51 protein-coding genes and 1 pseudogene (2 of these 52 cut by a window edge) are annotated in these 56333 nt (G+C 69.9%); 28 read left to right on the forward strand and 24 right to left on the reverse strand.

The window, feature by feature from the left end; genetic code table 11:
* Positions 1-27 carry the 3' portion of an amidohydrolase gene (locus tag AC0VYP_RS09475; protein ID WP_475473536.1) on the forward strand. Its footprint begins 1590 nt before the window's first position, so the window shows 27 of its 1617 coding nt (coding positions 1591-1617); its start codon lies off the left edge, out of view; the stop codon is at positions 25-27.
* A gap of 52 nt (positions 28-79) precedes the next feature.
* On the opposite strand, the gene AC0VYP_RS09480 is transcribed toward AC0VYP_RS09475, so the two are convergent.
* Together AC0VYP_RS09480 and AC0VYP_RS09485 are read right to left on the reverse strand one after the other, a co-directional pair.
* A complete protein-coding gene (locus tag AC0VYP_RS09480; protein ID WP_475473538.1) occupies positions 80-1705 on the reverse strand; it encodes an AMP-binding protein in 1626 nt (541 codons plus the stop codon).
* Positions 1706-1736: 31 nt separating this feature from the next.
* Positions 1737-3428 carry an AMP-binding protein gene (locus AC0VYP_RS09485; RefSeq protein WP_285760318.1) on the reverse strand — a complete coding sequence of 564 codons (1692 nt, stop codon included), beginning with the start codon at positions 3426-3428 and terminating at the stop codon, positions 1737-1739.
* 135 nt (positions 3429-3563) lie between these two features.
* On the opposite strand from AC0VYP_RS09485, the gene AC0VYP_RS09490 reads away from it, so the two are divergent.
* A complete protein-coding gene (locus AC0VYP_RS09490; protein WP_475473539.1) occupies positions 3564-4406 on the forward strand; it encodes a LuxR C-terminal-related transcriptional regulator in 843 nt (280 codons plus the stop codon).
* Between the two features lie 24 nt (positions 4407-4430).
* Here the strand turns inward: AC0VYP_RS09490 and AC0VYP_RS09495 are convergent, their stop codons facing one another.
* Both AC0VYP_RS09495 and AC0VYP_RS09500 read right to left on the reverse strand, forming a co-directional pair.
* Positions 4431-5405: an alpha/beta hydrolase gene (locus tag AC0VYP_RS09495; RefSeq protein ID WP_475473541.1), complete on the reverse strand. Its 975-nt coding sequence runs from the start codon at positions 5403-5405 to the stop codon at positions 4431-4433.
* Positions 5406-5503: 98 nt separating this feature from the next.
* Entirely contained in the window at positions 5504-5719 is a 216-nt protein-coding gene (locus AC0VYP_RS09500; protein ID WP_285760315.1) for an EF-hand domain-containing protein, read from the reverse strand.
* A 271-nt stretch (positions 5720-5990) separates the two neighbouring features.
* Between AC0VYP_RS09500 and AC0VYP_RS09505 the strand changes: the two genes are divergently transcribed.
* From AC0VYP_RS09505 to pafA, 4 genes are all read left to right on the forward strand, one after another.
* Entirely contained in the window at positions 5991-6191 is a 201-nt protein-coding gene (locus AC0VYP_RS09505; RefSeq protein ID WP_475473542.1) for a ubiquitin-like protein Pup, read from the forward strand.
* A 281-nt stretch (positions 6192-6472) separates the two neighbouring features.
* Positions 6473-7321, forward strand: coding sequence for a proteasome subunit beta (prcB, locus tag AC0VYP_RS09510; RefSeq protein WP_475473543.1), 849 nt, complete (start codon positions 6473-6475; stop codon positions 7319-7321).
* Between the two features lie 49 nt (positions 7322-7370).
* Positions 7371-8099 carry a proteasome subunit alpha gene (gene prcA, locus AC0VYP_RS09515; protein ID WP_285760584.1) on the forward strand — a complete coding sequence of 243 codons (729 nt, stop codon included), beginning with the start codon at positions 7371-7373 and terminating at the stop codon, positions 8097-8099.
* Between the two features lie 73 nt (positions 8100-8172).
* A complete protein-coding gene (gene pafA / locus AC0VYP_RS09520) occupies positions 8173-9531 on the forward strand; it encodes a Pup--protein ligase (RefSeq protein WP_285760312.1) in 1359 nt (452 codons plus the stop codon).
* On the opposite strand, the gene AC0VYP_RS09525 is transcribed toward pafA, so the two are convergent.
* The 4 genes from AC0VYP_RS09525 to AC0VYP_RS09540 all read right to left on the reverse strand — a co-directional run bounded on the left by AC0VYP_RS09525 (position 9485) and on the right by AC0VYP_RS09540 (position 11982).
* On the reverse strand, positions 9485-9925 hold the full coding sequence (locus tag AC0VYP_RS09525) for a hypothetical protein (protein WP_475473545.1): 441 nt from the start codon (positions 9923-9925) through the stop codon (positions 9485-9487). The genes pafA and AC0VYP_RS09525 overlap by 47 nt on opposite strands.
* Before the next feature lie 73 nt (positions 9926-9998).
* A complete protein-coding gene (locus AC0VYP_RS09530; RefSeq protein ID WP_285760310.1) occupies positions 9999-10376 on the reverse strand; it encodes a roadblock/LC7 domain-containing protein in 378 nt (125 codons plus the stop codon).
* 317 nt (positions 10377-10693) lie between these two features.
* The gene (locus AC0VYP_RS09535; RefSeq protein ID WP_285760309.1) at positions 10694-11623 is read right to left on the reverse strand and encodes a hypothetical protein; all 930 of its coding nucleotides are present in this window, start codon (positions 11621-11623) and stop codon (positions 10694-10696) included.
* A complete protein-coding gene (locus AC0VYP_RS09540) occupies positions 11620-11982 on the reverse strand; it encodes a hypothetical protein (RefSeq protein WP_475473547.1) in 363 nt (120 codons plus the stop codon). Before AC0VYP_RS09540 ends, AC0VYP_RS09535 begins: the two co-directional genes overlap by 4 nt.
* A 185-nt stretch (positions 11983-12167) precedes the next feature.
* Between AC0VYP_RS09540 and AC0VYP_RS09545 the strand changes: the two genes are divergently transcribed.
* Complete coding sequence (locus AC0VYP_RS09545) at positions 12168-12530, forward strand: hypothetical protein (RefSeq protein ID WP_285760307.1); 363 nt, start codon at positions 12168-12170, stop codon at positions 12528-12530.
* A gap of 109 nt (positions 12531-12639) precedes the next feature.
* Here AC0VYP_RS09545 and AC0VYP_RS09550 read toward each other — a convergent pair whose 3' ends face one another.
* On the reverse strand, positions 12640-12831 hold the full coding sequence (locus tag AC0VYP_RS09550; protein WP_285760306.1) for an IclR family transcriptional regulator: 192 nt from the start codon (positions 12829-12831) through the stop codon (positions 12640-12642).
* Between the two features lie 78 nt (positions 12832-12909).
* On the opposite strand from AC0VYP_RS09550, the gene AC0VYP_RS09555 reads away from it, so the two are divergent.
* Positions 12910-13527: an aromatic amino acid lyase gene (locus tag AC0VYP_RS09555; RefSeq protein ID WP_475473549.1), complete on the forward strand. Its 618-nt coding sequence runs from the start codon at positions 12910-12912 to the stop codon at positions 13525-13527.
* 30 nt (positions 13528-13557) lie between these two features.
* Here the strand turns inward: AC0VYP_RS09555 and AC0VYP_RS09560 are convergent, their stop codons facing one another.
* Entirely contained in the window at positions 13558-13902 is a 345-nt protein-coding gene (locus AC0VYP_RS09560; protein WP_285760304.1) for an ArsR/SmtB family transcription factor, read from the reverse strand.
* A gap of 139 nt (positions 13903-14041) precedes the next feature.
* Here AC0VYP_RS09560 and AC0VYP_RS09565 point away from each other — a divergent pair, with 139 nt between their 5' ends.
* Positions 14042-15133, forward strand: coding sequence for an NADH:flavin oxidoreductase/NADH oxidase (locus tag AC0VYP_RS09565; RefSeq protein ID WP_475473551.1), 1092 nt, complete (start codon positions 14042-14044; stop codon positions 15131-15133).
* A 287-nt stretch (positions 15134-15420) separates the two neighbouring features.
* Positions 15421-16488 (forward strand): FKBP-type peptidyl-prolyl cis-trans isomerase, encoded by a 1068-nt coding sequence (locus tag AC0VYP_RS09570; protein ID WP_475473553.1) that lies wholly within the window; start codon positions 15421-15423, stop codon positions 16486-16488.
* 71 nt (positions 16489-16559) lie between these two features.
* On the opposite strand, the gene AC0VYP_RS09575 is transcribed toward AC0VYP_RS09570, so the two are convergent.
* Positions 16560-17654 (reverse strand): DUF3866 family protein, encoded by a 1095-nt coding sequence (locus AC0VYP_RS09575; RefSeq protein WP_285760583.1) that lies wholly within the window; start codon positions 17652-17654, stop codon positions 16560-16562.
* Between the two features lie 84 nt (positions 17655-17738).
* Here AC0VYP_RS09575 and AC0VYP_RS09580 point away from each other — a divergent pair, with 84 nt between their 5' ends.
* The 6 genes from AC0VYP_RS09580 to AC0VYP_RS09605 all read left to right on the forward strand — a co-directional run bounded on the left by AC0VYP_RS09580 (position 17739) and on the right by AC0VYP_RS09605 (position 24720).
* Entirely contained in the window at positions 17739-19730 is a 1992-nt protein-coding gene (locus AC0VYP_RS09580) for a helix-turn-helix transcriptional regulator (RefSeq protein WP_475473555.1), read from the forward strand.
* A 58-nt stretch (positions 19731-19788) separates the two neighbouring features.
* Positions 19789-20028, forward strand: coding sequence for a hypothetical protein (locus tag AC0VYP_RS09585; protein ID WP_475473557.1), 240 nt, complete (start codon positions 19789-19791; stop codon positions 20026-20028).
* Between the two features lie 4 nt (positions 20029-20032).
* Entirely contained in the window at positions 20033-20392 is a 360-nt protein-coding gene (tatA, locus tag AC0VYP_RS09590; RefSeq protein WP_475473558.1) for a Sec-independent protein translocase subunit TatA, read from the forward strand.
* Positions 20393-20528: 136 nt separating this feature from the next.
* Positions 20529-21341: a twin-arginine translocase subunit TatC gene (tatC, locus tag AC0VYP_RS09595; RefSeq protein ID WP_285760582.1), complete on the forward strand. Its 813-nt coding sequence runs from the start codon at positions 20529-20531 to the stop codon at positions 21339-21341.
* A gap of 65 nt (positions 21342-21406) precedes the next feature.
* Positions 21407-21775 carry a DUF397 domain-containing protein gene (locus tag AC0VYP_RS09600; RefSeq protein WP_285760298.1) on the forward strand — a complete coding sequence of 123 codons (369 nt, stop codon included), beginning with the start codon at positions 21407-21409 and terminating at the stop codon, positions 21773-21775.
* 101 nt (positions 21776-21876) lie between these two features.
* On the forward strand, positions 21877-24720 hold the full coding sequence (locus AC0VYP_RS09605; RefSeq protein ID WP_475473560.1) for a DEAD/DEAH box helicase: 2844 nt from the start codon (positions 21877-21879) through the stop codon (positions 24718-24720).
* Here AC0VYP_RS09605 and AC0VYP_RS09610 read toward each other — a convergent pair.
* From AC0VYP_RS09610 to AC0VYP_RS09620, 3 genes are all read right to left on the reverse strand, one after another.
* Entirely contained in the window at positions 24702-24980 is a 279-nt protein-coding gene (locus tag AC0VYP_RS09610) for a hypothetical protein (protein WP_285760296.1), read from the reverse strand. The two genes, AC0VYP_RS09605 and AC0VYP_RS09610, sit on opposite strands and share 19 nt — an antisense overlap.
* Positions 24981-25204: 224 nt before the next feature.
* A complete protein-coding gene (locus AC0VYP_RS09615; protein WP_285760295.1) occupies positions 25205-26845 on the reverse strand; it encodes a glycoside hydrolase family 13 protein in 1641 nt (546 codons plus the stop codon).
* The gene (locus AC0VYP_RS09620; RefSeq protein ID WP_475473562.1) at positions 26835-27872 is read right to left on the reverse strand and encodes a LacI family DNA-binding transcriptional regulator; all 1038 of its coding nucleotides are present in this window, start codon (positions 27870-27872) and stop codon (positions 26835-26837) included. Before AC0VYP_RS09620 ends, AC0VYP_RS09615 begins: the two co-directional genes overlap by 11 nt.
* Positions 27873-28055: 183 nt before the next feature.
* Here AC0VYP_RS09620 and AC0VYP_RS09625 point away from each other — a divergent pair, with 183 nt between their 5' ends.
* Both AC0VYP_RS09625 and AC0VYP_RS09630 read left to right on the forward strand, forming a co-directional pair.
* Positions 28056-29186, forward strand: a complete 1131-nt coding sequence (locus tag AC0VYP_RS09625) for a glycosyltransferase family 4 protein (RefSeq protein WP_285760293.1) — start codon at positions 28056-28058, stop codon at positions 29184-29186.
* 122 nt (positions 29187-29308) lie between these two features.
* A pseudogene (locus tag AC0VYP_RS09630) lies at positions 29309-30464 on the forward strand (acyl-CoA dehydrogenase family protein).
* A 133-nt stretch (positions 30465-30597) separates the two neighbouring features.
* Here the strand turns inward: AC0VYP_RS09630 and AC0VYP_RS09635 are convergent.
* Entirely contained in the window at positions 30598-31842 is a 1245-nt protein-coding gene (locus tag AC0VYP_RS09635) for an ABC transporter ATP-binding protein (protein ID WP_285760291.1), read from the reverse strand.
* A gap of 746 nt (positions 31843-32588) precedes the next feature.
* Between AC0VYP_RS09635 and lnt the strand changes: the two genes are divergently transcribed.
* A complete protein-coding gene (gene lnt / locus AC0VYP_RS09640; RefSeq protein WP_475473564.1) occupies positions 32589-34133 on the forward strand; it encodes an apolipoprotein N-acyltransferase in 1545 nt (514 codons plus the stop codon).
* A 17-nt stretch (positions 34134-34150) separates the two neighbouring features.
* Here lnt and AC0VYP_RS09645 read toward each other — a convergent pair whose 3' ends face one another.
* Positions 34151-35116 (reverse strand): aldo/keto reductase, encoded by a 966-nt coding sequence (locus tag AC0VYP_RS09645; RefSeq protein WP_475473566.1) that lies wholly within the window; start codon positions 35114-35116, stop codon positions 34151-34153.
* Between the two features lie 123 nt (positions 35117-35239).
* Here AC0VYP_RS09645 and AC0VYP_RS09650 point away from each other — a divergent pair, with 123 nt between their 5' ends.
* Positions 35240-35755, forward strand: a complete 516-nt coding sequence (locus AC0VYP_RS09650) for an FxsA family protein (RefSeq protein WP_285760288.1) — start codon at positions 35240-35242, stop codon at positions 35753-35755.
* Between the two features lie 161 nt (positions 35756-35916).
* On the opposite strand, the gene AC0VYP_RS09655 is transcribed toward AC0VYP_RS09650, so the two are convergent.
* The 3 genes from AC0VYP_RS09655 to AC0VYP_RS09665 form a co-directional block, all read right to left on the reverse strand.
* Positions 35917-36318: a histone-like nucleoid-structuring protein Lsr2 gene (locus tag AC0VYP_RS09655; RefSeq protein ID WP_432707490.1), complete on the reverse strand. Its 402-nt coding sequence runs from the start codon at positions 36316-36318 to the stop codon at positions 35917-35919.
* A gap of 1031 nt (positions 36319-37349) precedes the next feature.
* Entirely contained in the window at positions 37350-37865 is a 516-nt protein-coding gene (locus tag AC0VYP_RS09660) for a hypothetical protein (protein WP_475473568.1), read from the reverse strand.
* A 268-nt stretch (positions 37866-38133) separates the two neighbouring features.
* Positions 38134-38604, reverse strand: coding sequence for a hypothetical protein (locus AC0VYP_RS09665; RefSeq protein ID WP_475473569.1), 471 nt, complete (start codon positions 38602-38604; stop codon positions 38134-38136).
* Positions 38605-38989: 385 nt separating this feature from the next.
* Between AC0VYP_RS09665 and AC0VYP_RS09670 the strand changes: the two genes are divergently transcribed.
* Together AC0VYP_RS09670 and AC0VYP_RS09675 are read left to right on the forward strand one after the other, a co-directional pair.
* Positions 38990-39334, forward strand: a complete 345-nt coding sequence (locus AC0VYP_RS09670) for a hypothetical protein (RefSeq protein ID WP_285760285.1) — start codon at positions 38990-38992, stop codon at positions 39332-39334.
* A gap of 261 nt (positions 39335-39595) precedes the next feature.
* A complete protein-coding gene (locus tag AC0VYP_RS09675; RefSeq protein WP_475474209.1) occupies positions 39596-40375 on the forward strand; it encodes an HAD-IIA family hydrolase in 780 nt (259 codons plus the stop codon).
* A 98-nt stretch (positions 40376-40473) separates the two neighbouring features.
* On the opposite strand, the gene AC0VYP_RS09680 is transcribed toward AC0VYP_RS09675, so the two are convergent.
* A complete protein-coding gene (locus AC0VYP_RS09680) occupies positions 40474-40857 on the reverse strand; it encodes an RNA polymerase-binding protein RbpA (protein WP_475473571.1) in 384 nt (127 codons plus the stop codon).
* Between the two features lie 333 nt (positions 40858-41190).
* On the opposite strand from AC0VYP_RS09680, the gene AC0VYP_RS09685 reads away from it, so the two are divergent.
* Entirely contained in the window at positions 41191-42726 is a 1536-nt protein-coding gene (locus AC0VYP_RS09685; protein ID WP_475473572.1) for a cytochrome P450 family protein, read from the forward strand.
* Between the two features lie 20 nt (positions 42727-42746).
* Here AC0VYP_RS09685 and AC0VYP_RS09690 read toward each other — a convergent pair whose 3' ends face one another.
* A complete protein-coding gene (locus AC0VYP_RS09690; protein WP_285760282.1) occupies positions 42747-43520 on the reverse strand; it encodes an SDR family oxidoreductase in 774 nt (257 codons plus the stop codon).
* Between the two features lie 313 nt (positions 43521-43833).
* Here AC0VYP_RS09690 and AC0VYP_RS09695 point away from each other — a divergent pair, with 313 nt between their 5' ends.
* The 4 genes from AC0VYP_RS09695 (at position 43834) to AC0VYP_RS09710 (ending at position 50213) form a co-directional block, all read left to right on the forward strand.
* Entirely contained in the window at positions 43834-45108 is a 1275-nt protein-coding gene (locus tag AC0VYP_RS09695) for a L,D-transpeptidase (protein ID WP_285760281.1), read from the forward strand.
* 341 nt (positions 45109-45449) lie between these two features.
* Positions 45450-47108, forward strand: coding sequence for an ABC-F family ATP-binding cassette domain-containing protein (locus AC0VYP_RS09700; RefSeq protein ID WP_475473574.1), 1659 nt, complete (start codon positions 45450-45452; stop codon positions 47106-47108).
* A 357-nt stretch (positions 47109-47465) separates the two neighbouring features.
* Positions 47466-48830: an MFS transporter gene (locus AC0VYP_RS09705; protein WP_475473576.1), complete on the forward strand. Its 1365-nt coding sequence runs from the start codon at positions 47466-47468 to the stop codon at positions 48828-48830.
* 132 nt (positions 48831-48962) lie between these two features.
* Positions 48963-50213, forward strand: coding sequence for an MFS transporter (locus AC0VYP_RS09710; RefSeq protein ID WP_285760278.1), 1251 nt, complete (start codon positions 48963-48965; stop codon positions 50211-50213).
* A 31-nt stretch (positions 50214-50244) separates the two neighbouring features.
* Here the strand turns inward: AC0VYP_RS09710 and AC0VYP_RS09715 are convergent, their stop codons facing one another.
* Positions 50245-53220, reverse strand: coding sequence for a helix-turn-helix transcriptional regulator (locus AC0VYP_RS09715; RefSeq protein ID WP_475473578.1), 2976 nt, complete (start codon positions 53218-53220; stop codon positions 50245-50247).
* A gap of 151 nt (positions 53221-53371) precedes the next feature.
* Complete coding sequence (locus AC0VYP_RS09720; protein ID WP_285760580.1) at positions 53372-53779, reverse strand: nitroreductase family deazaflavin-dependent oxidoreductase; 408 nt, start codon at positions 53777-53779, stop codon at positions 53372-53374.
* Positions 53780-53998: 219 nt separating this feature from the next.
* On the opposite strand from AC0VYP_RS09720, the gene AC0VYP_RS09725 reads away from it, so the two are divergent.
* The gene (locus AC0VYP_RS09725; RefSeq protein ID WP_475473580.1) at positions 53999-55426 is read left to right on the forward strand and encodes a S28 family serine protease; all 1428 of its coding nucleotides are present in this window, start codon (positions 53999-54001) and stop codon (positions 55424-55426) included.
* An 80-nt stretch (positions 55427-55506) separates the two neighbouring features.
* On the opposite strand, the gene AC0VYP_RS09730 is transcribed toward AC0VYP_RS09725, so the two are convergent.
* Positions 55507-56333 carry the 3' portion of an MFS transporter gene (locus AC0VYP_RS09730; RefSeq protein ID WP_475473582.1) on the reverse strand. 559 nt of this gene lie beyond the right edge of the window, so only the last 827 of its 1386 coding nucleotides appear in the window; the start codon falls outside the window, past its right edge — the gene reads right to left on this strand; the stop codon is at positions 55507-55509.

Here is a 56333-nt window from a genome sequence, read left to right on the forward strand (position 1 = left end):
GAAATCGCCTACCGGGCGCAGGGCTGACCCGAGCGCCCCGGTGCACCGTGGCCCGTCCGTGCAGCGGGTGGGCCACGGGTCAGGACGGTGGCCCGGACAGCTCCGCGACGGCCTGTTCGCGCATCGCCACCTTGCGGACCTTGCCGCTGACCGTCAGCGGGAAGGACTCCACCACCCGCACGTGCCGGGGGATCTTGTAGTGGGCCAGGCGGTCCCGGCAGAACGCGGCCAGTTCGGCCGCGCTCAGTCCGGTTTCCGGTTCGTGCAGGATCACGCAGGCCATGACCTCCTCGCCGTATTTGGCGTCGGGAACCCCGATCACCTGTACGTCGGAGATGGCCGGGTGGGTGTGCAGGAACTCCTCGATCTCACGCGGGTAGACGTTCTCGCCGCCGCGGATGATCATGTCCTTGATGCGTCCGACGATGTCGAGGTAGCCGTCGGTCCGCATCACCGCCAGGTCCCCGGTCCGCATCCACCCCTCGGCGTCGATCGCCGCGGCAGTGGCTTCGGGGTCGTTCCAGTAGCCCAGCATCACCGAGTACCCGCGGGTGCGCAGTTCGCCCGACACCCCGCGGGGCACCGTCGCCCCCGTGGCCGGGTCCACCACCGCGACCTCCAGATGCGGCAGGACCCGTCCCACGGTGGCGGTGCGCCGCTCCAGGTCGTCGTCGCGCCGCGTCTGCGCGGACACCGGCGACGTCTCCGTCATCCCGTAGCAGATCGCCACCTCCGCCATGTGCATCTCCCCGATGACCCGACGCATGACCTCCACCGGGCAGGTCGAACCCGCCATGATCCCGGTGCGCAGCGAGGAGAGGTCGTAGGAGGCGAAGTCCGGCAGGTCCAGTTCGGCGATGAACATGGTCGGCACCCCGTACAGCGATGTGGCGCGCTCGGCCGCCACCGCACGCAGTGCGGCCGCGGGGTCGAAGGACGGAGCGGCGATGATCATGCAGGCACCGTGGCTGGTGGCCGCCAGATTGCCCATCACCATCCCGAAGCAGTGGTAGAAGGGCGGGACCACGACGATCCGGTCGTTCTCGGTGTACCCCAGCAGTTCGCCGACGAAGTACCCGTTGTTGAGGATGTTGCGGTGCGACAGCGTCGCACCCTTCGGGAAACCGGTCGTCCCCGACGTGTACTGGATGTTGATGGGATCGTCGGGACGCAGCGCGGCCTCTCGCTCGGCCAGCAGCGCAGGGGACAGGCGCGCTCCGCGCTCGATCAGCCGCTGCCATGTCGGGTCCGCCACGTAGACCACGTCGCGCAGTTCCGGGCAGGCCGGACGCACCTGATCGACCAGCGCCCTGTAGTCGCTGGTCTTGTGGCGCCGGTAGGAGACCAGCAGTCGCACACCCGCCTGGTTGAGCACGTACTCCAGTTCGTGTGCCCGGTAGGCGGGGTTGACGGTCACCATGACCGCGCCGATCCGCGCGGTCGCGTACTGCACCAGCACCCATTCGGGGCAGTTGGGGGCCCAGATGCCGACCCGGTCGCCGGCGGCCACGCCGGCTGCCAGCAGCCCCAGCGCCACCTCCTCCACGGCCCCGTCGAACCGGGCGTAGGTCCAGCGCCGGCCACTGGCCGCGTCCACCAGTGCGTCCCGGTCGGGGTGGGCGGCCACCGCCCGGCCCAGGTTGTGGCCGATGGTCTGGTCGAGCAATGGGGGCTCGCAATCCCCGCGGGAGTAGGACGGTTCCACTGCGCCTCCTCAACAGGTTCGGATGTCGCGGTCACGGGCCGGGGAAGTCCCCTTCGCGGAACTCCGCTCCCGGTCCGGACTCGGCCTCCCGGGTCCGCAACTCGGTCCGGCGGATTTTGCCCGAGATGGTCTTGGGCAGTGCGGCGAACTCAAGACGCCGCACCCGCTTGTAGGGCGCCAGCACCGCGCGCGAGTGGGCGAAGATCGCCTCGGCGGTGGCGGCGTCCCCCGACCACCCTTCGGCCAGTGCCACGAACGCCTTGGGAACGGCCAGACGCACCGGGTCGGGGGCGGGGACCACGGCGGCCTCGGCCACTGCCGGGTGCTCCAGGAGCGCGCTCTCCAGCTCGAAAGGGGAGATCCGGTAATCCGATGCCTTGAACACGTCGTCGGTGCGCCCCACATAGGTGATGTAGCCGTCGGCGTCACAGACCCCGATATCACCGGTGTGGTAGTAACCGCCGCGCATGGCCTCGGCGGTACGTTCCTCGTCACCCGCATACCCCACCATCAGCCCCAACGGGCGTTCGGCGAGGTCCAGACAGATCTCCCCGGTGGTTCCGGTCGCCGCGGGTCCGCCGGTGGCCGGATCGACCACCACCACGGAGTAGCCGGGCACCGGCCGGCCCATCGATCCGGGACGCACTTCCTGGCCGGGGGAGTTGGCCACCTGCACGGTCGTCTCGGTCTGTCCGAATCCGTCGCGAATCCGCACACCCCATGCCGCGCGAACGTGCTCGATCACCTCGGGGTTAAGGGGCTCGCCGGCCCCCACCACCTTGGCGGGGGGAGTGCGCAGCCGGGTCAGATCGGCCTGGATCAGCATCCGCCATACGGTGGGCGGTGCACAGAAACTGGTCACCGAGCAGCGTTCCAACTGCGTCAACAACGCAGCAGGGTCAAAGCGCGTGTAGTTGTAGACCAGGATCGTCGCCTCGGCGTTCCACGGCGCGAACACGTTGCTCCAGGCGTGCTTGGCCCAGCCGGGCGAGGAGATGTTCAGGTGCACGTCGCCCGGTTCGATGCCGATCCAGTACATCGTGGACAGGTGTCCGACCGGGTAGGACACGTGCGTGTGTTCGACCAGCTTGGGCTGCGCGGTCGTGCCCGAGGTGAAGTACAACAACAGGGTCTCGTCGCCCCTGGTCGGGGCGTCTGCCGTGAAAGTGGGGCCGGCGGTGGCAGAGTCCGCGTAGTCCAGCCATCCCGGCCGCTTCGGGCCCACCCCGATCCTGGTGTAGTCGCCGTCCAGGGCGGTGAACTTCCCCGCCTGCGCGGTCGCTGCCACCACGTGCTCGGCCTCGCCCCGCACCAGTCGGTCCCGCAGCTCCTCCGTCCCCAGCAGCGTCGTCGCCGGGATGACCACCGCCCCCAACTTCGTGGCCGCCAGCAGTGTTTCCCACAGTTCCACCTGGTTGCCCACCATCAGGACCAGCCGGTCCCCCCGACGTACCCCCTGGTCCCGTAGCCAGTTGGCGACCCGGGCCGACCGCCGGGACAACTCGGCGAAGGAGAACTTCGCCTCCGAGCCGTCCTCCTCCACGATCCACAGTGCTGTGCGGTCGTTGCCCGCGGCTATCACGTCGAACCAGTCCAGCGCCCAGTTGAACTCCGCCAGTTGCGGCCAGGAGAATCCCGCGCGAGCCGTCGTGTAGTCCTCGCGGTGCTCCAACAAGAAGTCCCGTGCTCGCCTGAAGATCGCCGTCCCCGGCTTTTGTGCCACGTCTCCTCCTGAGTGAGCATCCCGGTCCTGCGCTGCGTACTATCGTGAGCAAAGTGAGCCAGGTCTCACCACCCCCGAACGGGGGGACTCCGCGCGTCAGAGTGCGTGCCGAATCCGGTGACTCAAGGGGCAGCCATGACAGTCAGCGCGACCCATGCCCAGGAAGGGGCGGCCATTCGGGGTGCCGTGCTGGCACTGCGCCGACACACGGGTGTGCACATGGCCTTCGGCGGTCCCATGACCGGCCGCGGGCAGCTCCGCCTCACCGAGCTTTCCGGTGAACGCGGCGACGCACTGCGCGGCCTCGCCATCACGGTGGGCGCGGGCCTGGGCGGCAAGAGCATCGCCCTGGCGCGGCCCTTCGCCGTCAACGACTATTCCAGCGCACGCTCCATCAGCCACGAGTACGACCGGCCGGTGGGCGCGGAGGGCCTGCGCTCCATCATCGCCGTCCCCGTTGTCGTACGCGGCCGGGTACGCGCCGTTCTCTACGGGGCGCTGCGCCACAGTGTGCCCCTGGGCGACCGCACCATCGCCTCCGCACTGCGTGTCGCCCGAGGACTGGAGCAGGACCTCGTCGTGCGCGACGAGGCCGGCCGCCTGACCCGCGAGGCCGGAACACCCGCGCACCAGGGCAGCACGGGGTGGGAGCAGGTGCGCTGTGCCCACGCCGAACTGCGCGCACTCGTCCAGCGTGCCGATGATCCCCAGCTCCGCCAGAGCTTGCGCGACGTCTGCGACCGCCTGGCCGGTGCCGCCGACCCGCGCGCCCCCGAATCCGCCCCCAGGCTGGCCCCCCGCGAGCTCGACGTCCTCGCCTGCGTGGCGATGGGCGCCAGCAACGCCGAGGCGGCCCGCAGACTCGGGATCGGGGCCGAGACGGTCAAGGGCTACCTGCGCACCGCCATGCGCAAGCTCGACAGCAGCACGCGCCTGGAGGCGGTCGTCGCGGCACGCAGGGCGGGGCTGCTGCCCTGAGCTCCCGTTCCCCACGACCAGCGGTCACCGTCGGGGCGCAGCAGTACCGTCCTCCCGGACACCGTGCAGTGCGCGCCGCAGCACCGACAAACGCTCGGTCGCCTCACGCCTGGACACCTCTGCCTGCTTCACCATCACCGAGCCGTGGAAGGTTCCAGGGAACACGTGCAACTCGACCGTGACCCCTGCGGCCAGTAACGCCATGGCGTAGGCGATGCCCTCGTCGCGCAGTGGGTCGAATTGCATCGCCGAGATGTAGGCGGGTGGTAGTCCGGCCAGGTCGGTGGCTCTGGCCGGGGCCGCGTAAGGGGAGACGTCCTCCGTTCCGGCAACGCCTTCGCCCAGGTAGCAGTTCCAGCTGACATCCGCGTTGGGCCGGTTCCACATTGGGGTGTCGGTGAACGCCCGCATACTCGGTGTGGCCAACCGGTCGTCCAACTCGGGGACGCCCAGGTACTGGAAGGCGATCGACGGTCCGCCCCGGTCACGGGCCAGCAGGGTCAGCGCGGCAGCCAGGCCGCCGCCCGCACTGATGCCGTGCAATGCCACCCGATCGGGATCCACCTCCAGTTCGGTGGCGTTGTCCGCCAGCCACACCAGACCCGCGTAACAGTCCTCCAGCGGGGCGGGAAAGGGCGCTTCGGGGGCCAGCCGGTACTCGACGCTCGCCACGACCGCCCCCAGGTCCCGTGCGAGTTCCACGTTGCCGGGGTGTGCGGCGTCGATGCCGCCCATGATGAACCCGCCACCGTGGATGTCGTAGACGGCCGGAAGAGGGCCGGACTCCTCCTGGGGCCGGTAGACCCGGACGGCGACGTCGGGCGCTCCCACCGGTCCGGGGACGAGCAGGTCTTGTACGTCGATCCCCCCGGTGTCGGGTTCGGGTGCCGTCGCGCTCAGCTCGGCCGTCTGCGTCCGGGCCTCCTGGGGGTCCAGCGCCACCGGTGGTGGCAGCAGTGCCGCGGACGGTGCCAGTTCGGGGTCGAATGCGTAGGACACGGGACTCCTTGTCACCAGGGCGCGAACGCACCGATTCTCTCCGGCGGCCGTCCGGCGCGCGTCGGAAGCCGCGACCGGCGGCTCCGACGCGCACACGATCAGGCCGTGCGGTTCATGTACTGGGCGAACTCCTCCAGCGAGATCAGCCCGTCACCGTCACCGTCGATCTCTGCGACGGCCGCCGCCGCCTTCTCCTCGGAGAGCGGACTGCCCAGCACCTCCATCAGCCGTCCCAGCTCCGCTGCGGAGATCCGCTGGTCGTCGTCACTGTCCACGAGATCGAATGTCGCGGCGTACTCGCTTGTGTCGGCCACTGTGCGCCCTTTCCTGGGTGGGGGTAATCGCGATGCCCGGTACCTTACTCGCCGCCGGGGGCGCGGCTTTTCGCGTGTCCCCAAGGCCGGGGTCGGCTGTGACATCGATCGGTCCCGTGCGGAAGAACCGGCGCGCCGAAGCTGTTCAGACGTGTGTACGCACTGTGGCGCGGGTACCGTCCGCAAAACAGACGTGGTGATCAAGGTTGAGTCGCTCGCCGAATGGCCAAGATATGTGGCGAGAGCCCAACCGACAGGGAGGAACCCCCACATGGCGAACGACACTGGTGGCCAGAAGCACGCCACGCGCCAGAACGAGGAGGTCGAAGAGGTCGAGGCGGGCACGGACGTCGCCGAGCGCAACGAAAAGCTCTCCGAAGACGTCAACGACATCCTCGACGAGATCGACGAGGTCCTGGAGTCCAACTCCGAGGACTTCGTGCGTCAGTTCGTGCAGAAGGGCGGTCAGTGACCCCGGTCACCGGCCTTCCTCCGTCCCATCGCCTCCCGTACCGGTAGTGGCGCTGCACCAAGCGTCACCGGCTCTTGTGATAGGGGAGCAGTCTCGTGGCCGTGACCAAAACACGTGTCGGCTCTGTCACGGGAGATCGGTCCCGGTCGGTCATCTCACCGAAAAGTCCCACTCGCCGACTGTTTTCTCGGCGCTTGAGTAGGGTCCAGACAAACTGAAGAAGTCCTCGTGCCCCGCTCGCCCCTGCGTATCGGGTGGGGGCGCAAATCGAAGGGAGTCGCGTGTCTGAAGCGTTCAAGGGCGGCGGACGTCTGCCCGCAGCCTTCATGAATCCGGGAACCTCGTCGTTCGTCGAATTCCTCGCTGAGGTGAACCCCGAGCGGTTGCCGGGCCGTGCCGACCTTCCGACCGGGCGCCCCACCGAGCACCTCACGCCCGAGGCCACCACCATCGTGGCCCTGACCTTTCCCGGCGGGGTCGTCCTCGCCGGGGACCGCAGGGCGACCTCCGGCAACGTCATCGCCAACCGCGACATGGACAAGCTGTTTCGCACCGACGAGTTCTCCGCGATGGCCATCGCGGGAGCCGCGGGGATCGGTATCGAGCTCGCCAAACTGTTCCAGGTCGAGTTGGAGCACTACGAGAAGAAGGAGGGCCGCCCGCTCTCCCTGGAGGGCAAGGCCAACCGCCTCGCTGCCATGATCCGCTCCAACCTCGGTATGGCCATGCAGGGTTTCGTCGTCGTTCCGCTCCTGGTGGGCTACGACGAAGGCCGTGAACAGGGCCGGATCTTCAGTTACGACCCGGTCGGCGGACGCTACGAGGAGCACCGCTACCACTCCATCGGCTCGGGATCGGTCTATGCCAAGAGTGCGCTGAAGAAGCTCTACCGCGACGACCTCGGCGAGTCCGACGCCGCGCTCGCCGCGCTGCAGTCGCTCTACGACGCCGCCGACGACGACTCCGCCACCGGCGGCCCCGACGTGTACCGCAAGATCTTCCCGCTGGTCAACGTCATCACCGATGAGGGACACCGCAGGCTTCCCGCCGACGAGGTGGCCGAACTGGCCGCCACTGTGGTCGAGGGGCGCACCCAGCACCCCGACGGCCCCACCGCCCCGGTGAGCTGACGCCCCTCCCAGGCCCCTTCGACCAGTAAAGGAAACCACGCCGGTGTCGATGCCGTTCTACGTCTCGCCAGAACAGATCATGAAGGACAAGGCGGACTACGCGCGCAAGGGAATCGCGCGCGGCCGCAGCGCCGTCGTCCTGCAGTACGACGGCGGAATCCTCTTCGTGGCGGACAACATGTCCCGGACCCTGCACAAGATCAGCGAACTCTACGACCGGGTCGCCTTCGCCGCGGTCGGGCGCTACAACGAGTTCGAGAACCTGCGTCTGGCGGGAGTGCGTTACGCCGACAGCCACGGCTACACCTACGACCGCAGCGACGTCACCGGCCAGATGCTGGCCAACGCCTATGCGCAGACCCTGGGCAGCATCTTCACCGAGAGCAACAAGCCCTGGGAGGTCGAGATCGTCGTCGGCGAGGTCGGTGAGACCGCCGACTCCGACCAGATCTACCGGATCACCTTCGACGGGTCGGTCGTGGACGAGCGCGACTTCCTGGCGATGGGCGGTTCGGCCGAGCACGTCACGACGGTGCTGCGGGAACGCTACGTCAAGGACGCGTCGCTGGCCGCCGCGCTGAGTGCGGCCGTGCACGCGCTGGCCCACGAGAACGGCGAGCAGCGCGAGTTGGAGGCGACCAGCCTGGAAGTCGCGGTCCTGGAGCGTGCACGGCCGCACCGCAAGTTCCGGCGGGTTCAGGGTGACCGCTTGACCGCACTGCTCGCTCAGGGGCACGCGGCCGACACCAAAGACACCGACACCGATTCCGACACCTGAGCCGGTCATGGACAGTGGAGCGCCGCGGGCACGCCGCCCGCGGCGCAGTGGGACAAGAGATGGGTGAGACCGCGTGGATCGTCGCATCTTCGGTTTGGAGAACGAGTACGGGGTCACCTGCACGTTCCGGGGACAGCGTCGGCTGTCGCCGGACGAGGTGGCGCGCTACCTGTTCCGCCGTGTCGTGTCGTGGGGACGCAGCAGCAACGTCTTCCTGCGCAACGGCGCGCGGCTCTACCTGGACGTGGGTTCCCACCCGGAGTACGCAACTCCGGAGTGCGACAGCCTGCTGGACCTGGTCGCGCACGACAAGGCGGGCGAGCGGATACTGGAAGGGCTGCAGGTTGACGCCGAGCAGCGCCTGCACGAAGAGGGCATCGCCGGTGAGATCTACCTCTTCAAGAACAACACCGATTCGGCCGGGAACTCCTACGGCTGCCACGAGAACTACCTGGTGGGCCGGCACGGTGAATTCGGCCGTCTCGCCGACATCCTGATCCCGTTCCTGGTCACCCGACAGATCATCTGCGGCGCGGGCAAGGTGTTGCAGACCCCGCGCGGCGCCCTGTACTGCGTCAGCCAGCGGGCCGAGCACATCTGGGAGGGCGTCTCCTCGGCGACCACCCGGTCCCGGCCGATCATCAACACCCGTGACGAGCCGCACGCCGACGCCGAGCGGTTCCGCCGGCTGCACGTGATCGTGGGCGACTCCAACATGAGCGAGACGACCACCCTGCTCAAGCTCGCCTCCACCGACATGGTCCTGCGCATGATCGAGGCCAACGTGGTCATGCGCGACTTCACCCTGGAAAATCCCATCCGTGCCATCCGCGAGGTCAGCCATGACATGACCGGGCGGCGCAAGGTCCGCCTGGCCAACGGGCGCGAGGCCAGCGCGTTGGAGATCCAGCGCGAATACCTGGAGAAGGTACAGACCTACGTGGACCGCCACGGCACCGACGCCACCGGCAAGCGGGTGCTCGAGCTGTGGCAGCGCACCCTGGAGGCGGTGGAGACCGGCAATCTCGACCTCGTCGCCAGGGAGATCGACTGGGTCGCCAAGTACAAGCTCATCGAGCGCTACCGGGCCAAGCACAACCTGGGCCTGTCCTCCCCGCGGGTGGCCCAGTTGGATCTGACCTACCACGACATCCACCGCGACCGCGGGCTGTTCTATCTGCTGCAGCGGCGCGGTCAGATGGAGCGGGTGGTCGGCGACCTCAAGATCTTCGAGTCCAAGTCCGTACCGCCCCAGACCACTCGGGCACGGCTGCGCGGGGAGTTCATCAAGAAGGCGCAGGAGAAGCGGCGCGACTTCACGGTGGACTGGGTGCACCTCAAGCTCAACGACCAGGCTCAGCGCACCGTCCTGTGCAAGGACCCCTTCAAATCGGTGGACGAGCGGGTGGAGAAGCTGATCGCCGGAATGTAGCTGCGGGCACCTGGCCGGCCCACTCCATCCCGCCCGGTCTGGGCGGTCGGTGCCCGTGGTGGACCAAGAGTACGGTCAACGCTGCGAGTTCGAGGCTGAACCAGGAGAACGGCTCCGCCGCCTTGGGCAGGACGGCACCGGGAGCCGTGATGCGGTCCACGAGACGGTCGATCAGGTTGACGACGGCCGCACGGAAGCGTCGGGAGCGCGGGCGGACACCACGCCTGCACAGGTCGGCGTTCACCACGGAGGCGCGTTCGACGACGGCCGCCCGCAGCCGTGGATCGACGTGTGTCGCGGCCATGAGCGGCGCGCCGTGTTCGTGGTACAGCTCGTGCAGGCGCCGGTGCACGTTGCCGGGGAGAAAACTGAGCACGCGCTCCCAAGTCCCCATGCGACCGCCGTCCAAACACCGAACGGTGTCGGTTCTTTGCGGTGAGGGCAGGTGACGGTGCTGCCCGTCGTCCTCAAACGGCAGGGGTCACCTCAAGGATCTCGCCGATGCGTTCGACGGTGCGCCGCGATTCACGTCGCAGGGTGGCGGTGTCCATCCCCTCGTCGCCCATCACCACCAGCAGGGCCTCCACGCCCACCGCGTAGATGACCACGTAACCTCCCTGGCAGCGGGTGACCACCTCGCGGAGCGTGCCCATACCCACTTCGCTGGAGGTGCGTTTGCCCAGGCCCAGGGCTGCCGCGGCGAGGGCCGCCAGCGACTGGGGCTGCACCCCGTCGGTGTCCGATGCCACCAGCAGTCCGTCCGCGGCGGACACGACGCTGTCGGTGACCCCCATGACGCGGCCCCGAAGGCCCGCCAGCTCCAAGACGATCGCTTCCTGACTCACCTGTCGCTTGCTCCTTGATCGTGCGGCGCGGGCGGGGTCAGGGCACGCGGGGGTCTTAGTCCATGTCGTGTAGTGCCTGGCGAACGCGTTCCAGCGAGATCTCGGCCTGCGCGCGCCGCAGAGCCGCGATCGGCCCGGGTTCGGGTGCGGGCGGTTCCAGCAGACCGGGGCCGGGGCGGGGACCCCGGGGCGTCAACGGTGGAGTGCGTTTGGGCAGTACGGGAGTCGTCCCGGACGGTCCGGCGGTCGGCGCCGGTGGGGCACCGTGTTCGGGCCCTGCCCCCGGCCCCATGGGGGCGCAACCGCGGGCAGGCACGTCAGTTGGTCTCTGGTTCGGCGGCCGTGCTCTGGCCGGCGAGGGGGTGGCGGCCGTAGCCCGACGCGCGCAGCTTCGCCAGTACCTCGGACGACACCGACGTGCGTTCGGCGTCTGGAGGGCGGCGTACCGCGGTGGAGCCGGGCGCGCGTTGGGGCAGCGATCCCACCGGTTCGGTCGCTGTCTGGGGTTCGGGAAGCCTGCGGGAGACGCTGACCTCGGTCGGACCGGGGCGGGTGGCGTCGTCGAGGAGGCCGCGGTCGATCATCCGCACGGTGTCGGCCATGACCGCGCAGACTCCGCGTCCCAGGACGAAGGCGATGTCACGCGGGGTTCGGCGGCCGTTGGCCTGCATGAGCAGGTCACGGTAGGCGGGGGGGAGCGCCGAACTGCCCGGCCCCAGCTGGATGGTCGGGGCGGGGCGGATGCGGGCGAGCTCGCCGGGAGAGCCCCAACTCCGCGACAGCAGGGCGAAGCGGCGCCTGCTCTCGGCGACCATGATCTCGGGGTCGATCCCGACACGCAGTCCGAGTGTCGGTCCGGAACCGGCGGGCTCGGTGGTCCACCGCGGCGACGTGCTCAACGCGAGGGCGAAGGCGCCGTCGAACAGTGCGGCGGTGCACACCAGTTCCAGTGCGCCGGCCGAGACCACGCCGCGCGAGACGAGCTCCTCGGCGAGGTCGCCGCTCGCTGGTACGGCCTCGTAAGCCGCCGTCCACGCCTGGTCCGACACGCGTCCGGCTTTGACCAGGAGCGTCTCGGCCCCCGGGGCCGCGGGGGTCTCCACTGCGGTGACGAGCCCCTTGGAGAAGTGGATCGCCGCGTCGGGCGGCCCGGTGACACGCAGGACACCGGTGAAGGCGTCGTCCCGTAGTTGTCGCAGGTCCTCGGAGAGGCTGTGCGGCACCTGCTCGGAGCCGACGGTGCTCACGCCGACAACGCCTTGGCGTGGTCGCCGATCTGGTACCCGGCCAGGGCGATGTTGGTGCGGGCACGGTCGAGCACGACCACAAGCAGCAGGTCGTCCCCGTTTCCGCCGGGTACGGCCTGTGTGACGTAGTGGCGTTCTGCTGTGGTCACCACGACACTCTCCAACTCTGTCTCGGTCCGGGTACTGGCGAGGATGTCGTACGCCAGGTGGAAGTCTTCCGCCGCTTCTGCGGAATCGGGAAGAACCGACTCGTCTCCGGAGCTGGTGTGGGCGAATCCGGTGGCGCGTTCGACCAGCATCGCGGCGAGCGATCCTTGGCAGTCCAGGACACGCTCGATGGACGCGGCCATGATGGACACGATGCCCCCTGAAATCTTGCCGCCTCTTGCTTGAGGTACTGTAACGGGCATTTGGGGCGAAACAAATACTCCAAGATGACGATTTGCTGGTAGGAGCCATCGGGTACCTTTCGGCTGACCGAACAATCAGGTACTTTGCCGCACCAAGTTCGCCCATCGGTACATCAGCACTAAGGAAGACCCCCATGAACATCGAAACCACCCTCAAAGAAGCCATGAGCATCGAAGGCGCCATCGGCGTCGCCCTCGTGGACTACGAGAGCGGGATGTCCATGGGCAGCCTCGGTGGCGGCCAGTTCGACCTGGAAGTCGCCGCCGCGGCCAACACCGAGGTTGTTCGGGCCAAGACCCGTGCCCTGAAGGCGATCAACCTCGACGACCACATCGAGGACATCCTCATCACGCTCAGCGGCCAATACCACCTGATCCGCCTGATGGACAGGGCGGGCGGTTCGCTCTTCCTCTACCTGGCCCTGGACCGCCAGCGCGCCAACCTGGCGCTGGCACGGCACACCCTTCGCCGCATCGAAGGCGACCTGGAGCTCTAAGCTCCCACCGTGCAGGCGGGCGGGGCGGGCGTACGCGAAGCATCCCGAGCCCCGCCGCTTCGCCGGGCACGCCATCGGTGGCGCCTCCCCGGGCCGCGGCCGAGGTGGATCAGGCCGTGCCCAGGCGCTTGGAGATCATGTCGGCCTCGGCGCTCACCAGCAGTCCGAGGCCCTGGATACGCTCGTCGTCCAGGCGGTAGGCCGGTCCGATGACGCTGATCGCAGCGCTGTCCCTCAGCGGAGAGCGGACCGGTGCGGCCACGGCGATGACGTCGGGGGCGGCGATCGATCCCGCGCACACGTATCCCGCTTCGGGGACTTCGCCGCGCAGCGCCTGACCAGAGCGGCCGTCGTCGTCGCGGCGCTGTCCTTCGTCGCGGTGCGCGGCAATCCGGAGGCGTTCACCCGGGTCGCGGCCCGCGCCACCCCCTTCCCCGGTGTCGGGGCGGTCGCCTCGTGGCTGCGCCTGCTCATCGGCGACGCCGCGCCGCCCGCCAGGATCCAGGACCCTTTCGGCTACCGGGCCCTGCCCCAGGTCCACGGCGCGCTCGTTGATGCTGCCGGTGGTCTCGCGGAAGCCGTCGCCGCGTTGTCGGGCGTTGCGCAGGGGAACCCGGTTCTGGTCGAGGCGGCCAGGCAGGAACCCGCCGGGGTGGTTCATCGCGGCGGGTTCCACCAGGCGACGCTCGGGCTGCACCTGGACGTGGTGCGCCTGGCCCTCGCCCAGACCGCCCCGCTGCTCCTCGGGCGCATGCGCACCCCGATGCCGTCCTCGCCGCTGTTGGCCGACGCCTGGGAGCACGGTCTCTCCCGCGGTCCAATGGACGGGCGTATGGGCGACTTCGTTGACCGTGGCCTGCAAGAGGATCTGGACGCTGTGAAGCTGCTGCTCTCGGGTAGGGCCGACCTCCGGCCCGCAGCATTCGCGGTCGTGCCGGACCAAGGGCTGCCGTACCCGCTCCTGCCCCTGCGTTCGGCGGTGCCCCGTAGCGCCTGATCGCCGCGTTCCCCGTCCGACCCAGGCGCCTCAGGCGTGGTCAACCTCGGTCCCCGCAGCGAGCAGAAGGGCGGCCAGTAGGCCGGGAAACAGGGCGTCGAGGTCGTCGCGGCGCAGATCGTTCATCCGGGCGGTGCCCCGGTAGGACTGGCGGATCACCCCTGCCTCCCGCAGTACCCGGAAGTGGTGGGTGCAGGTGGATTTGCTCACCGGAAGTTCGAACGCCACGCAGGACTTCGTGGTGCCCGCGGCCGCAAGTTCGCGGACCACCCGCATGCGGATCGGGTCGGCCAGGGCGGCCAGGACGCCGGCAAGCCTGATGTCCTCGCGCGGCGGATGGTCCACGTCCCGCTGTGCATCGGCCACGGTCGCCATGTCGTCCGCCCTTCCAGGTCCGGGTTTGCAAGAGCCATAATACGGATCACCTCATAGTTTTATCAATCTCGTAGTATGGTTTTTGTCGTACAAGATGGGACGCCGCCGCCCCGCCGCTGTCTATTCCCAGGAGAAGCTTGTGAGCACGCTGTTCCAGCCCATGACCCTGCGATCGTTGACCGTCCCCAACCGCGTGTGGCTGTCCCCGATGTGCATGTACTCCGCGGCCGCCACCGGACCCGATGCCGCCTCTCCCACCGATTGGCACCTCGCCCACCTGGTCAGCCGCGCGGTCGGCGGTGCGGGCCTGGTCATGACCGAGGCCACCGCCGTCACCGCGGAAGGGCGGATCAGCCCCTTCGACCTCGGCATCTACAACGACCGCCAGCAGCAGGCGTTCACCCGCGTGGCCGCGGCGATCACGGCCGCGGGAGCCGTCCCCGCCATCCAGCTCGCCCACGCCGGTCCCAAGGCGTCCACCGACCGGCCCTGGCGCGGCGGCGGTACAGTCGCCGTCGCCGACGACGGCTGGACCCCGGTGGGACCGGTGGCCGTCCCCTTCGGCGACCATGTCACGCCGCGGGCTCTCGACCGGGACGAGATCGCCGGCCTGGTCGGTGCCTTCGCCCGGGCGGCCGAGCGTGCCCGCGACGCCGGATTCCAGGTGGCCGAGGTGCACGGTGCCCACGGTTACCTGATCCACTCCTTCCTCTCCCCGTACACCAACCAGCGCACGGACGACTACGGCGGCTCGTTCGCCAACCGTGCCCGGTTCGCCCTGGAAGTCGTGGAGGCCGTGCGCGCGGTGTGGCCCGAAGAACTACCGGTCCTGTTCCGGGTCTCGGCCACCGACTGGCTCAGCGAGAACCCCGCCGACCCCCGAGAGGGGTGGACGGGGGACGACACCGTCCTCCTGGCCAAGGAGTTGCAGGCCCGCGGGGTCAACCTCCTCGACGTCTCCAGTGGTGGCGCGGCCCCGGACGCCCGCATCGAGGCGGCTCCCGGCTTCCAGGTCCCCTTCGCCACCCGGGTCCGGCAGGAAGCGGGCCTGCCGGTCGCGGCCGTCGGGCTGATCACCGAGCCCGCGCAGGCGGAACGCATCGTTGCCGAAGGGGACGCCGATGCGGTGCTCCTCGCTCGCGCGATGCTGCGCGACCCCTACTGGCCCCAGCGGGCCGCGCGCGAGCTGGGCGCGGCAGTGCCGGCTCCCGTGCAGTACGGCCGTGCGTAGCGGATCGGCAGAAGGGCCCGCCCAGGGGCCGTGCGGCCCGGGGCGGGCGGCGATCGCCCCCCGCGTCGTCGCCCCGGTGTGAATCAGGCGGTTCGGCCCCCGCGATGACGCAGGACCGTGCGGATCGGACCCGTGCACCGTGCGCGCAGCTCGCGGCGGCACCGCGTTCACGAGCCCCACCGGTGCGGGGATTAACCCTTCTTAACCCCTCTCTTACCGGGCTGGTGCATTCTTGCTTCTTCGATAGTGTGTCGGGGATTTCTGGCCAACTCTTGAGGTAGTGACATATGCGCCGACGTGCAGCCGCGGCCCTAGCGGTGCCGTTCTCCGCCCTGCTGCTGGCTGTGTCCAGCTGCGGGTACGTTCCAGATGACTGGAAGACGCCCGTCTTCATGCGGTCCGACGACGGCTACGACAGTCGTCTTCCGACCGTGACCGGCAACGTCGGCGAAGAGCCCGAGATCGCCTTTCCCGACAGTGCTCCCCCCGAGGAACAACTGACGGGCGTGGCCCGCAAGGGCAAAAGCGAGGGCGCTCTGGTCCGCGCCGACGACCTGGTCCTGGTGCACATCACCGACTACCAATGGACCGGTCCCGGTGAGGGCGAGCTCACCCAGTCCAGTTACGAGGCAGGGGCCCCCATGCTCCTCAACCTCACCGAGATGACCCCCGAGCTCGCCAACGCCATGGTCAACCAGCCCATGGACACCCGCGTCGTCTTCGCCTTCCCGCCCGTGGACGAGGCCCAGGCCGAACAGGCCGCGGCAGCCGGCCAGGAGGTGCCCGAGGGCGGCGCCGTGGCGGTCGTGGACATCACCGCCCGCTACGGCAAGGGCGACGTCGTTCCCGGCGAGCAGACCACCGACGGCGGCGGCGACCTTCCCACCGCACCCGACCCCGGCCGGGCGATCCCCGAGATCACCATTCCCGAGGACACCGATCCGCCCGGGGACCTGGAGATCGTCCCCCTCATCGAGGGCGACGGCCCCGAGGTCACCGCAGAGCAGCAGGTCGTCACGCAGTACACCGGTGTGCGCTGGGATGACGGCGCGGTGTTCGACTCCACGTGGAACCCCGGCAAGGACGGAACGCCCTTCACCTTCCAGGTCGGTACGGGCGGCGTCATCAAGGGCTGGGACGAGGGACTCGTCGGCCAGAAGGTCGGCAGCAGGCTGATGCTGGTCATCCCCGAGGACCTCGCCTACGGCGAGGACGCCGAGGCATCCGGTGCGCCCGCGGGCACCCTGGTGTTCGTCATCGACATCCTGGGTGCCGTCAACCCCCAGCCCCAGCCCGAGGCCGAGCCCGAAGCGTCCCCCGAGCCCTCTGCCGAGCCCTCGGCCGACGCCGAGTAGGTCGCACCACCACCGACCGCTTCATCGGCGGGCCCGCTCCTTCCCGGTAGGCAGGAGCGGGCCCGCCGCTGTCAGGGGGCGCCCCGACGCGGTCGGCCGACCAGACCGGCCGCGTGCCGCCCCGCCGCCGCTGCCGCCAGGAATGCCGCGGCATCCGCGTCCAGCCCGCGCCCCATCGTGGAGAGCCGGACCGGAAGCGCCCGCAGCGCCTCCATGAGGCCCTCGACGCCCACCTCCAGCACCGTGTGGCGTTGGGTGAGCGGCGCGGCCTGGGCGCGTACCCGGGCTCCGAAGTCACCGGGCAGCAGCGGCACCACCACATCGGCCCGGGCCAACGCGATCCGCCCGTAGGCGGTGAGGCTGTGGTGCGAGACACCGAGGTGGCGCTCCCTCGCGTCGCCCTCGCTGACGCGCAACGACGCCACCGGACGTCCGTTCAGCACCGCAGCCGCGTTCACCGCCTCGCCCGTGGCCACCCCGGAGAAGCCCCACGGTGTTCCGGTGCCGAGATTGCCCGGCCCCTGTGCCACGATCGCGAGGTCCGCTCCCAGCACGTGTCGCGCGGCCAACAGCCCGGTGTGCACCGTGACCGTCTCCAGATCGCCGCCGAAGGACTGGCCGACGGTGACCACCCCGCTCAGCAGCCCAGCCGACCGCAGTTCCGCTGTGCTGCGGGAGAACCAGGCCGGCAGCGCTCCGCCGTCCAACATCACGTAGGCCACCCGAAGCCCCGGGACGCGTTGCGTCGCCCCCGCCAGGATCGCGGGGACCGCCGAGTGTAGGTCGGCGGTCACCACCGGCATCCCGTCCACCCCGTCGGCGTCACGCAGTACCGCGTGATGCGGAGAATCCTGCTCGTCGGCACCCAGCACGGTGGCCTGCATCGGGGTGTAGCGGGCCTTCACCAGGTGCCCCGGGCCGGTCGGGTCCGGTGGCAGCCGGTCGGGCAGCGCCACGACCATCGCGTACCCGCCGGTTCCCAGGCCCATCGCCAGCGCCGTCGTATTGAGCAGTACACGGTCGCCGACCCTTGGTTCGCCCACCAGCGCGGTGTAGGCCAGTGCCCGGCACCCGGCCTCGTCACCGGCCAGTGCCACGTCGATTTCCAGTACGCCGGACCAGGAGCGCCCGACTTCGGTCACCTCACCATTACGCCATCTGATCACCCGGGTCACGGTAGCGTCTTGTTCCATCCCGCAGGCGAGAATGTCGCGCGGATGAGCACGGGCCCGGCGAAAAGAGGTGCGGCGATGTCGCAGGAGAAGACCGAACGGCAGCTCAATCTGGTGATCTGCCTGCTTTCCACGCGGCGGTACCTCAGCGCCCAGGAGATCCGGGCGACCGTCCACGGCTACGGCAAGGCCGACAGCGACGCCGCCTTCAAGCGGATGTTCGAGCGTGACAAGAAGGAGTTGCGCGCCGCCGGTATCCCCATCGACATGGGCGGACACGACGCCTTCAGCGAGGAGGACGGCTACCGCATCTCCCGCGCCGACTACGGGCTGGAGCCCATCGAACTGCTTCCCGACGAGGCCGCGGTCCTCGGGCTCGCCGCCCGGGCCTGGCGCCATGCCGCCCTGGGCGGTGCCGCCGCCGACGCGCTGCTGAAGCTGCGTGCGGCCGGGGTCCCGGTCAACTCCGATGCATTGCCCGCGATCACCCCGGTCCTGGGCACCGACGAGCCGGCGTTCCTCGCCGTCTGGCAGGCCGTACGCGACCGCCGTCCGGTCGGCTTCGACTACCGCAAGCCCGGAGCCCCGGAGCCGGAGCCCCGCGAACTGGAGCCCTGGGGGGTGGTCAACCTGCGCGGCCGTTGGTACGTCGCCGGCTACGACCGCGACCGCGGCGAGCGTCGGGTCTTTCGACTGGGCCGGATCGTCGGGGAGGTCCGCGTGCACACCAGCGGTCCGCCCGTGCAGGTCCCCGCTGACGCCTCCGTCCGCTCCGTCGTGCGAGGGCGCCCGGCCGAGCCCGAGCGTCCCGCCCTGCTGCGGGTGCGCGCCGACACCGCGCACGGCCTGCGGCGCGGGGCCCGTCGTATCGTGCCCGGCGTGGACCCCGGGTGGGACCTGCTGGAGTACCCCTTCACCGACGAGGCGGTCCTCGCCGAGGAGCTCGCCTCCTACGGCGAGCACGTCCTGGTGCAGTCGCCCGAGGAGGTCCGCTCCGCGGTCGTGGCGCACCTGCGAGGTGCCGCCCGCAATGCCTCGGCCCCCGCCGACGCCGATGCCGGGGCGTCCGGTGAGGCGCCGGCCGAGCCCGCTCGCCGCGGTGCTGCCTCCTCCGAACAGTTGCGCCGTCTGCTCATGCTCGTGCCCTACGCCCTCAGCCACGACGTACGCGTGGCCGACGTCGCCGAGCACTTCGCGCTCCCCGAGAAACAGGTACTCAAGGACCTGAGTCTGCTGTGGATGTGTGGTCTGCCCGGCTATACCCCCGGAGACCTCATCGAGGTGGACGTGGAGGCCGCCGCGGAGACCGGCGAGATCATCATCGGCAACGCCGACACCCTCGCCGCGCCGCTGCGCCTCACCGCGGACGAGGCCGCCACCCTCGTGGTCGGGATGGAGGTGCTGCGCGACCTGCCGGGGGTCAACTCCGCTGCGCTCGAACGGGTGGGGGAGAAGCTGCGGAAGGCGGCGGGCACCGCGGTGGCGCTGGCCGATTCAGTGGACGTCCGGGTCGAACTCGACGAGCAGGTGCGAGACATCCAGCGCCGGGCCGCCTCGGCGCTGGACTCCGGGCAGCGGCTGCACCTGCGCTACCTGTCGGGTTATGAGGACCGGGTCAGCGAGCGCGAGGTCAACCCGATGCGCCTGGTCCTTCAGGACGGACACGCGTTCCTCGAGGGGTGGTGCCGCCTGCGGGAGGACGTGCGGCTGTTTCGCCTGGACCGGGTCCTGGACCTGACGGTTCTTCCGGTGGCCGCTCGGGTGCCGGAGGGGGCGCGCGGGCGTGACCTCGGTGGCGGTGTCCTCCAGCTCTCCGGAGACGACACCTATGTCGTCCTGGATCTGGAGCCGGCGGCGCGCTGGGTCACCGAGGACTACCTGTGCACGCGGGTGGCGGAGCGTCCGGGCGGCGGGTTGCGCGTCACCCTGCGCACCCCCGCGCCGGCCTGGGTCAGCCGTCTGGCGCTGCGCCTGGGGCCCGAAGCCCGGGTGGTCGCCCCGGCCGAACTGGCGCAACGGGTCCACGACGAGGCGGAACGGGCCCTCGCCGCGTATGCCGCGGACCGGTAGTTTTCTGGGCCGTGATCTAGAGATTTGCCGAGGATTGAGTACTCTCGGGAGAGTGTTGTTGACCGTTGCCCTCCTGTTCGCGGCCATCGGCCTGATCATCGTGGGTGTGCTCACGGTGCGCATGCTGGTGGGCTTGCGCGCCCTCGGCGCGCAGCTCGCCCTGACCCGAGCCGAGCTCGATCCACGCCACGCGGCACTGAGCGCCGCGGTCAACGCAGCCAGCAGCGGCCCCGAAACGGCCCCTGCCCGGGCAGGGCATACCATCGGTGGCGCATCCGGCGCCGCACAGAAAGGCTGAAGACATGGGCATCGGCCCCCGCGAGATCCTTATCCTGCTGGTGATCGCGCTACTGCTGTTCGGCGCTAAGAAGCTGCCCGAACTCGCCCGCGCCATCGGCCGCAGCGGGCGTATCCTCAAGGCCGAGGCCAAGGGCCTGTCCGACGAGGAGAACGAGGCCGGTCAGGCGCAGCAGCCGCAGCAGGCTCAGGCGCCCGAGCAGCCCCAGCCGCAGCCCGCGACGCCGCAGGCCTACGACGCACAGCACAACCAGAGCTACCAGCAGCCGCAGCAGACTCCTCAGGGATACCCGCAGCTGCCCCCCGGCCAGCGCATCGTCAACGGTTCCACCGAGACCTCGCAGCAGCGCCAGTACGGTTCCTAACCTGACGTCGATCGCGGTGCTGTCGGTTCCCCCGGCCTTGGGACGGGTGCACGGACAGCGCCGCGGTTCCCCTTGAGTCGGAGAGTAAGCGGTAATGGCGAGGCGAGAGCGGCGGCAGGGCAACCCCGAGGGGCGAATGCCGTTGATGGATCATCTGCGCGAGCTGCGCAACCGCGTCGTCAAGGCGCTCATCTTCGTCACGGCCGGCGTCGTCGTCGGCTTCGTCCTCTTCGACCCGGTCTGGAACTTTCTCCAGAAGCCCTACTGCGACCTGCCCGCCGAGGTGCGCGGAGCCGACGCCGACACCTGCAGCCTCATCTTCACCGGGATCTTCGACGCGTTCTTCCTGCGGTTCAAGGTCGCCATCATCGTCGGGATCCTGGTGGCGTGCCCGTTCTGGCTCTACCAGCTCTGGGCCTTCGTGGCACCGGCGCTGCGCGGCAAGGAGAAGCGCTACACCTACCTCTTCGTCCTGTTCGCGGTGCCGTTGTTCCTGTCCGGTGCGGCCCTGGCCTACTACGTCACCGAGAAGGCGATGCAGATCCTGTTCGGGTTCTCCCCCGAAGGATCGGTCCCCCTGATCACCATCGACAACTACCTCGGCTACATCATCATGATGCTGCTGGTGTTCGGCACCGCCTTCGTGCTGCCGTTGGTCGTGGTGTTGCTCAATTTCCTGGGCGTGCTGCCGCATCGGGCGATCGCCAAGTGGCGACGCATGATCATCTTCCTGGCGTTCGTGTTCGCGGCGATCGTCACCCCCGGCGGCGACCCCTTCACCATGATGGTCCTGGGCGTGCCCGTGGTGCTCCTCTTCGAGGTCGCCGAACTGGTGTGCTTCCTCAACGACCGCCGCAAGGGAGTCGGGGACTCCACCGCCGACCTGGACGACGACGAGATCTCCCCGCTCGACGACGAATCCGGCGCCGAGACGGCACCCAACCGCTAGGGTCCTGATCTGAGTCCGGTGCACACCAGTTCGCCGGCGTCGAGCACTTCCGACGGAGAGGACCCATGAGCGAGTCGAACCCCACCCCCGCCCGCGCGCTTCCCCCCGAGGCCCAGGGGAACGAGAAGTGGCACGACACCACCGATGCCGTATGGATGCGCTCGTCCCTGTCCAGTGAAGAGTCCGAGGCCATCGTCGAGGTCGCCAAGTTCGACGACGGATTCCGCGCCGTGCGCGATGGCAAGGCCCCCGAAAAAGGCATCCTCTTCTTCACCCCCGCCGAATGGGAGGCGTTCGTGCTCGGAGCCAAGGACGGCGAGTTCGACATCCCCGAGGAATACCTGACCCCCGAGGAGATCGCCATCCAGCGCGGAGAGGTCCCCGTGCGCGCGGTGCCCTCCCCGCTCAACCGGAAGCGGCCCGACGCCGGGTAGCCGTAGCCCCACTCGTCGCAGTCGGCGCGGCACGTCCCGCGCCGACGGGCGAGCCCGCCGAGGCGTGCCGAAAGTTTGCCGGGCTATTAGGCTTGATCAACATGAGTACCCACGCCGCCCGCTACGCCGAGTTCCGCCGGCGCCAGCAGGAGTCCAGCGCCGCTATCGAGGACTTCCAGGCCCTGTACGGATTCGAGTTCGACGACTTCCAGGTCAAAGCGTGCAAGGCCCTGGAATCGGGCAATGGTGTGCTGGTCGCCGCGCCCACTGGTTCCGGGAAGACCGTCGTCGGCGAATTCGCCGTCCATCTCGCGCTGCGCGACGGCGCCAAGTGCTTCTACACCACCCCCATCAAGGCACTGTCCAACCAGAAGTACACCGACCTGGTCCGCCGGTACGGTGCGGAGAACGTCGGTCTGCTGACCGGCGACAACAGCGTCAACGGCGACGCACCGGTGGTCGTGATGACCACCGAGGTCCTGCGCAACATGCTCTACGCCAACTCGACCACGCTGACCGGCTTGGCGTACGTCGTCATGGACGAGGTGCACTACCTCGCCGACCGTTTCCGCGGCGCGGTGTGGGAGGAGGTCATCATCCACCTCCCCGAGTCGGTGCGCATGGTGGCGCTCAGTGCCACGGTGAGCAACGCCGAGGAGTTCGGCCAGTGGCTGCACCAGGTGCGCGGGGACACCTCGGTCATCGTGGACGAGACCCGGCCAGTGCCGCTGTGGCAGCACGTGATGGTCGGCAACCGCATCCACGACCTGTTCGTCGACGAAGCGCCCGCGGAGGCCGCCGAGTCCGAACCCGGTACCTCCAAACGCGAGAAGCGCCGACGCGAACGCTCCGGGCGACGCGACCGCCCCGCGGAGATCCAGGTCAACGGTGAGCGTCTGCTGGTCAACCCGCGCTTGGTCCGGATGGCCCAGGACGATGCGCGCGTCACCCAGATGGCGCACAAGCGCCGCCACCCGCAGAGCAGGGCGCGCAGTGGTACGCCCCGCCCCCGGTCCAAGTTCGCCCCGCCCAACCGGGTGCAGATCGTCGAGGAGCTCGACGACGCGGGGCTGCTGCCCGCGATCTCCTTCATCTTCAGTCGTGCGGGGTGCGATGACGCGGTGCGCCAGTGCGTCCAGTCCGGACTCTCCCTGACCACACCGGAGGAAGCCGAGCAGATCCGGGAGTACGCCGAGCGCCAGTGCGCCGACATCCCGCAGGCCGATCTGGCCGTGTTGGGGTTCTCCGAATGGATCCGCGCATTGGAGCGCGGGGTGGCCGCCCACCACGCGGGGCTGCTGCCCACGTTCAAAGAGGTCGTGGAAACACTGTTCTCGCGCGGCCTGATCCGCGCGGTGTTCGCGACCGAGACCCTGGCGCTGGGCATCAACATGCCGGCCCGCACGGTGGTCATCGAGAAACTCGACAAGTGGAACGGTGAGACCCACGCGGCCCTCACCCCTGGGGAGTACACGCAGCTCACCGGCCGTGCCGGTCGCCGCGGGATCGACGTGGAGGGCCACGCCGTCGTGGTGTGGCAGGCCGGAACCGACCCCGAGGCGGTCGCCGGGCTCGCGGGGACGCGCACCTATCCGCTCAACTCCAGCTTCCAGCCGTCCTACAACATGGCCGTCAACCTGGTGGCGCAGGTCGGCCGGGACCGGGGCCGGGCCATGCTGGAGTCCTCCTTCGCGCAGTTCCAGGCCGACCGCGCCGTGGTGGGCCTGGTGCGCCAGCTGCGCAAGCACGAGGAAGCGCTCGAAGGGTACGCCCGGGCCGCCCACGACCCTCGGGGCGACTTCATGGAGTACGCGGCGATGCGGCGCCGCCTCAGCGACCTGGAGACCTTCGCCCAGCGCAACCGGGGAGCCCAGCGTCGCAAAGATGCCGTGCGCAGCCTGCACTCCCTCAAACCGGGCGACATCATCCGCATCCCCGCCGGCCGGCACTCGGGCTACGCCCTGGTCCTCGACCCGGGGCTGGACAAGGGCCCCGAGCCGGTGCCGCTGGTGCTCACCGTCAGCCGTCAGGCCAAGCGGCTGAACGCCGCGGACTTCCCCGTTCCGGTGGAGCCCGCCGGTCGGATGCGGGTGCCCAAGTCCTTCTCCGCGCGTTCGGCGCAGTCGCGGCGCGAACTCGCCTCGGCGCTGCGCACCAAACTCGACGGATTGGAGCCTGCGCCCGTGCGCCACCGGGGCGGCGGGGGAGTGGGCGAGGACCCCGAGATCGCCACGCTCCGGGCCCGGATGCGCGAGCACCCCTGCCACAACAGCGAGGGCAGGGAAGACCGCGCACGCTGGGCGGAACGCTATTTCCGGTTGAAGAAGGAGACGGACGAGCTGGAGCGGCGCGTCGCGGGCCGCTCCCATGTCATCTCCCGCACCTTCGACCAGGTGTGTCGGGTGCTGGAGGAACTGGGCTACCTGCACGAGGACACCGTCACCGACGAGGGGCGGCTGCTGGCCAAGATCTACTCCGAGCTCGACCTGCTGGCGGCGGAGTCCCTGCGCCGGGGGTTGTGGGAGCAGCTCAGCCCGATCGAGCTCGCCGCTTGCGTGTCCACCCTGGTCTATGAGGCGCGGCGCTCCGACGACGCCTCCCCCCGGGTGCCCAGCGGTGCGGTGCGCGAGACGCTGACCGAGATGACGCGTCTGTGGGGTGAGCTGCACGAGACCGAGTACCACCACCGGGTGTCGTTCCTGCGCGAGCCCGACTTCGGGTTCGTGTGGATGACGCATCGCTGGGCCCGTGGGGATCGCCTCGACCACATCCTGCACGAGGCCGGGATGCCCGCCGGCGACTTCGTGCGCACCACCAAGCAACTCATCGACATGCTCGGTCAGGTGGCCCAGGCGGCCCCCGAGGGCAGCGGGGTGCGTTCCACCGCCCGCGCCGCCATCGACGCGGTACGCCGGGGTGTGGTGGCCTACTCCTCGGTGACCTGATTTTCGCCGGCTCCCCGAAACGTGGCCGTTCGGTTCAGGGAGCCGGTGTCCGGGGGCTGCGGTGTCAGGCGTCCCTGCGGGCCGTGGCCGGTCCGGCAGCCCCCAGCAGCAGCGCCGTCCATGCGGTGAGGACCGCTGCCGCCGCTGCGGGCGGCAGATGGGGCGCCCCGGCCGGGCAGCGCCTCCCCGAGGAGCAGGGACGGCAGCATTCCCGGGGTCATCGAGAAGGCGACGGAGTTGCTTCGCGCGAAAGCGGACATGCGGCTCCTGGCCGATCGTGCGGAGCGGAACCGGGGGCAAGGGGAGAACCGCGCCGAAGCAATGTTGGCGCAGCGCAGTCAACTGCACTCGCCGGGTGACCGCCAGGGGGCTATGCGGCTTTCTTTCTGCCTTTTTGTTTTTTGGGACTTCGTAATGCTTTTGCGTTGTACTGGCTGTTCAAAGGGTGTGCCGGCCCCCTGTTGCGGGGGCCGGCACACCGTGCCTACCCTTCTGCGGCCACCCGCAGCCACACCGCCGCGTCACCAGGAAGCGAATCGCCGGTCAGCCCCACACTGGACAGGATCACCTGCCCTTGCGGCAACGGAATCGGTTCGGTTCCGGTGTTCACCAGCACCAACACGTCGGTGCCGCGCCGGTAGGCCAGAACGTCGCCATCGTTGAGGGTGTCCTCCCAGGCGAAGGACTCGTCGCCTGCGAACGCCTTGCGCTCGCGCAGCGCCGAGCGGTACAGCTCCAGGGTGGATGCCGGGTCGCCGGTCTGCGCGGCGACCGACAGCGCCGCCCAGTCGAGAGGCTGGGGCAGCCAGCCCTCCGTCTCGCCGAATCCCAGAGAGGGACCTTCGCGCTCCCAGGGGATCGGCACCCGACACCCGTCGCGGCCCTTGACGGTATTGCCCGTGCGCTCCCAGGTCGGGTCCTGGAGCACCCCCGCCGGCAGCGCCGCAACCTCGGGCAGCCCCAATTCCTCGCCCTGGTAGACATAGGTCGCACCGGGCAGGGCCAGTTCCAGCAGTGCCGCGGCACGGGCGCGGCGAAGGCCCAGGCCGCGGTCGCACTCGGGTTCTTTCCCGCCGCTCATCAGCCACTCGTTGAGGTCGGTTCCCTCGGGCAGGCCCAGCACCGAGGCCGGGCGCACCACGTCGTGGTTGGACAGCACCCACGTGGCGACCGTGCCCACGGAGCCGGCGTCGTCCAGGCTGGTACCGATCACCTTGCGGTAGGAGTCGGCGTGCCAGGGGCAGCGCAAGAACTCGAAGTTGAACGCCTGGTGCAGTTCGTCGGGCCGCACGTAGCGGGCCAACCGCTCGCTGGGCAGCCACGCCTCGGCCACGGCCACCCGGGGCGGGTCGAACTCGTCCAGCACGCGCCGCCACTCGCGGTAGATCTCGTGTACCTCGGGACGGTCCCAGTGGGGGTGGTCGGGATTGGTGGAGACGCTGTCCAGGCTGTTGGAGTCCGATGCCTCCTCCACCTCGCGCAGCGGTTCTTTCAAGTCCTTGACCAGCGCGTTGGCCACATCGATGCGGAACCCGTCCACGCCGCGCCGGCTCCAGAACCGCAGGATGTCGGTGAACTCGGCCCGGACCTCGGGTTCGTCCCAGTTGAGGTCGGGCTGCTCGCGTGCGAACAGGTGCAGGTACCACTGCCCGTCGGGAACCCGGGTCCAGGCCGGGCCGCCGAACATCGACTGCCAGCCGCTGGGCGGCAGCGAACCGTCGGGGCCTCGGCCCTCGCGGAAGACGTAGCGCTGCCGTTCGGGCGAGCCCGGAGCGGCGGCCAGCGCCTGCTGGAACCATGCGTGCTGGTCGGAGGTGTGGTTGGGGACGATGTCCACGATGATCTTGATATCGCGCTCGTGTGCGGCGGCGACGAGCACGTCGAAGTCCTCCAACGTGCCCAGCCGCGGGTCAACGTCCCGGAAGTCGGCGACATCGTAACCGCCGTCGGCCAGCGGTGAGGGGTAGAAGGGCGACAGCCAGATGGCGTCCACGCCGAGCGCGGACAGGTAGCCGATACGGCTCGTCACACCGGGGATGTCGCCGAGACCGTCGCCGTCGGCGTCGGTGAAGCTGCGCGGATAGACCTGGTAGATGACGGCGTCGCGCCACCAGTTACGGCTCATGGGGCTCCTTCGCGATCGGTTGGTGCGTGCGGGTCGGTCGGTGAGTCGTGTCGAGCGGTGCGGCGGCCGAGTGGCGCACGACCAGCCGGGTGGCCAGTCGTACCTGGCGACCGGCCTCCTCCCCGGCGAGCAGGGCCGCGACCATGCGCCCCGCCTCTTCGCCCAGTTCGGTGACGGGTTGGGCGACGGTGGTGAGGTCCATGACCTCGGCCATGTCCTGGTTGTCGAAACCGATGACCGACATCGCCCCGGGGACCGGGACACGGCAGCGGCGCAGGACCCCGAGGGCCCCCATCGCCACGTCGTCGGATTCGGCGAACAGCGCCGTGGGCACGGGGTCCGACGCGAGCAGTTCGGCGGTGGCCCGCCAGCCGCCACTGGAACCGGGACCGGTCGTGACCACCTGCGGGTGTGTGCCGGCGCGTTCCATGGCGTCCAGGTAGCCCGAGACACGATCCTGGGAGCTCCAGGAGAATCCGGTGTCGTCGCGCGACTGGAGATAGGCGATGCGGACATGACCCAGGTTGAGCAGGTACCGGGTGGCGTCGGCGGCTGCCCCCCGGTCGTCCACGCACACGCTGGAACGTCCGGGGACGGTCCTGCTGCAGAACACCACCGGTAGCCCCAGCGACTCCAGGCGCCGTACCGACTCTGGGTCGGGTGACAGTGCAAGCGCCACCACCGCGTCCACGTTGCGGCGCAGGGGCAGTTCGCCGATGAACCCGGCGAGCTCACCGGTGGTTCCGGCCTCGTAGACGAGCGTGTCGAGTCCGACTGTGCGCAGCCGCCGGACAAGCCCCGACAGTGCGACTCCGAAGAACCACGGGTGGAGAAACGGCACGATCGCTGCGACCCGGCCGGTCGCACCGGTGACCAGTGATGAGGCGTCACGGGCCACGGCATAGGACAGTTCGGCGGCGGCCCGCTCCACCCGGGCGCGCACCGCGGGGGCCACCCCGGGGGCCCCGCGCAGGACGCGTGAGACGGTCGAGGCCGACACGCCGGCGCGTCGAGCCACGTCGCTCATCCGGGAATGCTTGGGGACAGGCATGATGGTTTCCGATGCAATCACGCCCGGTGCGCGCCTGGCAACGCTTTCACCGTGGCCGGTGCAGCGGGAGCCGTTCGGGTTCGTTCTGCTCTCCGGCCGCTGTTGATGCGACTGGGGCGTGTGTGGCAACGCTTTCAGACGGGGGAGGACATTTCAGCCATGGCAGGGCGAACTCTGCTGGTGACCAATGACTTCCCGCCCCGACAGGGCGGGATCGAGACGTTCGGCTACGAACTGGCCGTGCGACTGGCAGCCGAAGGCGGAGTGGTCGTCTACACGTCGTCCTCCACCGGCGATCACGACTTCGACGCGGGACTGGACTTTCCGGTGCGGCGCGATACGGCCAGTACGCTGCTTCCCACCCGCAGGGTCGGTGAGCGCGCCGTCGAGTTGATGACCGAGTATGGCTGCGACCGGGTGGTCTTCGGAGCGGCTGCCCCCCTGGGGCTGCTGGCCCGACGACTGCGCGCGGCCGGGGCGCGGCGCATCGTGGCCATTACGCACGGACACGAGGTGTGGTGGGCGCGGCTGCCCGGGCCGAGCTGGTTGCTGGCGCGCATCGCAGCCGATGTGGACGCGCTCACCTACCTGGGGGCCTTCACCCGCTCGGCCCTCGTGCGCGCCGTGCGTCCCGACGACCACGCCAAGCTCTCCCGGCTCGCTCCCGGTGTGGACCCCGAGCGTTTTCGCCCTGGGCTGGACGGCGCCCCGATGCGCCGGCGCTACGGCCTGGGGGACGCTCCGGTGATCCTGTGCGTGGCACGGTTGGTGCCGCGCAAGGGAGTGGACACCCTGATCCGCGCGATGACCTGGGTGCGTCTGCGTGTGCCCCGGGCGCGGCTGCTCGTGGTGGGGCAGGGGCCCGATGCCGATCGCCTGCGCGCGTTGGCGCGGTGGGCGGGGGTGGGGGAAGAGGTGGTCTTCGCCGGCGGTCATCCGCACACCGAGCTGCCCGCGTTCTTCGCCGCGGCCGACGTCTTCGCAATGCCGTCCCGGACGCGCAGGGCGGGATTGGAGGCCGAAGGACTCGGCATCGTCTATCTAGAGGCCGCTGCCAGCGGCCTGCCGGTGCTGGTCGGCAATTCCGGTGGGGCACCCGACACGGTGCGCCACGGCGAGACCGGCTTCGTGGTGGACGGAGAGGACCCCAGGGCGGTCGCCGACCGCCTTGACATGCTGCTCGGTCACCCGCAGCTCGCGAGCAAGATGGGAGAGCGGGGGCGGGAACGGATCCTCGCCGAATGGACGTGGGACGCCAGTGCGCGGCGGTTGGTGGAACTCCTGGAGTGAGGTCGCGGAAGGCATCGGGCGAATCCATCGTCAGACGGAGCGGTGGTGTGCCACCATATATTTGGACGACCGAATATTGGACGTCCGAATATATTCTCTCCATCGAGACGTTGAGGATCACCGTGGCCGTTGACCGCGTCCTTCCCAGCCCCGAAGCCGCCGAACTGCTCGCACTCGCCCGCGACCTCGTTCAACAAAGAGCTCACCGGCCGGGCCGCCGGTGACGAGGAGGAGGCGCGTTTCCCACGTGACGCGTTCACCCTGCTCGGACGTTCCGGGCTGCTCGGACTGCCCTACTCCGGCGAGTACGGCGGGGGAGACCAGCCCTACGAGGTCTACCTCCAGGTCGTCGAGGAGCTCAGCCGGGGATGGCTGGCCGTCGGGTTGGGGGTCAGCGTGCACACGCTGTCCTGTTTCCCGGTGGCCGAATTCGGCACCGCCGCCCAGCGCGCGCGATTGCTCCCCGACATGGTGGGCGGCGAACTGTTGGGCGCCTACTGCCTGTCCGAAGCCCACTCGGGGTCCGACGCCGCCGCACTGGCCACCCGAGCCCAACCACGGGACGGCGGTTATCGGGTGGAGGGAGTGAAGTCCTGGATCACCCACGGAGGGGTTGCCGACTACTACACGCTGTTCGCCCGGACCGGGAGCCCCGGTTCCCGGTCACGCGGTATCAGCTGTCTGCACGTCCCGGCCGAGACGGCCGGGGTCACCGCCGCACCCCCCGAACGCAAGATGGGAATGGCATCCTCGCCCACCGCCCAGGTGCGCTTCGACGGAGCCCGCGTCCCCGAGGCCCAGCGGATCGGCGATCAGGACGAGGGGTTCGCCATCGCGCTTGCCGCACTGGACACGGGGCGGCTGGGGATCGCGGCCTGCGCGGTCGGTCTGGCCCAGGCCGCGCTGGACCTCGCCGTCAACTACTCGCGTCGGCGCGAACAGTTCGGCCGTCCGATCGGTGACTTCCAGGGGGTGTCCTTCATGCTCGCCGACATGGCCGTCGCAGTGGAGGCGGCACGTGAGCTTTACCTCGCGGCGGCACGCCGCCGCGACGCCCACCGTGATTTCACCAAGCAGGCCGCGATGGCCAAGCTTTTTGCCACCGACGCCGCGATGCGGGTCGCCACCGATGCCGTGCAGGTCCTCGGCGGTGCCGGCTACACGCGCGATTTCGCCGCCGAGCGGCTGATGCGCGAGGCGAAGGTCCTGCAGATCGTCGAAGGAACCAACCAGATCCAGCGCATGGTCATCGGCCGCCACCTGTCCCGCGCCCACTGATCCGCCTCCCGCGCGCACCGAACCCGGTGGTTCGAGGCGAGGAGCCGACCATTCACACGGGCACGGGGCGCCCGGATCTCTTCCGGAACGCCCCGTGCCTCGGTTCGATTGCCGCCTATGGCGGGCCCGTTGACTACGCGGGGGCCGTGACCGGTGCCTTGACGTTTGCCGGGTGGCCGATGGCCAGGCCGCTGACCTTGTCGAAGTAGTGCAGGTGCCGGGTGTCCACCGTCAGTGCGAGGCTCTGGCCGGGACGCACGGCGCTGCGCGGGTTGACGCGCGCGGTGAAGACCGACTTGTTCTTCCCGGTCAGCGGGATGCCCACGCCGTCCTCGTCGTCCTCGCCCGCGGCGTCGGCCGCCAGAGCCGCGGCGTCCTCGTGCTCGACCGGGGGAGCGTCCACCGTGAAGATCACGTTGATCTCGGTGCCCAGCTCCTCGGTGATGTCGGCGGTGACGGTCATCGTGCTGCCCTCGTGCGAGGCATACTCGGCGTCGTCGAAGTCCGAGGGGCGGATACCCAGGATGATCTCCTGGCCGATGTAGTCGCGCAGTTCGGGGTTGCCGGCGAGCGCCTCGCCGGTCACCGTCAGGGCCTGGTCGGCGAAGCGCAGGACGGCACCGGTGGCGTCGCTCTCCAGGCGGGCGGTCACGAAGTTCATCGCGGGAGAGCCGATGAAGCCCGCCACGAACAGGTTGACCGGGTTGTCGAAGAGGTTCTTGGGCGTGTCCACCTGCTGGAGGCGGCCGTCGCGCAGCACCGCGACGCGGTCGCCCAGGGTCATCGCCTCGATCTGGTCGTGCGTGACGTAGACGGTCGTGACGCCCAGGCGGTCGTGCAGCTGGTTGAGGGAGGCGCGCATCTGCACACGCAGCTTGGCGTCCAGGTTGGACAGCGGCTCGTCCATCAGGAAGGCCTGCGGCTCGCGGACGATCGCGCGGCCCATCGCCACTCGCTGGCGCTGGCCGCCGGAAAGAGCGGCGGGCTTGCGGCTGAGGTAGGGCTCCAGTCCGAGCATGGCGGCGGCCTCGGCGACCCGGCGCGCGATCTCGGGCTTGGGCGTCTTGCGCAGCTTGAGGCCGAAGGCGAGGTTCTGCTCCACCGTCATGTGCGGGTAGAGCGCGTAGTTCTGGAACACCATGGCGATGTCGCGGCTCTTGGGCGGAAGGTCGTTGACCACCCGGTCGCCGATGGTGAGGGTTCCGCCGCTGATCTCCTCCAGGCCGGCGATCATCCGCAGCGCCGTGGACTTGCCGCAGCCGGACGGCCCGACCAGCACCATGAACTCGCCGTCCACGATCTCCAGGTTGAGGCTGTCCACGGCCTTCACGCCGCCGGCGTAGATCTTGTCAACACCTTCAAGAACGATCTTGGCCATGGAACTCTCGACTCCTACTCTGGCGCGCGGCCGGGGGAGGCGCGGACGCAAACGCGATCGGTTGACCGATTCGTATCGATCTGTTGCCTGTATCGAACACTACTGTTGACCGTTCTGTCAACACCTCGGCGTGAATTGGTCAAAATCGGCCGAGATTTGACGATCCGGTGGATCTTTGACCCTGGATTCCCCATTCCTTGACCGACTTGTTGATCGATTTGATCAAAAATCTCTTCGAGGCAGGTCATGGGGGTAACAGGAGTCGCGCCGCCCTCTCCCGGGCTGACTGGCGTCACGGGCGGGTGTGCGTTAGCCTGGCAGGCGCCTGCCCGGGGACGGCCGTGCTCCCTGTGCGCTCCGCGCCGCCACACCGGCGTCGAGGAGACGACACGGGACCGTGAGAGCGGCGGCCGAACACGAGTCTGGGTAGGCTAACGACCAGTCCAGCACTGGACGGACCGGTTGAGCGGTCTGGTTCTTGTCATGTCGGACGCCGGGCCACGCACCAGGTGCGGCGCAAGGCGCGAGAAGAGCCGGGGCTCCGCGACCGGGCGGGGGGTTGGACCCGGAAAAGGCCCGAACATCCAGTAGACAACGGTCTCCGCGCTCGCCGCCTACGAGACGGATCCGGTCCGAAGGGTGCTTGGGCCTTTTTCCGTGTCCCCCCATACCGCCCCCTCATCGGGCACCCGCCGCTTGCGGTGCCCCAGGCCGCCGACCGGTGCGGCGTCGCCTAAGCTCACTGCGTGATCCTGCTAGCGCGCGCCCTCCTCGCCCTCGCCGCCGGGCTCGCCCAGCTCGCGGCCCTCCCGCCCTACGGACTGTGGGCCCTGGCACCGGTGAGCGCCGCGTTGCTCCTGTCCGCCGTGTACGGCACCCGGCCCCGCCGTGCGGCGTGGCTGGGCCTGCTGGCCGGCGCGGCGCTCATGGTGCCGCTGCTGAAGTGGCAGGAGGTCATCGGCACCGACGTGTGGCTGTTGATCGCCGCGGCCGAGACGATCTATTTCGCCCCCATGGCGATGGGAATCGCCCTGGTGTCCAGACTGCCCGGATGGCCCGTGTGGACCGCCGCGCTGTGGGTCGCGCAAGAACTCGTGCGCTCCCGTTTCCCACTGGGCGGTTTCCCCTGGGGCAAACTCGCCTTCAGTCAGCCGGAGACCCCCTTCACCGGTTATGCGGCCCTTGGGTCCTCGGCCCTGGTCACCTTCATGGTGGCACTGACCGGTGCCCTCCTGTTCACGGCCGTGCGCGCTGGGACCACCGCGGTGCGTGCCAAGCGTCTCCCCGGGCAGATCCGCCCGATCGCCGCGTCCCTGGCCGGCATCGCACTCATCGTGCTGGGCGGCGTCTACGCCCCGGTGATCGGCGCCCCGCGCGCGGACCACACCGCAACGGTCGCGATCGTGCAGGGCAACGTACCCGGAGTGGGGGAGCTCGACATCCTGGGCGAACGCATGCAGGTCCTCACCAACCACGTCAACGGGGTCCATGAACTCGCCCGGCAGGTGCGCGCCGGCGAGGCGGAGCAGCCCGATCTCGTCGTCCTTCCGGAGAACGCCAGCGACATCGACGCCTACGCCGACCCGGTGGCCGCCGACCTCATCTCCGCGGCCGCCGCCGACATCGACGCGCCGCTGATGTTCGGTATCACCCGCTACAGCGAGGACGGCTCCCAGCGCGAGATCCGCAGTGTCGTATGGGATCCCCGGACCGGGCCCGGGGACTACTACGTCAAGCGTTACCTGGTGCCTTTCGGCGAGTACGTGCCCTTCCGCGACGCCCTGTCCTCGCTCATCAGCCGCCTGGACCAGGTGGGCAGCGACGCCGTGCCCGGCACCGAGCCCGGTGCGCTGGAGGTGGCCGGAACCACCGTTGCCACCGTCATCTGCTTCGACGTCGCCTTCGACCGGCCCGTACGCGAATCGGTGGCCGCCGGTGGTCAGATCATCGCCGTCCCGACCAACAACGCCAACTACAACTTCACCGGCCAGTCCGAGCAGCAGCTGGCCATCACCCGGCTGCGCGCCGTCGAGCACGGACGCCCGGCACTTGTCGCCTCCACCAGTGGAATCAGCGCCGTGGTCACCCCCCAAGGCCACGTCCAGTACCGCTCCCCGGAGGCCCGGCCCGATGTGCACACCACCCGGGTCGAGGCGATGACGGGCCTGACGCCGGCCACCCGGCTGGGGGCGTTTCCCGAGTGGCTGCTGACGGTGGCCGGCCTGGTCGCGGTGGGTGCGGCATGTAATGCCGCCCGTCGCACCCGTGCATCCGGGCCACCCGCCCAGTGACCCCGGAAGGTCCGAGGTCAGAGGACGCGGGCGCCCGGGACGACGATCGCGTCGAGGGCCGCCAGGTCCTCGGACGTCGGCTCCCAGAGTCCGGCCCGGGCGTTGGCCCGGATCTGCTCGGCGCTGGTGGCCCCCGCGATCACCGATGCCACGGCGGGTTGCGCAGCCAGTCCGGAGATCGCGACGTCCAGCAGGCTCACCCCCCGTTCCTCGGCGAACGCGGTCAGGGCCTCCACCACGTCGAAACGGGAGTCGGTCAACCGGTCCCCGATTCCCATCGCCCGGTAGCGGCTGTTCTCGGGAAGGTCCGCCCCGCGCCGGTACTTTCCGGTGAGCAGACCGCTGGCCAGCGGAAAATAGGGGAGCACGCCGACACCGAAGTGGTCGGCGGCCGGCAGCAGTTCGGCATCGGCACGGCGGTCCAGCAGGCTGTACTCGTTCTGGGCGCTGATGAACCGGGCCAGTCCCCGCGACGTCGCGGTCCAGTCCGCGTCGGCGAGCTGCCAGCCGGAGAGGTTGGAGGAGCCGATGTAGCGGACCTTTCCTTCGCGAACAAGCTCGGTCAGTGCCTCCAAGGTTTCGGCTATAGGAGTGTCCGGGTCGGGGCGGTGGAGTTGGTAGAGGTCGATGTGGTCGGTGCGCAGCCGACGCAGTGAACGCTCCACCGCGCGGCGGATGTAGCGCCGGGATCCTCGTGCGCCCCAGTCCGGCCCGTTGGCCCCCTGAAGGTCGCTGCCGAACTTCGTGGCGAGCACGAACTCGTCGCGACGTCCGGTCAGGGCGTCGCCCAACAGCTCCTCGGAGTCGCCGTAGACGTCGGCGGTGTCGATCAGGGTGACACCGGCCTCTTGGGCGGCGTCGAGTACGATACGGGTGCCTTTGGCGTCAACTCGATCGTGCCAGCCGAAGTTGTTGGCCCCGAGGCCGACGACGGACACGACGAGACCGGAGTCGCCGAGACGGCGATATCTCATGTCTGACATGGTGCGCCCCTGCCCCATAAGGGGAGAGGTTATTCTTCCCCGCCAGTCGGGAACGGTAGGGGTGGTATCCGCGTTATTACTTGACGGGAGCCCCCGATAACGCCTCGCCCTTGGATGGTGCCCATGCCGCTGCTCTTCGTCATCGCACTGATGGCTCTGCCGTTCCTGGAGATCTGGGTGATGATCCTGGTCGGCCAGCAGATCGGTGTGTCCTGGACCATCGCTTTGCTGTGCGCGCTGACCGTCTCCGGTGTCCTGGTGGTCCGCCGCGCCGGACGCAGCGCCTACCGCGACGTGGAGAAGGCCATGCGCACCGGTGTCCAGCCCAAGGACACCCCGCTGGACATGCTGATGCTGTTGGTGGGGGGAATCCTCCTGGTCACGCCGGGCTTCATCACCGCTGTTCTCGGGGCGCTGCTGGTGCTGCCGGTGACCCGTCCGGTGCTGAGGTGGGCTTTCACCGGCTGGGCGGCCCGCCGGTTGGAGCGTATGCGCGTGCGCATGGAAGCCGATCTTGCCACCCTCGGCGACGCCGCCCCCGGCAATGCGCCCGGCTCCGGCGGCCCCAAACGGACCCCGGGCGGCGGCCAGGTCATCCAGGGCCACATCGTCACCGACGACGAGCAGGGCCGCTCCTGATCTTCGGAGGGTGCGCCGTCGTCAGTCGGCCAGATGTCGCGCCGGCGTACGACCGCCGGCGCGGGGGCGCCGGCCGTCGCTGACGCGACCGGTCCGCACCCCCGCTGCCTTGTCCCGCGCGGTGGCCACCGCACGGGGGCGGGCCTGAAGGGCCCGCTGACCTACTCGTCCCGCACACTGAAAGGGTTGGCGACACCGGAGTCCTTCTTGTCCGACTGGTCGGCCTTGGGAGCGGTGTTGCGGTTGCGGTAGGCGTTGGCGATCTCCAGGGCGATACGGCCGCGGTCGTTGACCTTGAGGCCCTGGGCTTTGGCCCACTCGCGAATGGCCGCGGTGTCTTCGCGCGAGGCCGCCGAGCGGGTCGTGGTGTTCTTGGCGGCTTTTGCGGTTCCTTGTTTGCGCCCTGCCTTCACGAACGCCTCCAGAGCACTTCTCAAGTCCTCGGCGTGGTCGGCCGAAAGATCGATCTCGTAGTATCGACCGTCCAATCCGAAGGAGATGGTTTCATCTGCCTTTCCTCCGTCGAGGTCGTCGATCAGTTTCGTGATAACTCGTTGTGCCATGAAGTCCTCCTAATTGGTGGCGTGTGGCTCGGTTATATCATTTAGCGGCGTTGTATGCGCCCTTGATCGTGTTTGCTGGCCCCCGGGCGTCGCGCGGAGTTGCGGTATTGGCTGTTGGCGTTGCGCTAATTCCCTGCTCCTGGTGCCGGTTCGGTGCGGTGTGTGCAGTGTGTGCGGTATGTGGTCCCTCGTGGCCGCCGCGTCAAATCGATGAAATCGGCGGATCCTCATTTCGTCCTACGGGTACCGGTACCCCCTCTGGTCGGTGAAAAGCCTTCTCCCGGTCAAGAAGAGGGCTGGACGCGGCCGCCGGGATGTTCGACGGATCTGCACGAACTGCCGGCGTGGTCGCGAAATTCCCATTAACCAAAAGTGGGGTCAACTGCCTGGTCAGTGGTGCTCTGTCCTTGCTCTCGGTCATTCATGCCGAGAAAAGAAGGTACTGGTCGGACAGTTGGCCCGTGGCTTCCGGTCCCGCCCGGTGAATTGGACGGACCAGGCCCATGCCGGTGCAGATCAGGGAGTCGGCTTTTGGTAATCCTGTGCCTGTCAAGGGGAGGGGGCTGTGTTTCGATTCTTCTCTGCGCGCCTAACGGTCGGGGGCGTTGCAGAACGGATTGTCCGGACCGTCATTGGTCGGTCACGATGGCGATATTTCTGGGAAGATCCTGTGTGTCGCCGGGGTGGTGGGCCGTGAGTCGGGCGGTTGTCTCCGTCGTCGCTGAAATCGCACCGGTTTTTGTCTGCCCCACGGAGAGATGCCGCGCTCCTTCCGTCGTATCGTTTGCCAATCGGGGCGCGACCGTGAGGCGAAGCGCTCGGTTTACCCGGGTACGGCAAAGTCCGCCCGTGCAGCCTTCGCGGCGGGAGCGACGCCGTGGAAGCGAGAAGTGATTCTTCGCACGGCGCGACGGCCGTCGCCCCCGGGCCCGAAGCGGTTCATGGTGGACCACCACGTGCATCGGTCGGCCATCGAGCCCACCGGTTGACGGTGGCCACCACGGTGCAGACCGGTTGGTGCGCCGCGCGGCTCAGCGCACGGAATACGTGGTGAAGCGTCGCTCGGCCCGGTTGACGATTCCGGTGACCGAGGTGATCACCGCCCACAGGTAGTCCTCGTCGGGCCCCCAGTCCGGCACCGGCTGCCCGACCTCGACATCCAACGGCCGGCCCAGATCTTTGATCGGAGCCCCGTCCTGAAACATCGTGTGGCGCACGGCCTCGGCGTCGTCGTAGAGCCAGAAGCCGTAGATGCCGGAAACGCTGGAGAAGACGGCGGCCAGAACCGAGGTGCCGGGCACCGCGCATGCCGGCGGGATGCCCGGGGACGCCTGTCCCACCGCTTCCAGCACGTGGATCTGGTTCGGGTCCCACAACACGGTCCAGCGGCCGTCGCGTCCCAGGTACACCTCGTCGAAGGAGGAACCCGAGATCGCCTCGTCCTCCCCCACCTGCGCCCCTGCGACCGCAGTCGCTGCGTTGACGATGGTCAGCACGTCCTCGAACGAACGGTCGCGCACGAACAGCACCGCGGTATTCCATCCCATACGGGGCAGTTTCCTGGTGGGCGACCACTGGCGTCAACGGTTCGCCGTCGCAGGGGAGGGCGACCGGTCGCTCGTCGTCCGGCCGGTCGTGCGATCGTCGCCCCGACGTGCACACGTGGCCCGAGGGCGCACGTGGACCCGCGCTTCGGCGGGGATCCATCGGGACGATGCACGGTGCCGTGCCGGCGGTAGGCGGTGGCAGGCGGTCGCCGTGGGGAAAAGGGGGCTCTCCGGTGTCCGACGATCGGGGCGCAGAAAGCAGCCGTGCCTACGGCTTGACGGGTCGTCCGCGTTCCCACAGTTCCTCGCAGTGCTCCGCGAAGCGGTCGAACATGCCGTCCTTGCGGAGGCGGCGCAGGTGCATCATCGGGGAGTCGTGGCCGACGGTACTGGCAAGGTGCGGGGTGACCAGTGCTTCGTCGTCGAAACGGAACACGCTCAAGCCGATGTGGTTCGGTCCGTCCTCCGGCGCGGAGAACCGGGATTCCAGCCCGGGGACGTCCGCCAGCTTCGCCAGTTCGTCGAGGGTGATCCTGATGCGGGTGGCGACCGACAACGGCACCTTCTCGACCGACTCACGGTTGCCCACGATGGGGGTGCCGGGATCGCCCACCAGGAACCGTACCCGGCATCCCGCCTCGGTCTTGCGGCGCAGCGTCTGCGGAAACGCCGGCTGCTGCGACCACACGAAGTAGTTCGTGAACCCGCCGAGGAAGATGTCGGCACGTGCCCCGTTCAACCAGTTCCGCCCACGTTGACGTGGGGCATGCGGACCGGTACGGGAACGTCTCCACCACCTCACGATCGCTACGGGACTTCACCAGCGTTTTCACACGCGGCCACACCACTTCCTCAGCCACCCCCAACGCATCGCACACCGCCCAGCGGTGCTGCGGATGCGGCAAACGCGACGAGTCCGCCAGCCACCGCTGAACGGTCTTGTGACTCACGCCGACCAACCGGGCCAAATCTCGCTCACTCATCCTTGCAGCCCGTAACCGACCCCGTAGGTCTTTGTGGGACATGACCGCCCCCCTTTCTCCCACCTCGGACGATACGAGAAAACGTCCTGAACGTCCCGGAGTTGGGTCACCAGCGTCCCGAGTGCGGGGAAGGGACACCGCATGATGACAACGGAGGTACCCCCAATAGCCGGACCGCCGACCCCCGACCCCGTCGAAACCGCTTTCGCCAACCTCTTCAGGGCCCTGCGTGCCAAGGGTGTAACCGTCAGGGCCGACACCGGCCGATCACGACTCAGCTGTACGGCGGGAACGTCCGTGCTCACCGTGGTACTGCGCGGACGCTGGTGGTTGATCGTCTGGCCTGACGGGGAGCCCGACCCGATCCTGCCCGTCGGGCAGGAATGGCGGATGGCCGAACGGGTGCGTGCCGTCCTGAGGATCGGATGGGTGCGACGCGGACCCGGCCTGCCCCGTCTCGACGTCGGCAACGAGGACGGTTACTGACGTCAGGGCGGGTCGGCGCCGAGACGGGGCCGCGCCCTTTTTCCACTGGAACGGGACCCCGTTCGGGGCACCGGGAGAGCGCCACCGGGCACAGGCCGCTCTCCCGGTGCCCCGGACACACCCCCGGTTGAGCGGATCCGCCGTGCGGTTCCTCCCGCCGGATGCCGTCCCACCGCAGTTCGCCCACGTCCATTGGTTGGTTCCACGCAACGAACACGCGACAATTGAGCCGTGATCAACGAATCCGGCTGGAACTTCCTGATGGACATGGATGGCGTGCTCGTGCGGGAGGAGCACCTCATTCCCGGGGCCGACACCCTGATCGGCGAACTGCGCGACAACCAGATCCCGTTCATGGTGTTGACCAACAACTCCATCTACACGCCGCGCGACCTGCGTGCCCGACTGCTGCGCACCGGCCTGGACATCCCCGAGGAGTCCATCTGGACCTCGGCGCTGGCCACGGCCGGCTTCCTGGAGCAGCAGCGGCCCGGAGGGTCGGCTTACGTCGTGGGCGAGTCGGGGTTGACCACGGCCCTGCACGACATCGGCTACGTCCTGACCGACCGCGATCCCGACTACGTGGTGCTGGGGGAGACCCGCACCTACAGCTTCGAGGCGATCACCAGGGCCATCAGGCTCGTGGAGAACGGCGCCCGGTTCATCGCCACCAATCCCGACGAGAAGGGGCCCAGCCGCGAGGGCTCTCTCCCGGCAACCGGCGCGGTCGCCGCCCTCATCGAGAGGGCCACCGGGCACGCCCCCTACTACGTGGGCAAACCCAACCCGCTGATGATGCGCTCCGCGCTGCGCGTGCTGGGGGCCCACTCCGAGCAGACGCTGATGATCGGGGACCGCATGGACACCGACGTGCGCGCCGGACTGGAGTCGGGTCTGCGCACGATCCTGGTCCTCAGCGGGATCTCCGACGAGGCCACGGCCGACCGGTTCCCCTACCGGCCCACCACCATCGTCAACTCGATCGCCGACCTGGTCGGGCACACCACCGACCCGTTCGACGGGAAGTCGTCGTCCCACTGACCGCTCTTCTCGGTGCAGCGGGGACGAGGAAGGGCCGGGTGGTGCACCCCAGGTCATCTGGGACGCACCACCCGGCCCTTTGAAAGACTGCCGGCAGGTCAGGCGCTTTGGCGCTGCCTGGCCAGGGCGTGCAGGTGCTCCTGCTCCTCCTTGCGTCGGTTGCGAAGCAGTTCCAGCCGCTCGGCAAGGACCTCCTCCAGGTCCTCCATGCTCCTGCGCTCCAGCAGCATGTCCCAGTGGGTGCGGGTCGGCTTGGTCTTCTTCGCCTGCGGCTGCTCGCCGTTGACCATGAGTGCGTTATCGCCGCAGAAACGGCATTCCCAGTTCGCGGGGATCTCGGCCTCGGTCGCGAAAGTGACGGAGAAGCGATGGCCCCGGGGGCAGTCGTAGGTGACCTCCTGGCGTGGGGCCAGGTCGGTATTGCGGTCGTTCTCGTAGCTCGTTGCCCCGAGTCGGGTTCCGCGAAGTGCTCGCTCGGCCATCGTGTACATGCCTCCAGGCGCTCTTGCGGTCTCGTGGGTGTAACGCGTCGATCCGTGTGAGGATTCCCCACACGACTGCGCCCCAACCGTGCGACAATGCGCGACCGCTTGCGGGGAGGGCTCCGCCGGGGGTCGCGATCCTCGAATTGTGGCCCATCCCACCCTGTTTTCGGTGGATCGTATCGTCGCAGCTCATCCCCTTTCTTTGTGCAGACTTTGCCGGGATCGCCGCAGCTCGCCCGACAGCGCCGAAAACACGACTCTCGGCGACCGAATCATGACGGAAACAAACGGGGCCTAAGCTTCGCCGCACCCCCGCCATAGGAGCCCGTCGTGAACAACGGTCAGTCCCGTCCCACGCCCGGTAGCCCTTCCCCGCGCTGCCCGGTGCACGACCAGGCAGTGCCCCTCTACAAAGACCTCCAGCACTCCGACCATGCCTCCCTCTGGGAGGAACTGCGGACCCGGTTCGGCGCGGTCGCCCCGGTCGAGATCACTCCGGGAGTCCCCGGCTGGCTGCTGCTGGGTTACCACGAGAACCTCAACGTGCTGCGCGATCCCGCGCGCTTTTCCACCGACCCCCGTCACTGGCGTCAGGCCCGGGAGGGCGGCCTGGGAAACGTCCCCGGCCCGCGCACCGGATCGCTGGCCGGTGACGGAGCCGGCCACCGACGCCTGCGCGCCCCCATCGTCGAGGGGCTGGCCGCGGTCACGGGCCCCGCGCTGGGCGCCGCCATCGAACGCCTGGCCCACGCACTCATCGACGGGTTCGCGGGCGAAGGGAACGCCGATCTGATCGCCGACTACGCGGCCCCGCTGCCCGTACTCGTCCTCAACCGCCTTTTCGGCCTCTCCGACGAGCACGGCCGCCTGCTCGCCGACCTGACCGCCAACCGCCGGGACGGCGACGCGGCCGTCGCAGAACAGGCGGCCGACGACATCCGCGACTACTTCACCGCGCTGGTGCGCCGGCGCCGGGACAAACCGGGTGGAGACTTCGTCTCCACGCTCCTTGCCCATCCCGCCGCGCTCAGCGACACCGAAGCGGTGGACGAGTTGCTGCTGATGGTCGGAGCCGGTCACGAACCCACCACCCACCTCATCGGCAACGCCCTGCACCGCCTCCTGGGCGACTCCGAGATCGCGGTCGCCTACCGCGGGGCGGCATTGCCGGCGGCCGACTTCATCGACTACGTCATGTGGGTCGATCCGCCGCTCCAGACCCTCGCGGGCCGTTACCCCACCCTCGACGTGCGCATCGGCGACGCCGAGATCAAGGAGGGGGACGCACTGCTGTTGGGGTTCGCACCCGCGCACGCCGACCCCGCGACCCGTCCGCCCGGACGCGAGGACGGTATCGACGCCCTCGCCGGCAACCGCGCCCACCTGATGTGGGGGGCGGGCCCGCACGGCTGTCCCGCCCAGAGCCTGGCCCGCGAGATCACCATCACCGCCATCGACGTGCTCATCTCCCGACTCGGCGACCTGACGCTCACCGGCGCACCGGAGACGCTGCGCCGGCGCGGATCGCTGTCGGTACACGGACTCGTCGAGCTGCCGGTGGCCTTCGCCCCGGAACGCAGGCCCGCGGCCACCCGACCGGCCCCGGTTCCTGCGCGCAAGGGAATCCGTCGAATGTTTCCCCCGGCGCGGACCCCTCGCGCCCAGGGCGCTCGTTACGGGGCCCCCGACCGGGATAGGGCACAGCCCCAGCAGGCAGGTCCCGCCGCTTCCCCCCGCGCGCCCGCCCCGGTGCGGGTGCAGGCCACGGGGGCCCGTTACCAGGCTCCGGCAGCCCGCCCCCCGGAGCCGGAGGCCGATCCGCTGGAGCTCCTGCTCGCCCGCTGGCGTCGCGACCACGCCGACTGAGCCGCCCGTACGGGCAGCCGCTACTTTGTCTCGCGGTACACCTTGTGGTTGGAGGCCTGGGCCCGGGGCCGTACCACCAGCAGGTCGATGTTGACGTGCGGTGGGCGGGTCACGGTCCAGGCCACGGTGTCGGCCACGTCCTCGGCGGTCAGTGGTTGGGGCACGCCCGCGTAGACCGAGGCGGCCCGGTCGGCGTCACCGTGGAAGCGGTTCAACGCGAACTCCTCGGTGCGGACCATGCCCGGCGCGATCTCGATCACCCGGATCGGTTCGCCGCACAGCTCCAGACGCAGCGTCTCGGCGATCACGTGCGCCCCGTGCTTGGCCGCCACGTAACCGCCGCCGTTCTCGTAGGGCGTCAGCGCGGCGGTCGACGACATCACCAGCACCGTTCCGTCGCCGCTCGCGCGCAGCTTCGGCAGCAGCGCCTGGGTCACACGCAGGACCCCCACGACGTTCACGTCGTACATCGCCTGCCATTCGGCGGGGTCGCCGTTTTCCACGGTGTCCGTGCCGATTGCCCCGCCGGCGTTGTTGATCAGGACGTCCACCCGCTCCAGGCCGGCGGCGAAGTCGCGCACCGAGGCGGCATCGGTCACGTCCAGGGAGTGTGCCCGTGCGGCAAGACCGGCCCCCCGCAGCTCTTCGGCCAGGGCACCGATACGCTCGACACGTCGGGCAGCCAGGATCACCAGGTAACCGGCCTCGGCCAAGCGGCGGGCACTGGCTGCGCCGATCCCGCTGCTGGCTCCGGTGATCACGGCGATCCTCTGCTCGGTTGCGGCCTCAGACATGGTTTGCAGCCTCCGTCAGGGGCGAGTGGGCCCCTCGTCGATCGAGGTGGCCCGGATCCGGGCCCACTACGGTTTACCACTCCGGCCAACCGGCTCGATCGTCGGACCTCACGCCACTTTGTCCATTTCAAGCGGCATTGGATATATTTCTTGGTGTGCGGGGCAGGCAGGGGCGCGCCCGGGAACGGGCGACCGCGTCCCGCGCACGGCGGTGGAGGCCGCCGACGCCCGCTGAGACCCACCCCGCCCCTGACCAGCCTCCGGCCGTCCCCTTTTCGCGCACACTCTTCCCGACCCCTGGGAGACCGCACACATGCCCACGACCCACCGCGCGTCCCGCGCCCTGCTGCCCGGGGCGCTCGCCCTCCTCATGCTGGGTGTGGCAGCCTGTAGCTCCGATCCTCAACCGGCCGATCCCACAGCCGGGGAACAGGCCCCCGAGCCGGGACCCACCGCGGAAATCCTGATCACCCCCGTTGACGGCACCGACGAGGTCCGCCCGGACCTTCCCGTAACCGTCGAGGCCGACGGCGGTACGCTCACCGACGTGCAGGTGCGCACCGAGGGGGTGGAAAACACCGGCGCCGACGAGATGACCGGCACTTTCAACGAGGACGAGACCGGGTGGACCAGCGACTGGACGCTGACCCCGGGCGCGAAGGTCACGGTCACCGCGACGGCAGAGACCCCTGACGGCGAGACCGTCGAGGCCACCAGCGACTTCGAGACCCTCCCCGCCACCGACGGCAGACGCCTGGAGCTGCAGTCCAACTTCCCCACGAGTGGTGACACCGTCGGGGTGGGGATGCCGGTGGTGGTCAACTTCGACCTGCCGGTGAGCAACAAGGCCCAGGTCGAGGCGGCCATGGAGGTCGTCTCCGACGAGCCGACCGAGGGCGCCTGGAACTGGTTCGGCGACCAGATGGTGGTGTTCCGTACCAAGGAGTACTGGACCCCCGGCCAAGAGGTCACCGTCAACATGCACCTGGCCGGCGTCAACGCCGCAGAGGGCGTGTACGGCGTGAAGAACCACCAGCTCAACTTCGAGGTCGGCCGCTCCCAGATCACCACCGTTGACGACTCCTCCCACCGCATGGTGATCGAGCGCGACGGCGAGCAGATCAAGGACTTCCCGATCAGCAACGGCGAGGCGACGACCCGGGCCTACACCACCACCTCCGGCACCCACCTGACGATGGAGAAGTACCAGCACCTCGTCATGGACTCCGCCACCGTGGGCATCCCCGAGGGCCACCCCGACTACTACAAGCTCGACGTGAACTACGCGGTGCGGTTCTCCAACAGCGGCGAGTTCACCCATGCCGCCCCGTGGAACTCCTCGCTGGGCCAGGCCAACCTGAGCCACGGCTGCACCAACATGAGCACCGGGGACGCCAAGTGGTTCTACGAGAACTCGCTCATGGGCGACCCCTACATCGTCGAGGGCACCGACCGCGAACTTGAGGTTGACAACGGTTGGGGCTACTGGCAGCGCTCCTGGGAGGAGTGGCTGGACAACAGCGAGACCGGCGAGGCCGACAAGACCGATGAGGCCGGCTCCCCCGGAAGCCCGCACAGCGAGTCGTAACCCCCGCTTCCGGCAACGGCCCGGCCCCGCTCCTGGCGCGGGCCGGGCCGTTGGTGTTTCCCGCCCCGGTTGCGGTCTCAGCCGATCGTCTCGGTGGATGCTCCCAGGTGCAGACCTGTTTCGTTTCGGGCGCACAATGGGCGGGGAAGGCCGGCTAGACCGGTCCGGTGCGGGCACGGACCCACCCCAGGAGGAGGCCGGCCGCGGCGCCCGGGAAACCGTGCGCATGATCGGGAAGCGAGCATCGGGTGCCCGCGCACCGGCCGACGATCCGGCCGCTTCCGGCCCACCGCACCGCCACGTGCGGTACCGCTGCCGGTGGCGCTATCGTCGGTGACCTGATGAGTGCCTCCATCGTTGTCAAAGACCTCGCCGCCGCCCACGCCGACCGCACCCTGTTCTCCGGACTCGACCTGGTGGTCGCGCCCGGCGACGTGATCGGCCTGGTCGGTGTGAACGGCGCCGGCAAGTCCACCCTGCTGCGCCTGCTCGCCGGTCTGGCCACCCCCGCGGAGGGGACGGTGCGCACCAGCCCCGCCTCGGCGGTGGTGGGCCACCTGCCGCAGGAACCCGAGCGCCGCCCCGACGAGACGGTCGCGGACTTCCTGGCCCGGCGTACCGGGGTCACCGCCGCGCAGCGCGAACTCGACGCCGCAACAGAAGCCCTGGTCGAGGCGGCGCCGGGCAGTGACGACCGTTACTCCCTGGCGCTGGAGCGCTGGCTCGCACTGGGCGGAGCAGACCTGGAGGAACGCGCCGACGAGGTGGCGGCCGACCTCGGTCTGACCGTCGGGCTCACCCGGCCCATGACCGCGCTGTCGGGCGGCCAGGCGGCCCGCGCAGGGCTCGCCTCGCTTCTCCTGAGCCGCTACGACGTCTTCCTCCTGGACGAACCCACCAACGACCTCGATCTGGACGGCCTGGACCGTTTGGAGCGCTTCGTCACCGGATTGCGCGCGGCCACCGTCGTGGTCAGCCATGATCGCGAGTTCTTGGCCCGGACGGTCAATCGTGTCGTCGAACTCGACCTTCCCCAGCAGCAGGTGCGTGCCTACGGTGGCGGGTACACCGCCTACCTCGCCGAGCGCGAGACCGCCCGCCGCCATGCGCGCGCCGAGTACGAGGAGTACGCCGACACCCGCGCCGGCCTCCAGGCCCGCGCCCGCACCCAGCAGTCCTGGATGGACAAGGGCGTCAAGAACGCCCGCCGCAAGGCCACCGACAACGACAAGATCGGCCGCAAGTTCCGATCCGAGGCCAGTGAGAAGCAGGCCGCCAAGGTGCGTCAGACCGAGCGGATGATCGAGCGCCTCGACGTGGTGGAGGAGCCCCGCAAGGAGTGGGAGCTGCGCATGGAGATCGCCCCCGCGCCCCGCTCGGGTGCCGTGGTGGCCACGCTCAACGCCGCGGTGGTGCGGCGCGGCGGCTTCACCCTCGGACCGGTCAACCTGCACGTCGGGTGGGCCGAACGCGTGGTCGTCACCGGCGCCAACGGGGAGGGGAAATCCACCCTGCTGGCCGCGTTGCTGGGTCGGGTCGAACTCGAATCCGGACTCGCCTCCCTGGGGCCGGGAGTCGTAGTCGGTGAGATCGACCAGGCCAGAGGGCTCTTCTTCGGCGACGAGCCGCTGCTGGACGCCTTCGGTGCGGCCGTGCCCGACCTCTCCCCGGCCGACGTGCGCACCCTGCTCTCCAAGTTCGCTCTCAAGGCCGCGCACGTGTTGCGCCCTGCCGCCACCCTCTCGCCGGGGGAGCGCACCCGTGCGGCGCTGGCCCTGCTCCAGGGGCGCGGAGTGAACCTCCTGGTGCTGGACGAACCCACCAACCACCTCGACCTGGAGGCCATCGAGCAGTTGGAGTCCGCACTGGATTCCTACCCCGGCACCCTGCTGCTGGTCACGCACGACCGCCGGATGCTGGGCACCGTGCACACCACCCGCCGCCTGCACGTCCACGCCGGGCGGGTCGAGGAGCTGGCCCCCACCTCGGTGGACCGTTAGCGCCGTGGCCGGATGCCTGCGCCGGGACGTGTCCGCCGGCGCCGGCGGGCACGCGCCCGCGAGGGACCGCCACCCCTGTCGGCCGCGTCCGCCCGTGGTGGAGTAGGTTGGTTGACGTGCCAGAGTCGAACAGAGTGTGCCGCCCGTAGCGGCGGCGTGCTCCCAGTACCACGCTTCGCCGCATCAGCGCCCATCGGCCGGTGCGCCCACCAGTGCTGCCCGGCTCCACGCTTGATCCACGGAGCTCTCTGTGCACCCCTTTCCCGCCCGTGGCCGGCCCCTGTCCGGCCACGGTTCTCCCGCGTCTGCCCGAAACCGGTCTGACGTCCGCCTCTCCGGTCCGGCGAGGTGCGCGCCGTGACCAGGAACGTGCTCGTCCTCACCGCCGTCCTGCTGTCCTCGCTGACGGTCCCGCTCACGATCACCGGCGCCGCGGTGGCCCTTCCCGGCGTGCAGAGCGACCTGGCGGCGGACCTGGCAGCGGCCCAGTGGGTCGTCAACGGCTACAACGCCTGCTTCGCCGGGTTCCTCGCCTTCGGCGGTTCGCTCGCCGACCTCGTGGGGCGGCGGCGCATGTTCGCCGGCGGGGTCGCCCTGTTCTGCGCCGGCAGCCTCATGTGCGTGCTGGCCGGTGACATCGTGCTCGTGAACCTCGCGCGGGCGTGCGCCGGGGTCGGCGCAGCCGCGGCCACGGCCACCGGAGCGTCGATCCTGGCCGCCACCTTCGACGGGCCTGCGCGGACCCGTGCCTTCGGGGCCCTGGGCATCGTGCTCGGCGTCGGACTGGCGTTCGGGCCCGCGCTCTCGGGCCTGCTGGTGGGCGTCCTGGACTGGCGGGCCGTCTTCGCGGTGCCCGCGGTCCTGTCCGGGGCGGTCCTGCTGCTCTGCCCCTTCTTGCCCCGCCTGCCCGGAACCGGGGAGAAACGCGTCAACTGGGCGGGAGGCGCCCTGTTCACCGCGGCGCTCGTCCTGGTGATCGTCGTCCTCGTCGAGGCACCCGTGCTCGGGTTCACCAGCCCCGTGGTCGCCGGCGGGCTGCTGACGGCGGTGGGCCTGGGAGCCGGATTCGTTGCCGTGCAGCGGCGCGCCGCCGATCCCATGGTTGACCTCGCGCTGCTGGCCAACCGGCCGTTCCTGGCGTTCTCCCTGGCGGCGGGAGCCCTGATGGCCCTGCTCGTTCCCCTGCTCGTCTACCTGCCCTCCTATCTCATCGCCGTCGTCGGCCTGAGCCCTGGTCGGGCCGGTGCCTGGCTGCTGATGCTCACCGTTCCCTCGATCGTCCTGCCCGTGGCCGGCGCCGCGGTCGCCAGGCGTTCCCCCGCCCTGCTGGTCTGCGGGTCGGTCGCGCTCAGCGGTGCGGGCGCTGTCCTGCTGGTCACGGTCGGTCCGGACAGCACTCCCTGGGGCCTGGCCGCTCCGCTCCTGCTCATCGGGGCCGGAGCGGGACTGACCACCGGGGTCGTCAACGGTCTGGCGGTCTCCAGCGTCCGCGCGGAGCAGGCGGGGACCGCGGCCGGACTGTTCAACACCGCCCGCCTCACCATGGAGACCGTCGTCCTGGCGGTGGTCGGCACGGTGCTGGCCGTCATCAGCGGCGGCCGACTGGCGGGGCCGGGCTTCACCACGGCACTGCACACCGTCGGTGTCGCCCTCGGCCTCCTCGCCGTCGCGGCATTCGTCGGTTCCGCGCTGCTCCTGCGCGAACACCGCCGGGGCGGCTGAGTTCCCGGCATCGTGTCGCCCGGGGACGCCCGGCCGCACCTCTGCTCCGCAACGGTGGCGGATCAGGGATGATCATCGGATGACCATGTCCGCAGCGGTACCGCGGCGCCCCACCTCCGACGGGGTGCCGCGGTGACCGACACCGGGCGGCGTGGGCCGGCCTCCTTCGCGTTGGACCTGCGGCCCCTTCGCCACCGACCGTTTCGCCGCCTCTGGGGCTCCACCGTGGTCACGGCCGTGGGGGGCCAGGTGTCGGCCGTCGCCGTCCCCGTTCAGGTCTATGCCATGACCGGCTCCTCCACGATGGTCGGTTTGGCCTCGCTGGCCGGGCTCGTGCCCATGGCGGTCGCCGCCCTGTGGGGCGGCAGCATCGCCGACGTCGTGGACCGCCGCACCATGATGCTGGTCACCAACACCGGTCTGGCCCTGACCGTCCTGGCCCTGTGGGTCCACGCGGCCACCGGGAACGGGTCCGTGGCGCTGCTGATGTTCCTGGTGGCGGTCCAGCAGGCCTGTTACGGCGCCAACGGTCCGGCGCGGGGGGCGGCGGTGGCCCGGCTGGTCCCCGACGACCTGCTGGCCCCCGCGGTCGCGTTGAACACGACCGTCATGCAGGTGGGGATGGTCGCCGGACCGTTGGCCGCAGGGGCGCTCATCCCCCTGGTGGGGATTCCCGCCCTCTACCTGGTCGACTTCGTTGCACTGGCCTTGGCGGTGCTGGCGGTGGCCGGCCTTCCCCGGCTGCGGCCCCTGGTCCGGCCGACGATGCGGCCCGGGGCGGCCAGCATCGGCGCCGGCCTCAAATACATCGTGGCCAACACGGTGCTCGTCGCGTCGTTCCTGCTGGACATCGTCGCCATGACGTTCGGGATGCCGCGCGCGATCTTCCCGGAACTGGCCACGGGGTTCGAGGGGGTCGGCTCAGGTATGGCATTGGGCCTGCTCTTCGCGGCGATCCCGGCCGGCGCGGTCCTCGGTGGCCTGCTGTCCGGGCGGCTCGTGCTCGTGCGCCGGCACGGCCGCATGCTGATCGGGGCGGTTGTGGCGTGGGGCGTCCTCATCGCGCTCGCCGGAGCGTCCCACGTCCTGTGGATCACCCTGCTGTGCCTGGCCCTGGCCGGGGTGGCGGACCTGGTCAGCGCGGTCTTTCGCGGGACCATCCTCCAGGAGGCCGCCACCGACGAGATGCGTGGACGCATCCAGGGCGTGAAACTGGTCGTGGTCGCCGGCGGGCCGCGGGTGGCCGACGCCCTGCACGGCTTCGCCGCCGACCTGATCGGCCCCCGTGCGGCCATGGCCCTGGGCGGGGTCCTGGCCGTGGCGGTCCTGGCAGTGCTGCCCCGGTTCCTGCGGGCGTTGTGGTCCTACACGCCCGCCCGGTGAGTGGGCCGCGCGCCCGGCCACCACCGCCTGCTCAGGACCGGTCGAGCAGCGGGGTGAGGCCGAGCGCCCGGCCGCGGGCCGCCGCGGCACCGCGGTTGGCGACCCCCAGCTTGGCCAGGATGTTGGAGACGTGCACGCTCGCGGTCTTCGCCGAGATGAACAGCTCCGCGGCGATCTCGGCGTTGGTGGCTCCCCGGGTCAGCAGGCGCAGCACCTCCAGTTCCCGGGGGGTGAGCCCCGAAGGCGGCGCGGGAGCGCGGCCCGGTTCCGCGTCCAGGGAGGCGTTCAGCCTGCGGGCGAGGTCGGTGACCTGTCCGGCCAGCGGGACGGCGCCACAGCGTTCGGCAACCGCGGCGGCACCGCGCAATCGCCGCACCGCAGCCACGCGCTCACCGTGCGCTGCCTCCCATTCGGCCAGGCGCAGCACCGCCCAGGCGTGCTGGAGCGCGGCGTCGGTTGACTCCCAGAGCTCCACGGCCCTGCGCCAGGCCAGGGCCGACTCCGCGGACGTCGCCCCGGCCTCGCCGAGCAGGGCCGCCACAGTCGCCCGGTGCCCCTGCTGAACCGGTCCGTGCGCGGCGATCCGCTCCAGCATCGGGCGCAGCACCGCACGCAGCCGTGCAGCCGCGGGATCGTCGGGGCCGCCCGCACGCACCGCGCGGGCCACCGACGCCAGCAGCGGCCAGGCGTACCCCGTCCACAGGGCGAAGTCGGTGCCGGCGCAGACCCGTTCGGACGCGGCAAGGGCCGCACCGGTCTCCCCGCGCGCCAACGCGACCTCGATGGTCAGGGTCGTCGCGATCAGGGCCAGCTGCAACCGGGGGCTCTCGGTCACTCCGGCGGCCACCACCTCGGCCGTGACCTCCTCGGCCGCAGCGAGGTCGCCTCGGGCAAGGGCCGTCCGGCCGGCCAAGCACATCAGGAAGAAACGGATCAGCGGGGGTGGTGCCCACTCCATCCCCTGATCGGCCATGGCACCGGCGGCGGCGAGGTCGCCGGTCTCGTAGTGGATCTCGGCGAGGTTCAGGGCGAGGAACGATCCTTGGGGACGCAACAGGCCGCTGGTTCGGGCCTGTTCCAGGCCGCGCTGCGCGGCTTCGGAGGCTTCGGCGTAGCGCCCGTGCTCGCGCAGCATCGAGGCGAGGCCGCCCAGGGCCCGCGACGCCAGCTCGGGGTCCAGGGCCGCGTTGACGGCCTCCTCGAACGTCGCCATTGCCGCCGTGGTGTCACCCGCCTGGCTTTGGAGGGAGGCCAGGGTGACCAGGGCGTCGGAGCGCGCACAGGGGTCGTGGTAGACCTCGGCGTGGGCCAGCGCCTTGCGGGTGAGCTCGGTGGCGTCCAGCAACCGCTCGCCGCCGGTGTCCCCGCCCCGATCGGAATCGTGCAGCCGGTGGGCCGGCAGCAGCCCTCCGCGCATCAACAGCTCCCTGGCCAGGACCGCCAGCAGGAACCCGTAACCGGGGTCGGCCGGGGGATGCACGTCCAGCGCGGCGATCAGGTCGTCGATGCCGTCGTGGTCGCCCAACTGCATCCGGGCGCGCCCCAGCCGGCGCAGCAGCACCGCCTGTGCGATCCGTTCGTCGGGCCCGTGCGCCTCGCCCAGTTCGGCGAGCCCTTCCTCGGCCAGCCGCTTGGCCTTGGACATCCGGCCGCTGTCGTAGGCCGATTCCGCGGCCCGCTCCAGTACCTTGACCAGGGTGGCCCCGGTCTGTTCCGCGGCGTCGGGGACCCGTTCCCACAGTTCCAGCACGCGCTGGAGCATGTGCAGCTCCTCGGAGAAGGCCAGCGCCTCGTGCGCGCGCCGGGCGGCCTGCCACGCCGCGCCCAACGCCCGGGGCAGCTCGTGCGCGGCGTGGAAGTGGTGGGCCAGCTCCACGGCGAGCCGGTCGGAGGGGGCGAGGTCGGGGCGCTCCTGGAGGACCTCGGCGAACTGCAGGTGCAGCCGGGCGTGCCGGCCCGGCAGCAGCTCCTCGTGCACGGCCTCGCGCAACAGTGCGTGCCGGAACACGTAGCCCTCCTCGTCGGCGCGCAGCACATTGGCGTCCACGAGCTCCGACAGCGCCGTGTCCAGGACGTCCTCGTCCAGTTCCGCCACCCGGGCCAGCAAGGCGTGTCCGATGCGGTCGCCGCCCACGGCGCCCACCGACGCGGTCTTGGCCAGGGTGCGCGCGTTCTCGCCCAGCCGCTCCAGCGGCCCCAGCAGCAGTTCGAGCGATCGGGCCGGGACCTGGCCGTCGGTGCGCCCGGTCTCCAGCAGCGACTCCACGAACAGGGGGTAGCCGGAAGTGCGCTCGTACAGGGCGGTGACTTCCGAGGGCGTCAGCTCGTGCCCGCGCAGCGCGGCGGCCTGGCGCGCCACCTCCGAGCGTGACAAAGGGCCCAGCTCCAGATGGGTGACGGTGGGCAGACGCAACAACTCGGGCAGCAGCCGGCGCAGCGGATGCTCGCGGTGCAGGTCGTCGGAGCGGTAACTGACCACGATCTGCACCGGGGCGGTGTCGAGCGTGCGGATGAGGTAGACCAGCAGGTCGCGGGTAGCGGAGTCGGCCCAGTGCAGGTCCTCGACGACCATGGTCAGACCGCCGGTCCCGGCGGCGGCGGTCAGCAGCCGCAGCACCTGGCCGAACAGCCGCCCGCGTGCCTCGCGGCGGTCGGGGGGCGGGGACCCCAGTTCGGGCAGGAGCCGGGCCAGCTCCTGTCCGGTCCCCTCCGCCACGGCTGCGAAGGGCTCCGGCCCCCGCGCACGCAGCAGTCCGCGCAGGACCGTCACGAACGGTGCGAAGGGCAGCCCCTCCACCCCCAGCTCCAGGCACCCTCCCGACAGCAGCAGCGCGTCTCCGTGGCGGCCCCCGAACTCCTGGAGCAGCCGCGACTTGCCCACTCCGGCTTCTCCGCTCACGAGCACCGTGGCCGAGCCCGCCGTACGGGTGCGTGCCGCGTGCTCGACGAGTGTCCGCAGCTGCGCGGAGCGCCCGACGAACACGGGGCCGGGGGTCGAGAAGGTCATAACACCCAGTATGCCCAGCACGGGGGACGAAACGGATCCCCCCGGGAGCCCGGTTGCGATCCGGTGCCCGCGCCGCCGCGCCGCGCGCCGCGTGGCGCCCGACCGGACCCTCCCCGAGCGCGGCCGTGCGGTCGCGCGGTGCCGGGGCCGATCAGGAGGCGCGCTCCAGGACCACGATGGGGATCACCCGGTCGGTCTTGGACTGGTAGTTGTCGTAGTCGGGCCAGACGAGTGCCAGCTGCGGCCACAGTCGGGCCCGCTCCTCCTCGGAGGCCGTGTGCGCGACGGCGTCGAACTTGTCGGCGGCCACCTGCACCCGCACCGAGGGGTCGGCGGTGAGGTTGAGGTACCAGAGGGGGTGGTTCTCCGCGCCGCCCTTGGACGCCACCACGGCGTAGGCGTCGCCGTCCTCGATGTAGATGAGCGGGGTGGACCGCTGCTCGCCGGACTTGCGTCCGGTTGTGGTCAGGATCAGGGTGGGAACGCCCTCCTGCCAGATGTGTCCTTCGCGTCCGTCGGTCTCGACGTAGCGCTTGACGTGTTCGGCGCCGTAAAGCATGGCGCTCCTTCCCTCGAAGCTCTCTGCGGGCATCGTGTCAACGGTGGAACCCGACCTATCAAACCCCCAATTCCCACTTCGCCCCGCGTCAACGCGCCCGACCCTTCCTCACCCTTGGTGACCACCCCCGCGCGGGGGGTTCTTTTGTCGTGGTTGGGCCGATAATGTCAGGCGGGTTCTCACCCATGAGTACTCCCGCGACTACTGGAGGTCACGCGCGTGGTTGACCATCACCGCCCCTCACTCGTCCGGTTCTCGGTGGCGCTGCTGACCGCGGCCGCACTGGTGTTCACCGGGCTGCCGGCCGCTGCCCAGCCGGTCCCCGAAGGCGACATCGCCGATCGACTCGCCGAGGTCCCCGGCCTCACGGTCGTCGAGGAGAAGCCCACCGCCCAGGGCTTCCGCTACTTCGTCCTCGGCTACACCCAGTACGCCGACCACGACCGGCCCGGCGACGGCACCTTCGAGCAGCGCCTCACCCTGTTGCACCGCGGCTTCGACCGCCCCACCGTGCTCCAGACCAGCGGCTACCAGGTCGGTACGGTGCCCTCCCGCTCGGAGCCGACCCGCCTGGTTGACGGCAACCAGATCTCCACCGAGCAGCGGTTCTTCACTCCCTCGCGCCCCGACGCCCCGGACTGGAAGCGGATGCTCACCATCCGCCAGGCCGCCGCCGACCACCACCGCATCATCCAGGCCATCGACGACATCTACACCGGTGCCTGGATCTCCACCGGCGCCTCCAAGGGCGGCATGACCTCGGTCTACCACCGTCGTTTCTACCCCGACGACCTCGACGGCACCGTCGCCTACGTCGCACCCAACGACGTGATCGACCGGGAGGACCGCGCCTACCTGGAGTTCTTCGAGACCGTGGGCGGCGACTCCCCCTGCCAGACCTCGCTGGAGGAGGTCCAGCGCACCGCACTGGAGCGGCGCGTGGAGATCGTCAACGGCTACGAGAAGCAGGCCGCCGAGAACGGGTGGACCTTCGACAACATCGGCGGGGCCGACGCCACCTTCGAGGTGCTCGTCCTGGACACGGCCTGGGCCTTCTGGCAGTACTACGGGATCGACCAGTGCGCCATGGTCCCCCCAGCGGACGCCCCCACCGAGGAGATCGTCGCCTTCCTCGACACCGTGGCCGGTTTCGAGTTCTACACCGACCAGGGAATCGAGCCCTACACCCCCTACTACTTCCAGGCCGCCACCCAGTTGGGTACGCCGAGCGTCCCCACCGGCCACGTTGACGACCTGCTGGACCACCCCGGCCTCTTCGCCGCGGCCACCTACCTGCCCGACGATCTGCCGGTTCCCCGTTACGACCACCGCGCGATGATCGACATCGACTCCTGGGTGCGCACCCGCGGCACCGAGCTGCTCTTCGTCAACGGCGAGTACGACCCGTGGGCGGCCGAACCGTTCCGGGTGGGGCGCACCGGCCAGAGTCGCGACGCCCACGTCTTCACCGCGCCCGCCGCCACCCACGGGGCCAACATCTCCCTGCTGGCCGAGGAGGACCGCGCCGCGGCCACCGCGTCCCTGCTGAAGTGGGCCGGCGTCGCCGACCAGGCCGGCGCGCTGCGCGCCCCCGCCCTCATCCCGGGCCTGGACGACGTCGAGGACACCGAGCGCCGGCCGCTGTAGGGGCCGACGCCTGCGACGGTGCCGGGGACCGCGCGGTCCCCGGCACCGTCCGCTTTGCGCGGCTCCCAGGGGCCTTGCCCCTAGACCTTGGCCGGGACCTCGTTGCCGGCGGCGCGGATGGCGGCGGGGATGTTGGTCAGGAGCAGCAGGACGAACCCGGCCACGAAGAACACCGAGAGCGACAGGATCGCCAGCCGGTACTCGCCGCCCGTGGCGTCCAGGACCACGCCCACCGTCAAAGCGCCAAGGAACGCGGACCCCTTGTCGCTGATCTCGTACAGGCCGAAGTACTCGGCCTCCTTGCCCTTGGGGATGAGCAGCGAGAACATCGACCGGGACAGCGCCTGGGTGCCGCCCAGCACGATGGCGATGAAGAACCCCAGGACGAAGAACTGCACCGCCGAACCGGTCTGCAGCAACGGCGCGACCCCCACGACGACCAGCCACACCACGAGGCTGCCCAGGATGGTCGTCTTGGTGCCGAGCCGTCGCGCGATCGCCCCCAGCGCCAGCGCGCCGCCGAACGCCACGAACTGCACCATCAGGATGGTGCCGATCTGGACCGTCTGGTCGAGTTCCAGGGCCGCGTCGGCGAACGTCGCCGAAAAGGCGATGACCGTCTGGATGCCGTCGTTGAACATCAGATACGCCACGAGGAACATCAACGTCTTGGGGTAGGCCCGCAGCCCCTTCACGGTGTGCCACAGCTGCGTGAAGCTGCGCCCCACGCTGATGCGGCGCATCGGCGCCTCCACCGAGCCCTCGCGCCGGTTGCGCAGCCGCGCCAGGGGGATCAGGGAGAACAGCGCCCACCACAGCCCCGCCGACACCAGGCAGATGCGGACCGCGTGCCCCTGCTCCATGCCCAGGCTCTCGTGTCCCAGGAACAGGCCCAGGTTGAGGGTGA

It is taken from the genome of Nocardiopsis sp. iso_186 (assembly GCF_056173365.1).

What these genes read in the sequence shown, in the direction of transcription:
- AC0VYP_RS09580 (WP_475473555.1), top strand. Translation starts at nt 17,739, where the DNA reads ATGTCGCAGGAGAAGACCGAACGGCAGCTCAATCTGGTGATCTGCCTG.
- AC0VYP_RS09490 (WP_475473539.1), top strand. Translation starts at nt 3,564, where the DNA reads ATGACAGTCAGCGCGACCCATGCCCAGGAAGGGGCGGCCATTCGGGGT.
- AC0VYP_RS09620 (WP_475473562.1), bottom strand. Translation starts at nt 27,872, where the DNA reads ATGAGCGACGTGGCTCGACGCGCCGGCGTGTCGGCCTCGACCGTCTCA.
- tatA (WP_475473558.1), top strand. Translation starts at nt 20,033, where the DNA reads ATGGGCATCGGCCCCCGCGAGATCCTTATCCTGCTGGTGATCGCGCTA.
- AC0VYP_RS09505 (WP_475473542.1), top strand. Translation starts at nt 5,991, where the DNA reads ATGGCGAACGACACTGGTGGCCAGAAGCACGCCACGCGCCAGAACGAG.
- AC0VYP_RS09700 (WP_475473574.1), top strand. Translation starts at nt 45,450, where the DNA reads ATGAGTGCCTCCATCGTTGTCAAAGACCTCGCCGCCGCCCACGCCGAC.
- AC0VYP_RS09645 (WP_475473566.1), bottom strand. Translation starts at nt 35,116, where the DNA reads ATGTCAGACATGAGATATCGCCGTCTCGGCGACTCCGGTCTCGTCGTG.
- AC0VYP_RS09545 (WP_285760307.1), top strand. Translation starts at nt 12,168, where the DNA reads ATGAACATCGAAACCACCCTCAAAGAAGCCATGAGCATCGAAGGCGCC.
- AC0VYP_RS09560 (WP_285760304.1), bottom strand. Translation starts at nt 13,902, where the DNA reads ATGGCGACCGTGGCCGATGCACAGCGGGACGTGGACCATCCGCCGCGC.
- AC0VYP_RS09655 (WP_432707490.1), bottom strand. Translation starts at nt 36,318, where the DNA reads ATGGCACAACGAGTTATCACGAAACTGATCGACGACCTCGACGGAGGA.
- prcA (WP_285760584.1), top strand. Translation starts at nt 7,371, where the DNA reads ATGCCGTTCTACGTCTCGCCAGAACAGATCATGAAGGACAAGGCGGAC.
- AC0VYP_RS09610 (WP_285760296.1), bottom strand. Translation starts at nt 24,980, where the DNA reads ATGTCCGCTTTCGCGCGAAGCAACTCCGTCGCCTTCTCGATGACCCCG.
- AC0VYP_RS09525 (WP_475473545.1), bottom strand. Translation starts at nt 9,925, where the DNA reads ATGGGGACTTGGGAGCGCGTGCTCAGTTTTCTCCCCGGCAACGTGCAC.
- AC0VYP_RS09715 (WP_475473578.1), bottom strand. Translation starts at nt 53,220, where the DNA reads ATGACCTTCTCGACCCCCGGCCCCGTGTTCGTCGGGCGCTCCGCGCAG.
- AC0VYP_RS09600 (WP_285760298.1), top strand. Translation starts at nt 21,407, where the DNA reads ATGAGCGAGTCGAACCCCACCCCCGCCCGCGCGCTTCCCCCCGAGGCC.
- AC0VYP_RS09695 (WP_285760281.1), top strand. Translation starts at nt 43,834, where the DNA reads ATGCCCACGACCCACCGCGCGTCCCGCGCCCTGCTGCCCGGGGCGCTC.
- AC0VYP_RS09690 (WP_285760282.1), bottom strand. Translation starts at nt 43,520, where the DNA reads ATGTCTGAGGCCGCAACCGAGCAGAGGATCGCCGTGATCACCGGAGCC.
- AC0VYP_RS09720 (WP_285760580.1), bottom strand. Translation starts at nt 53,779, where the DNA reads ATGCTTTACGGCGCCGAACACGTCAAGCGCTACGTCGAGACCGACGGA.
- AC0VYP_RS09605 (WP_475473560.1), top strand. Translation starts at nt 21,877, where the DNA reads ATGAGTACCCACGCCGCCCGCTACGCCGAGTTCCGCCGGCGCCAGCAG.
- AC0VYP_RS09680 (WP_475473571.1), bottom strand. Translation starts at nt 40,857, where the DNA reads ATGGCCGAGCGAGCACTTCGCGGAACCCGACTCGGGGCAACGAGCTAC.
- AC0VYP_RS09625 (WP_285760293.1), top strand. Translation starts at nt 28,056, where the DNA reads ATGGCAGGGCGAACTCTGCTGGTGACCAATGACTTCCCGCCCCGACAG.
- tatC (WP_285760582.1), top strand. Translation starts at nt 20,529, where the DNA reads ATGCCGTTGATGGATCATCTGCGCGAGCTGCGCAACCGCGTCGTCAAG.
- AC0VYP_RS09675 (WP_475474209.1), top strand. Translation starts at nt 39,596, where the DNA reads ATGGACATGGATGGCGTGCTCGTGCGGGAGGAGCACCTCATTCCCGGG.
- AC0VYP_RS09615 (WP_285760295.1), bottom strand. Translation starts at nt 26,845, where the DNA reads ATGAGCCGTAACTGGTGGCGCGACGCCGTCATCTACCAGGTCTATCCG.
- AC0VYP_RS09670 (WP_285760285.1), top strand. Translation starts at nt 38,990, where the DNA reads ATGATGACAACGGAGGTACCCCCAATAGCCGGACCGCCGACCCCCGAC.
- AC0VYP_RS09570 (WP_475473553.1), top strand. Translation starts at nt 15,421, where the DNA reads ATGCGCCGACGTGCAGCCGCGGCCCTAGCGGTGCCGTTCTCCGCCCTG.
- AC0VYP_RS09635 (WP_285760291.1), bottom strand. Translation starts at nt 31,842, where the DNA reads ATGGCCAAGATCGTTCTTGAAGGTGTTGACAAGATCTACGCCGGCGGC.
- AC0VYP_RS09650 (WP_285760288.1), top strand. Translation starts at nt 35,240, where the DNA reads ATGCCGCTGCTCTTCGTCATCGCACTGATGGCTCTGCCGTTCCTGGAG.
- AC0VYP_RS09660 (WP_475473568.1), bottom strand. Translation starts at nt 37,865, where the DNA reads ATGGGATGGAATACCGCGGTGCTGTTCGTGCGCGACCGTTCGTTCGAG.